This is a genomic window from Mycobacterium colombiense (genome assembly GCF_001953985.1).
GTDB lineage: Bacteria > Actinomycetota > Actinomycetes > Mycobacteriales > Mycobacteriaceae > Mycobacterium > Mycobacterium colombiense_B.
The window spans coordinates 230,687-286,302 of sequence record NZ_MBEI01000079.1; the positions used below are offsets into that span (position 1 = coordinate 230,687).

A 55,616-nucleotide genomic window follows, 5' to 3' on the forward strand; every position below is an offset into this window, starting at 1 on the left:
TAGCGGCGGCCTTCGGGAAGACGTCGGGCGAAAAGCTCGAAAGTTGTCCGGCGATCGGCGCTGCCGTCACGCAGCGCCGCCGCCAACATCGTCAACTCGTACTTGTCGGTCAGCAGCCCAGTAACGACCGGGTCGTTCATCCCATAACGGTATCGGCTGTGATCGGGGCTCGGAAACGACGTCCAACCCTCGGTATCGTGTAGGCCATGGTTGTTATGTCAGCGCCCACTAAGCCGGGCACTACAGGACAACGAGAGTCCGCTCCGGTAGAGGCCACGTCGAGTCCGTGGGTCACGATCGTCTGGGACGACCCGGTCAATCTGATGACCTACGTGACATATGTGTTCCAGAAGTTGTTCGGCTACAGCGAGCCGCACGCCACCAAGCTGATGCTGCAGGTGCACAACGAAGGAAAGGCCGTGGTGTCCGCCGGCAGCCGTGAGTCCATGGAAGTCGATGTGTCCAAGCTGCACGCCGCCGGTTTGTGGGCGACCATGCAGCAGGACCGCTGAAACTGAGGCGCTGGCGATTCCCTGTGCGCAAATGGAAGCGGGTCGAGACCGCGAGCGGTCCCCGCTTTCGGTCGTCCCTGGCTCCGCATGAGGCCACCCTGCTCAAGAACCTGGCCACCGCGATGATCGGCCTGCTCGACGAGCGTGAATCTTCCTCGCCCGCAGACGAACTCGAGGAGATCACCGGGATCAAGACCGGCAACGCCGACCCGCCGAAGGATCCCACGTTGCGTCGGCTGCTGCCCGACTTCTACCGGCACGACGACGAGGACACCGCACCGCCCGACGACGCGGACAGCCTCAACGCCGCGCTGCGCAGCCTGCACGAGCCGGACATCGTCAACGCCAAACGCGTTGCCGCACAGCGGTTACTGAGCACGATCCCCGAGGACGGCGGCCGCTTCGAGCTGACCGAGGACGACGCGAACTCCTGGGTCGCGGCGGTCAACGACATCCGGCTGACCCTGGGGGTCATGCTCGAGGTCGGGCCCGAAGGTCCGGAGCGCCTGCCGGCCGACCATCCGCTGGCCGTGCACTTCGACGTGTACCAGTGGCTGACGGTGTTGCAGGAGTACCTGGTCCTGGTGCTGATGGGGTCCCGATGATCGGCGACAGATGAACGCCATCACCGACGTCGCCGGCATCCGCGTCGGCCACTACCAACGACTGGACCCCGACGCGTCCCTGGGCGCCGGCTGGGCCTGCGGCGTCACCGTCGTGCTCACCCCGCCGGGCACCGTCGGCGCCGTCGATTGCCGCGGCGGCGCGCCCGGTACCCGGGAGACCGACCTGCTGGACCCGTCGAACACCGTGCGGTTCGTGGACGCGGTGTTGCTCGCCGGAGGCAGCGCCTATGGTCTGGCCGCCGCGGACGGCGTCATGCGCTGGCTGGAGGAACGCGAACGTGGCGTGGCGATGGACGGCGGCGTGGTGCCCATCGTGCCCGGAGCGGTGATCTTCGATCTGCCGGTCGGCGGTTGGGAGTGCCGCCCGACGGCCGAGTTCGGTTACGCCGCCTGCGCCGCCGCCGAGGACGGTGTCGCGATGGGCGTCGGGACCGTGGGCGCCGGGGTGGGGGCGCGCGCCGGCGCGCTCAAGGGCGGCGTCGGAACCGCGTCGCGGGTGCTGCCGTCCGGGGTGACCGTCGGGGCGGTGGCCGTGGTGAACTCCGCGGGCGAGGTCGTCGACCGGGGCACCGGCTTGCCGTGGATGGCGGACCTGACCCGGGGGTTCGGCCTCCGGCCGCCACCGGCCGAGCAAATCGACGTCTTCGCCCAGCTGCCGTCCCCGTCGAATCCGGTGGACAACCCGCTCAACACCGTCATCGCGGTGGTCGCCACCGACGCCGCCCTGAGCTCGGCGGCGTGCCGGCGGGTGGCGATCGCCGCCCACGACGGCCTGGCCCGCAGCATCCGGCCGGCGCACACGCCGGTCGACGGTGACACGGTGTTCGTGCTGGCCACCGGGGCGGTCGAGGTGACTGCGGCGGCAAGTTCGAAACCACCGCCCGCCTCCTTCTCCCCGGAGACCCCGCTGGCTACCGAGGTGGGCATCGCCGCCGCCGATTGCCTGGCGGACGCGGTGCTGGGCGGTGTGCTGGCCGCGGAATCGATCGCCGGCATACCGAGCTACCGCGACGTGCTGCCCGGGGCGTTCGGTCCATGAGATCGACCGGCCGCAGCGCCGGTAGCCTTGGCATGCTGGAAACACGCTGGAAGGGCAGCCATGGGTAAGACGACCACCGCGCCGCGACGAGGCAGAGCGGAGCGATGAGGAGGAGCGGCGCTCGTGGCTCGACGGGACGCCCTGGCGCGCACGGTGGCCAGCCGGCGAAGCGGTCCACCGCGACGGTGGGCGCCGCCACGATCCTCACGTTCGTGGCGTTGCTCTACCTCGTCGAGCTGATCGACCAGCTGTCCCGGCATTCGCTGGACGCCAACGGCATCAGGCCACTGGAAGCCGACGGCCTGTGGGGCATCGTTTTCTCCCCGGTGTTGCACGAGAGCTGGCAGCACCTGGCGGCCAACACCGTGCCGCTGCTGGTCCTGGGGTTCCTGATGACGCTGGCCGGCCTGTCCCGGTTCGTCTGGGCGACCGCGATCGTGTGGATCCTGGGCGGCTTCGGCACCTGGTTGATCGGCAACGTCGGCAGCAGCTGCGGCCCCACCGACCACATCGGCGCCTCCGGCCTGATCTTCGGCTGGCTGGCCTTCCTGATGGTGTTCGGGATCTTCGTGCGCCGGATGCGCGACATCATCATCGGGCTCATCGTGATGTTCGCCTACGGCGGCGTCCTGCTCGGAGCCATGCCCGTGCTCGGCAGATGCGGCGGCGTGTCATGGCAGGGCCACCTGTGTGGGGCGATCGCCGGCGTCGTGGCCGCCTACATGTTGTCCGCGCCGGAACGTAAGGGCCGGGCATCGAGGAGCGCCGGTACCACCGTTTCGCGGCCCAAGACATGAGCTCGCCACTGGCACCCATCGGGGTCTTCGACTCCGGTGTCGGGGGGCTCACCGTCGCGCGGGCGATCATCGACCAGCTGCCCGACGAGGACATCATCTATGTCGGCGATACCGGCCACGGTCCGTATGGCCCGTTGACCATCCCCGAGGTTCGCGCGCACGCGCTGGCCATCGGCGACGACCTCGTCGGCCGCGGCGTCAAGGCATTGGTCATCGCCTGCAACACGGCCTCCGCGGCGTGCCTGCGGGACGCTCGCGAACGCTATGACGTTCCCGTCGTCGAGGTGATCCTGCCGGCGGTGCGCCGCGCGGTCGCCACCACCCGCAACGGGCGCATCGGCGTCATCGGCACCCAGGCGACCATCACCTCGCACGCCTATCAGGACGCGTTCGCCGCGGCCCGCGACACCGAGATCACCGCGGTGGCCTGCCCGCGCTTCGTCGACTTCGTGGAGCGCGGCGTGACGAGTGGTCGTCAGGTGCTCGGGTTGGCCGAGGGCTATCTGGAGCCGTTGCAGCGCGCGCAGGTGGACACGCTGGTGCTCGGCTGCACCCACTATCCGTTGCTGTCCGGGCTCATCCAGTTGGCGATGGGTGACAACGTGACGCTGGTTTCCAGCGCCGAGGAAACCGCCAAGGAGGTGCTCCGGGTGCTGACCGAACGAGACTTGCTCCGGCCTCACGATGCGCCGCCCGCGACACGGGTTTTCGAAGCCACCGGCGACCCCGACGCATTCACCGCCTTGGCGGCGCGCTTCCTGGGTCCGGCGGTCACCGGCGTCCAGCCTGTTCATCAGGTGCGCATTGATTAACGGCGGGACGAGATTCTGGTCACACCAATGCGGCCATGTTTTCGTCATGGTGCCATTGGGCATGGCACAGTGGTGTCCGTGCGAATAACCGTGCTCGGCTGCTCGGGCAGCGTGGTGGGTCCGGATTCGCCCGCGTCGGGTTATCTGCTCCGGGCACCGGACACTCCGCCGTTGGTCATCGACTTCGGTGGGGGCGTTCTGGGTGCGCTACAGCGCTATGCCGATCCCGGTTCCGTGCACGTGCTGTTGTCCCATTTACACGCCGACCACTGTCTGGATTTGCCCGGACTTTTCGTGTGGCGCCGCTACCATCCGACGCGTCCGCTGGGTAAGGCGTTGCTGTATGGCCCGGGGGACACCTGGTCGCGGCTGGGTGCGGCGTCGTCACCGTATGGCGGCGAGATCGACGACTGCTCGGACATTTTCGATGTTCGGCATTGGGTCGAAGGCGAGCCGGTGACGATCGGCGCGCTGACGGTGACGCCGCGAGTGGTGGCTCATCCGACCGAGTCCTACGGCTTGAAGATCACCGACCCCTCCGGCGCCTCGTTCGTCTACAGCGGTGACACCGGCTTCTGCGATCAGCTCGTCGAGCTGGCTCGCGGCGCCGACGTCTTCCTCTGCGAGGCCTCGTGGACGCACTCGCCGGACCGTCCACCCGCGCTGCACCTGTCGGGCACCGAGGCGGGCCGGGCCGCGGCCGCAGCCGGCGTGCACGAACTCTTGCTCACCCACATCCCGCCGTGGACCTCGCGTGAGGATGTCATCAGCGAGGCCAAGGCCGAGTTCGATGGTCCCGTGCATGCGGTGGTGTGCGGTGAGACCTTCGATATCCGCCGCTCCGAGCGGGTCTGAGCCACCCGCGGCGCCGCCGAATTGCCCGCTAGTGTTGGCGGCGTGACGAGACGAGAAGACGGCCGCCTTGACGACGAGCTTCGGCCCGTTGTCATCACCCGCGGTTTCACTGACCACCCCGCCGGTTCGGTATTGATCGAATTCGGCCACACCAAGGTCATGTGCACCGCAAGCGTGACCGAGGGGGTGCCGCGCTGGCGCAAGGGGTCGGGCCTGGGGTGGCTGACCGCCGAGTACGCAATGCTGCCGTCGGCGACCCACACCCGCTCGGACCGCGAATCGGTGAAGGGCCGCCTGTCCGGGCGCACCCAGGAGATCAGCCGGCTGATCGGACGGTCGCTGCGGGCATGCATCGACCTGGCGGCGCTGGGGGAGAACACCATCGCCGTCGACTGCGACGTCTTGCAGGCCGACGGCGGAACCCGCACCGCGGCCATCACGGGCGCCTTCGTGGCGTTGTCCGACGCGGTGACCTATCTCGCGGCGGCGGGCAAGCTGTCGGATCCGCGGCCGTTGTCGTGTGCGATCGCGGCGGTCAGCGTCGGCGTGGTCGACGGGCGGATCCGGGTCGACCTGCCCTACGAGGAGGACTCCCGCGCCGAGGTCGACATGAACGTCGTCGCCACCGACACCGGGACCCTCGTCGAGGTTCAGGGGACCGGTGAGGGGGCGACGTTCCCGCGCTCGACGCTGGACAAGTTGCTCGACGTGGCGCTGGGTGCCTGCGACAAGCTGTTCGCCGCGCAGCGCGAGGCGCTCCAGCAGCCATACCCCGGTGTGCTTCCGGAGGGTGCCCCGACGCCGAAGGCGTTCGGCAGCTGACGCCGCGGTTTAGCGTCGCCGACATCGCGGCCTAGACGAGAACCCTTCCGGGTCGGTCATGACCCATCCCTACGCAGCTCGAATATTGGGATGATGCGGGTGGTTTTCGACTGGTAGTTCGCGAACGCGAACGCGGGTACGGTCGCGTTGATCTTGGGGATGATCGCCTGGCGTTCGGACGAGTCGAGCTCGTGCGCGATGACGTCGAACGAGTCGGTGGCGACTTCAACGCGCGCCCGCGGGTTCGCCCGCAGGTTGTGCACCCACCCCGGGTTGACGTCGGCGCCTCCGTAACCCGCGACGATCAGCAGCTTGCCGTCGATACGGAAGGCCACCAGCGGCGCGACGCGCGGCTCGCCGGACTTCGCGCCCGTCGTTGTGAGTAGCAACAGTTCGTTGCCCTCGAAACGCCCGCCGACCTTGCCGGCGTTGGCGCGAAACTCGTCGGTGATGTTGTTATTGAGCGCCTTGAGCGTCTCGGTATCGGGCTTTTGACTCACCCTGGGGGGAAGCTACTTCGTCGCTGTGTCTATTCCTTGCGAAGCGGGTCGGGTTGTAGGCCGTGCTAATGCGACTTATTGCCCGATTGCGAAGCGGACGAGCGTCGTCTTGGCTGCTGCGGCAAGCAACTCTTGAGAATCCGGCTGGCGATCGCCCGGAAGTCCCAGCATCAGACCCTTCGCCGCCTTGGGTCCGTTGCGGCTGGCGAACTCGGCGAGGATGGCGGCCTTCTGGTCGTCTTGTCTGATCGCGGTCGGCGTCGCAGTGAACCATTCGCGCTTGATCAAGACCCGCACATTCCGGGCACTGCTCAGTGCCTTGGGCCAGTTCGCGGTGCTGGATACGAGGACATCGCCGTCGTCCCAGGGGAAGTAGCCGATGGCGAAGGTGTACTTGTTGCCTGTCTTGCCGCCGACGTAGCTCAGCAACATCAGACGGCTGCTCACCAACCCGTGCAGCGGGGATTTGAGCAAGGGCCGCACCACGGCGTTCGCCCTGGCGAAGAAGGTGGCTAGCCGTGCCGGGTCATCCATCACGAAGTCGAGTCTCCAAGACCGGGCCGCGATACGTCGATCCATCCGATTTCCGTTTTAGAGCCGTGCGGAATGGAAGCCCGTAGGCCAGCTACGCTACTCGGCATGCTGACCTGCAGGAATAGGTTTAGGAATGGCTGGTGACCCGGCTGCTGGTCGCCAGCCGCAACCCGAAGAAGCTGGCCGAGTTGCGCCGGGTGCTCGACGCGGCCGGCCTGACGGGATTGGCGTTGGTGTCACTCGACGACGTGGCGCCGTTCGAGGAAGCGCCGGAGACCGGCGCGATTTTCGAGGACAACGCTTTGGCCAAGGCGCGGGATGCCTTCGCCGCGAGCGGGCTGGCGAGTGTGGCCGACGATTCCGGACTGGAGGTCGCCGCGCTCAACGGCATGCCCGGCGTGCTGTCGGCGCGCTGGTCGGGTCGGCACGGAGATGACGCGGGCAACACCGCGTTGCTGCTGGCGCAACTGAGCGACGTGCCTGATGGACGGCGCGGTGCGGCGTTCGTGTCCGCGTGTGCGCTCGTCTCGGCCGCCGGCGAGGTCGTCGTCCGCGACGAGTGGCCCGGCAGCATTGCCCGCGAACCTCGCGGGGACGGTGGTTTCGGCTACGACCCGGTGTTCGTGCCCCAGGGGCACGACCGCACGGCTGCGGAGCTGACCCCGGAGGAGAAGGACGCCGTCTCGCATCGCGGTCGCGCGCTGCGGCTGCTGTTGCCGGCGTTGGAAACGCTGGCCCGATCCGGGGGATAGGGCGCCCGGTCGCGGGCCTCGACGCTTGCGTCACACCAGCCCCGGCTCAGAGTGGTTGACCTTTTGCCCACCTCTGAGCGACAACCTGTTGCGCGCCCACGCTGTCGCTCCAAGGCGGGCACTTGCGGTGTCTCCTGGAGAGGCGCGTGGCTATAGCCCGAAACGCGCCTTGACGTCCCTGCTTTGGAAGTGTTCGACGATGATGCCGAGCAGCGGGATGGTCCCGGACAGCAGCACGCCGACCGTCTTGCCGAGCGGCCAGCGCACCTTGACCGCCAAATTGAAGGCGGTCAGCACGTAGATGAAATACACCCACCCGTGGACCACTTCGATCCACCGGATCTCGTGGCCGAAGGCGAGGTGCGAGACGATCTCGTAGCACAGCGCGATGAGCCACAGACCCGTCGTCCACGCCATGATCCGGTAGCCGAGCAGCGCCGTGCGGATCTTGTCGACGGGCACTGCGGGCACTGATGTTCCGGGCGTCTCCGGTGTGGTCATGCGGTTGTCCTCTTCTGCTTTTCGGCGTCTTGCGCGGCGAGCTCGGCAAGGTAGGCGTTGTACTCGCGCAGCGCGGGGTCGTCGAGTGCCTGCGACGCGGGCTTGGGCCGCTCGGGCAGCAGCCCGGCGGGTATCTCCGTCATCGCGTCTGTGCTCCGCGGCTGTGGTGGTTCCTCTTCATAGCGAACGAATTTGCGGTAGGCGTAGACACAGAATCCGGCGAACAGCGGCCACTGCAACGCATAGCCCAGGTTCTGAAAGGAGCCGGAGACGGAATTGAACCTGGTCCACTGCCACCAGCCCAGGGCCAGGCAGCCGCACGCCGCGACGATCACCAGCGCGATGAGCGCGGGCCTGCGACGATGCGTAGTGGACACCCCTTGACCGTACCGCTCACGATTTGGGCCCGACGAATTCGTCGAGCCGTGCCACCGCTGCCTTGCGATAGATGGCGATGACGTAGCGACTGGATCGGGTCCACGGGATGCCAAGGTGGTCGAGCGCGGCAGTGAACAGCCCGCGGATATCGTCGGAACGGTTTGAGAAGTGGTACCGCACGCTTCGGACCCCGCGGTCGTTCGCCACCACACGGCATCCGTCGCTTTCGATGAGGCCGCGAACGAATTCCTCGGTGGCCTGTTTGACAAGAGCCTGCTGCCAAGGTTCCAGCCGAATCGGCCTCAGGTGCTTGCGGCCGGGGCCATGTTGAGGGAACAAACATGGCCAGTGTTTTGAGTACAGCGAGACGACTACGCAGCCAGTCGGCTGTCGGTGGATCGATGCGAGCTGGCCGGGCATCAGGGTATCTATGGCCACGCGGCAGCGGTCGATGATTCCGGGATATGCCTTATCCAACGTCACGCGAAGACGCCAGATCCGTCGGTCGCGTGATATGCAGCCGTCGCCGAGGTACAGGCCGAGGAGATAGGAATATGGCGCTGCCGGAAGAGCGGCAAACTCATGAAGGGTGCCACAGTCTGATCCACCCGCGGACCGCGATCGAATTTGTGGACGGCATCGCCAGTCCCGCACCGTCTGCCGCGGTACGCCGAGTTGTCGCCCAATCGCGCAGTCGTTTATGCCGGCGGCGATGAGTCGCCGCGCAGCATCGAACTGCTCCGCGGACCGCATTTGGATGCCTTTCTCTTCGGTTATCGGTCAAGCTAGGCCTGATTACCGACAAGTTGTGGAGTCGTCGAAGCTGTACGATCTCTACGCGCGCGGGCGTGGCGAAATTGGTATACGCGCCGGCTTTAGGTGCCGGTGCTCGAGAGAGCGTGAGGGTTCGAGTCCCTCCGCCCGCACTCGACACCCGAGACGAAATCTCGAAGACATAAGCGTCAAACCCTTCCTGGCGGGTATCTGGAACTCACGGGACACAAGGGAGACGCCATGCCCACTGGAAACGAGCCCACAGCACGAGGCGAAAAGGCCTTCACCGCAGAAGATGTCGAACTCGCCGAACACAACGCCGCCGCGGCCCGCGAACGCGCCGCTCGCGCGGGACTGTCCGCGGCCCACAGCTTCGAGGAATCGGCGCTCCAGCACGAACGGGTCGCCGAGATTCAAGATCAAACCATCCGACAGGGCGTATCGCACACGGACGTGCACCGCACGTCTGCGCTCAAGCACCGCCAGGCGGCCGAAGAGGATCGCAAGCTCGCCGCCCTGAAGCGGAAGGAATCCGAAGCCGACCTCGCCTCGGCGCCGGGCACCGACTGACGCCGGTCAGTCCGCCACAAAGCGGGCGCGAACCTCCGGGGCCGGCAGCGGGCAACTGTCGTACTTGCCGCCGACGCGATAGCGGATCGCGGCGAACCTGTCGTAGAGCCAATCGCGCAGCGGAGCCGGAATGACGCGCGCGACCACGAACATTCGCCACGGTCCGCCGAGATAATCCGCCACGCGCAGGACGGCCTCGGATCGGACGCCCACCCGTTCCGAGGGGCCGCCCGGGTCATTCACAAACACCACCGAGTCGACGTTGCCGATCTCCGGGTGCCGCTCGATGATCGCCTTGGCGAAGACACTGTCCAGCGCTGCGAAGCGCAGCGGACCGCTGGGATCGAACCGAAGGATCGTGCGCACCGACCGGTTGCACACCCCGCAGACCCCGTCGTACAGCAGCACGGGCGCCACCAACTCACCGCTCACGCCTGCCAGGTTACCGAGCGGGGGCCAGGTTGACCTATGGTAAGGCAACCCTTAGTTTGTGGGGGTAACGTACCAAGTCGTGACCGGCTGGCCGGTGATCGCGGCGCCCACGTGTGGGGTCGTGGTAGGCGTCGAATTCAGGTTGTGCGCGCCCCATGGGCCGCATCGATCCCTGGCCTCGTGGCGGTGAACCCGCCGGGTCGTCAGATCGGCGAGGCCGTCGCGGCGCGGAGCGCCGCGAGAAAGGACCGCTAATGGCACGCGGATTCTCCGGTGTGATGCTGCGCAGCTTCGGCGCGCGCGACCACACCGCGACGGTGATCGAAACCGTCCGGATCGCCCCGCATTTCGTGCGGGTGCGCATGACATCGCCGACGCTGTTCGAAGACGTCGATGCCGAACCGGCTGCGTGGCTGCGGTTCTGGTTCCCGGACCCGGACGGATCGAAAACCGAATTCCAGCGCGCCTACACGATCTCGGAGGCGGACGTCCCCGCCGGACGTTTCGCCGTCGACATCGTGCTGCACGATCCCGCCGGCCCAGCGTCATCATGGGCGCGCACCGTGCAGCCCGGGGCGACCATCGCGGTCATGGCCCTGATGGGCTCGTCGCGATTCGACGTGCCCGACGAGCAGCCGGCCGGCTACCTGCTGATCGGCGACTCGGCGTCCATCCCAGGGATGAACGGGATCATCGGGGTCGTCCCCGACGATGTCCCCATCGAGATGTACCTCGAACAGCACGACGACAACGACACCTTGATACCGGTCGCGCAGCATCCCCGGCTGCGGCTGCACTGGGTTGCCCGCCACGATGAGAAATCGCTCGCCTCCGCGATCGAGAGCCGGGATTGGTCGAACTGGTACGCGTGGGCGACGCCGGAGGCCACGACGCTCAAGCAGGTGCGAGCGCGGCTGCGCGGCGAGTTCGGCTTTCCCAAATCCGAGGTGCACGCCCAGGCCTACTGGAGCGCCGGGCGCGCGATGGGCACCCGGCGCGGCGACGAGCCGGAGGCGCCCGTCGGCGCCACACCCAGCGCTTCCACGGAAGACATTGCGGCGCAACTGGAGTCGGCTCCGCAGGTGTCCGACGTGGCTCCCGTCCCGGCGGCCCGCGGGAATTGGCGTGCCCAGGGCGCCGGTCGGCTGCTCGCACCGCTGCGGTCGGCGCTGATCGTCTCGGGCGTGCTGCAGGCGGTGATCACGCTGGTGCAACTGGCGCCGTTCGTGTTGCTGGTCGAGCTGGCCCGGCTGTTGGTTTCCGGGGCGCCCGCCTCCCGGCTGTGGGATATCGGCATCGCCGCGGTGTCGCTGCTGGGCCTGGGTGCGTTGCTCGGCGCCGCGCTCACCCTCTGGCTCCACGTCGTCGACGCCCGATTCGCGCGCGATCTGCGATCGCGGCTGTTGCACAAGCTGTCTCGGTTACCCCTGGGCTGGTTCACCGCACGCGGCTCGGGGTCGATCAAGCAACTGCTGACCGACGACACGCTGTCCTTGCACTACCTGGTCACCCACGCCATACCGGACGCGGTGGCCGCGGCCGTCGCGCCGGTCGCGGTGCTGGTCTATTTGTTCGCCGTCGACTGGCGGGTGGCGCTGGTGTTGTTCGTGCCCGTCCTGGTGTACCTGGTACTGACGTCGTCGCTGACGATCCAGTCGGGCCCGCGCATCCCGCAGTCGCAGCGCTGGGCGGAGACGATGAGCGGCGAGGCCGGCGCATACCTGGAAGGCCAGCCGGTGATCCGCGTCTTCGGTGGTGCCGCCGCATCCAGCTTCCGGCGCCGCCTGGATGAGTACGTCGGCTTCCTGGTCGCCTGGCAGCGCCCGCTGGCCGGCAAGAAGACCTTCATGGACCTGGTCACCCGTCCCGCCACGTTCCTCTGGCTCATCGCGGTCACGGGGACCCTGCTGGTGGTCACCGGGCGGATGAACCCGGTGGACCTGCTGCCGTTCTTGTTGCTGGGCACCACCTTTGGCGCACGGCTGCTCGGCATCGCCTACGGCCTCGGCGGCATCCGCGCCGGCATGTTGGCCGCGCGGCGCCTGCAGAACACGCTCGACGAGGCCGACCTCGCGGTGCGAGACCACGACGAAGCCCACCGAGATGTGGCGGCGACGGTGGTGTTCGACAACGTCGGCTTCGGCTATCGCCCCGACGTTCCCGTCATTCACGACGTGTCGCTGACCTTGCGGCCCGGTACCGTCACCGCGTTGGTCGGCCCCTCCGGATCCGGCAAGTCGACGCTGGCCGCCTTGCTGGCCCGGTTCCACGATGTCGGGCAGGGCGCGATACGCGTTGGGGGACAGGATATTCGGTCGATGACCGCGGACCAGCTCTACGCTCAGGTCGGATTCGTGCTGCAGGAGACGCAATTGGTGCACGGCACGGTCGCGGAAAACATCGCGCTGGCCGTCCCCGATGCCACCGCGGCGCAAATCGAACAGGCGGCGCGTGAGGCACAAATCCACGACCGCATCATGCGACTGCCGGACGGCTACGACACCATGCTCGGCGCCGGCAGTGGGCTCTCCGGCGGTGAGCGCCAACGACTCACCATCGCCCGCGCGATCCTGGCCGACACCCCGGTGCTCATCCTCGACGAGGCCACCGCCTTCGCCGACCCCGAATCGGAATACCTTGTGCAGCAAGCGCTCAACCGCCTGACTCAGGACCGCACCGTGCTGGTGATCGCGCACCGATTGCACACGATCACCCGGGCCCACCAGATCGTTGTGCTCGACCACGGCCGCATCGTGGAACGCGGCACCCATGACGAGTTGCTGACCGCCGACGGCCGGTACCGGCGGCTGTGGGAGGGCGGCCGCCGTGACCGGGTGGCCGCAAGCACGACGGGCGAGGGCACACGATGATCCGCACGTGGTTGAGTTTGGTTCCGGCGGATCGCCGCAACCGGGTCATCACCTACACGGTGCTCGCACTGATCTCCGTGGTGGTGCGCGCGGTGGCCACCGTGCTGTTGGTCCCGCTGGTCGGGGCGTTGTTCAGCGACGAGCCGCAGCGCGCACTGGTCTGGCTGGGCTGGCTGACCGCGGCGACCGTGACCGGCTGGGTGATCGACACCGCAACCGCGCGTATCGGTTTCAACCTGGGCTTCGCGGTGCTGGATCACAGCCAGCACGACGTGGCGGACCGGCTGCCCGGTGTGCGACTGGATTGGTTCACCGCCGAGCACACCGCGACGGCGCGGCAGGCGATCGCGGCGACCGGTCCGGAACTCGTCGGCCTGGTCGTCAACCTGCTCACGCCGCTGATCTCCGCCATCCTGCTGCCCGCCGCCATCGCGGTCGTCCTGCTGCCGGTCTCCTGGCAGCTGGGGGCCGCCGCGCTCGGCGGCCTGCCGCTGTTGTTGGGCGCGCTGTGGGCATCGGCCCGCTTGGCGCGCCGCGCCGATGCCGCGGCGGCCGACGCCAATAGCGCGCTCACCGAGCGGATCATCGAGTTCGCCCGCACCCAGCAGGCGCTGCGGGCCGCGCGGCGCGTCGAGCCGGCGCGAAGCCTGGTCGGCGACGCGCTGGCCGCGCAACACGGGGCCACCATGCGCTTGCTTTCCATGCAGGTCCCCGGGCAGCTGCTGTTCAGCCTGGCCAGCCAGCTCGCGCTGATCCTGCTGGCCGGGGCGACCACCGCGCTGACCGTGAACGGAACGCTCACGGTGGCCGAGGCCATCGCGTTGATCGTCGTCATCGTGCGCTACCTGGAACCGTTCACCACCATCAGCGAGCTGGCGCCGGCGCTGGAGAGCACCCGCGCCACCCTCGACAACATCCGTTCGGTGCTCACCGCGCCGCTGATGAATGCCGGCGCCGGCACGCTGACTGGCGGGGCGGCGCCGCGTATCGAGTTCGATCATGTGGTGTTCCGCTACGACGGCGCAGGGGCGCCGGTGCTCGACGGGGTGAGCTTCGCGCTGGAGCCGGGCGGCACGACGGCGATCGTCGGACCGTCCGGTTCGGGCAAGAGCACCATCCTGGCGCTGATCGCCGGACTGCACGAGCCCACGGCCGGCCGGGTGCTGATCGACGGGGTCGACGCGGCGACGCTGGACGGCGACGCCCGGCGCGCGGCGAGCAGCGTGGTGTTCCAGCATCCCTACCTGTTTCACGGGTCGATCCGCGACAACGTGTTTGCCGGTGATCCCGGCGCCGGCGACGAGCGGTTCGAGCGGGCGGTGGCGCTTGCCCGTGTCGACGAGCTCGTCGCGAGGCTCCCCGACGGCGCCGACACCGTGGTGGGCGAGGCCGGCTCGGCACTGTCCGGTGGTGAGCGGCAACGGGTCAGCATCGCCCGTGCGTTGCTCAAGCCCGCACCGATTCTGCTGGTAGACGAGGCGACCAGCGCGCTGGACACCGAGAACGAGGCCGCGGTGGTCGACGCCCTCACCGCCGACCCGCAATCGCGCACCCAGGTGATCGTCGCGCATCGGCTGGCCAGCATCAGTCACGCCGACCGCGTCCTGTTCCTCGACCACGGCCGCGTCGTCGAGGATGGAACGGTGGACGAATTGCTCGCTGCGGGCGGCCGTTTCGACGAATTCTGGCGGCAGCAGCACGAAGCCGCCGAATGGCGGATTCTGGCCGATTAACGCACCGCGGTTGACTGGGGCTCTTATGGTATGCCTTACAGTTTGTCAGTCGGACCGAGCTGTCTGCGTACAGGAGGCGTGCTGCTTATGAGTGCTGTGCTGTCGATACCGCGTTACCCCGCCGACGTGACCCCGCAGTGGTTGTCGGCCGCGCTGTCTGGCAGCGGCACACCCGTCGAGGTCGCCGACGTGGACGTGGTCGCGATCGGCACCGGGCAGACGGGGGCGACCTATCGGGTGACCGCCCGCTACGCGACGGATCCCGGTGACCTGCCGCAGACCTTTGTGATCAAGCTGCCCGCGCAGGACGATACGGTCCGTGACCGGGTGGTCATCGGCTACCGCAGCGAATGCGCCTTCTACTCCTCGGTGGTGGATCGGGTCCAGGTTCCCACACCCCGGTGCTTCTACTCCGAGATCACCGAGGATGCAATGGATTTTGCCCTGCTGCTCGCCGATCAGGCGCCGGCGGTGCAGGGCGATCAGCTCGTCGGTTGCGGCGAAACCGAAGCGCGCCTCGCCGTTACCGCGCTGGCGGGCCTGCACGCGCCCAGTTGGTGTGATCCCGTCTGGCTCGATTTTCCGGGCATCGCGTTCGGCCGGCCGGACGAGGCCGGTGCCAACGGCATGGGCGAGGTGGCGAAGATGAGCGCCGACATCACGCTGGAGAAGCTGGGCGATCGGATGAGCGCGGGAGATCGCGACACCTTCAGCGCGGCAATGGGTTCCATCGCGCCGTGGCTGCTGTCCGAATACGACCGGTTCGCCTTGCTGCACGGCGACTACCGGCTGGACAACCTGCTGTTCGATCCCGAGCGAACCAGGGTCAGCGTGGTCGACTGGCAGACGCTCGGCGTGGGGTTGCCGGCCCGGGATCTCGCCTACTTCACGGCGACCAGCCTCAATTCGCAACTGCGCGCGGGCATCGAGGAAGAGCTCGTCGCCGACTATCATCGCGCGCTGACGGCCGGCGGGGTCAGCGACTACGACCGCGAAACATGTTGGCGCGACTACCGGCTCGGCGTGTTGCAGGCGCCGCTGATCTCGGCCCTGGGTTTCGCGTTCGCCGCGGCCACCGAGCGCGGCGACGACATGGTGCTGACCATGCTCAGCCGCGGCTGCCAGGCGATCCGCGAGCTGGGCACGCTGGAGCTGATCGGCTGAGCCCTCAGAGGTCGCCGGTGAAGTCGGCGCTCAGCCAGCGGTCGGGCCGGATGGTGAACAGCACCTCCTCGACGCCTTCCATGCTGCGCACGAACGCGCGTCCGCCCTCCTCGCCGAGGTAGCGGATGGCGATCGACTCCTGCAGGTCCGCCGGGGCCGGCTGGGTGGTCTCGACGACGGTGCCTTCCACCACCACGTACTGATACGGCGGCTCCTCGCGCTGGACCACCAGCGTCACGGCGCCCGCCTGCTTGATCAGCCGGGCCTTGCGGCTGGACGTCCCGGTCATGATCCGGACATTTCCCCCGGGGGTGTAGTCGTACCAGATCGGGACACTGGCCGGCGGCCGGCCTTCGGTGGCGGCGACGGACAACACCGCCACATGCTTGTCGGCGAGGAACTTCTGGCGCTCGGTTTCGCTGAAGGCTTTCATGACGAGTCCAAACGCCGCGACTGTGCGGCTATTCCCGCGCGACCGATGATCAGTACTGCGTCGAGCCCTGGTCGACCGGGATCTGTGCTGCGGTGACCTTGCGCGACTCGTCGCTGGCCAGCCAGCACACGGTATCGGCGATCTCCTCCGGCTCGGCGACCCAGTGGGGCAGGAACGGCGTGAGGACGTGCGACAGCTGGGGGTTGGTTTCCATGGTCTTGCCCACCGCGTTGACCATGTCGCCGGAGCCCATCGCGGTGTTCACCGGACCCGGGTGAACGCTGTTGACCCGGATCGAATGCTTACCCAGCTCGGCGGCGAAGGCCCGCGCCAGCCCGCTGACGGCGTGCTTGCTGGCGGTGTAGTGAATCATGAACGGCTGCATCTTCATTCCAGCCGCGGAGCTGATCAGGATGATGGAGCCGCCGCGGCCGCCCTCGATGATCTTGTCCGCGCCGGCCATCACGGTATTCCAGGTGCCGGTCACGTTGATGTCCATGACGTCGCGGAAGTTCTCCGGCGTGATGTCGTCCCAGGCCTGCGGAGCCGCGACCCCGGCATTGGCCACGATGATGTCCAGCCGGCCCAGCTCGGCGACGCCGTCCGCGACGACCTTTCGCAGACCGTCGAAGTCGCGGGTGTCCACGACCGACGAGATGATCCGGCGGTTCGCCGCTTCGACCAGGCGCACGGTCTCGCTCAGATCGTCGGGCGTCGCCGGGTCGTACGGCACGCAGGACGGCAGCTTGCCCGCGATGTCGACGGCGATGATGTCGGCGCCTTCGGCGGCCATGCGCACCGCGTGCGCCCGGCCCTGGCCGCGTGCCGCGCCGGTGATGAATGCCACTCTTCCGGCAAGCTTGCCGCTCATACTTGCTCCTCCATTGGTTCGGCCTCTTACCGCTGCGCGGCCTTGACGAGATTCGCCCCGATGATCAACCGCTGAATCTCGCTGGTGCCCTCGTAGAGCCGCAGCAGGCGCACATCACGGTAGATGCGTTCGACCGGAACGCCACGCATGTAGCCGCTGCCGCCGTGTATCTGCACCGCGAGATCCGCGACATTGCCGGCCATTTCGGTGCAGAACAACTTGGCGGCCGACGGGGCGATCCTGCGGTCTTGATCGGTGACCCATAGCCGCGCCGCGTCACGCACCAGCGCGCGGCCGGCCATCACCCCGGCCTGCTGGTCGGCGAGCATCGCCTGCACCAACTGAAAGCTTCCGATCGGCGCCCCGCCCTGCGTCGCGGTGGCGGCGTACGCGACGGATTCGTCGAGCGCGCGCTGGGCGGCGCCCACCGCCAGGGCGGCGATGTGCACCCGCCCGCGGGCCAACGAGGTCATGGCCGCGCGGTATCCGTGGTCTTCACTGCCGCCGACGAGGGCATCGGAGCCGACGCGGACGCCGGTGAAGTTCACGTCCGCCGTCCAGGCGCCCTCCTGGCCCATCTTGGCGTCCTTGGCGCCCACGTCGACGCCGGCGGCGTCCGCGGGGACCAGGAAGACGGCGATCCCCGGACCCTGGTCGTCCGCGGGCCGGGTACGGGCGAACACCACGAAGAGATTGGCGACGGGTGCGTTGGTGATGAAGCGTTTCTGCCCGGAGATGACCCAATCATCCCCGTCGCGAACGGCTTTGGTGCGCAAGCCGGCCGGGTTCGATCCGGCGCCAGGTTCGGTCAGCGCGAACGATGCGACGACGTCTCCGGTCGCGATCGACTCCAGCCAGCGGGATTTCTGTTCGTCGGTGCCGAACCCCACCAGCACCTGTCCGGCGATGCCGTTGTTGGTGCCGAACATCGACCGCAGCGCCAGTGACGTGTAGCCCAGCTCCATCGCCAGCTCGACGTCCTGCATCAGGTTGAGGCCAAGGCCGCCCCACTCCTGGGGAATCGCGTAGCCGAACAGGCCCATCTTCTTGGCCTCGTCGCGCAGGTCGTCGGGGACGCGGTCGGTGTCGAGGATCTCCTGCTCGCGGGGGACCACCGCGCTGCGGACGAATTGCCTTGTCTGAGCGAGGATCTCGCTGAAGTCCTCGTCGGAGACTTCCGCGACTTCGGCGGTGGCCATGGGCTCCACACTCCTCTCTCGATCCGGGGCACCCCGGTTCAGGGCAGGATCCTATATCAAATATGATATTTGCCTTACGGGTGCCCGGTGGAGGCGATAACAGTGAAGGGTGTGTGATCGACAGTGGCGTTGTTGACAGGTCAGACCGCGGTAATCACGGGCGGAGCGCAAGGGCTGGGCCTGGCCATCGCGGAGCGCTTCGTCGCGGAGGGTGCGCGAGTCGTGCTCGGCGACGTCAACCTCGAGGAAACCCAGGTCGTGGCCAAGCAGTTGGGCGGCGATGACGTCGCGGTCGCGGTTCGGTGCGATGTCACCCAGTCGTCCGACGTCGAAACCCTGATCCAGACCGCGGTCGAGCGTTTCGGCGGCCTGGACATCATGGTCAACAATGCCGGGATCACCCGGGACGCGACGATGCGCAAGATGACCGAGGAGCAGTTCGATCAGGTGATCAACGTGCACCTGAAGGGGACCTGGAACGGCACCCGGCTGGCCGCCGCCGTCATGCGCGAAAACAAGCGCGGCTCCATCATCAACATGTCCTCGGTGTCCGGCAAGGTCGGCATGATCGGCCAGACCAACTACTCGGCGGCCAAGGCGGGCATCGTCGGCATGACCAAGGCGGCCGCCAAAGAGCTGGCCTACCTGGGTGTCCGGGTGAACGCGATCGCTCCCGGCCTGATCCGCTCGGCCATGACGGAGGCCATGCCGCAACGCATTTGGGATTCCAAGGTCGCCGAGGTGCCGCTGGGCCGGGCCGGTGAGCCCAGTGAGGTCGCCAGCGTGGCGCTGTTCCTGGCTTCGGATCTGTCGTCGTACATGACCGGCACCGTTATGGAGATCACCGGCGGCCGCCACCTATGAGTGCCGAGGCCGTCATCTGTGAGCCCGTTCGGACCCCGATCGGCCGCTACGGCGGAATGTTCAAGGCCTGCAGCGCGGTCGACCTCGGCGTCACCGCACTGAAGGGACTGCTCGAGCGGACCGGGCTGGCACCCGACGCCGTGCAGGACGTGATCCTGGGCCACTGCTACCCCAACAGCGACGCCCCGGCGATCGGGCGCGTGGTGGCGTTGGATTCCGGTCTGCCGGTGACGGTTCCGGGCATGCAGGTCGACCGGCGTTGCGGCTCTGGCCTGCAGGCGGTCATCCAGGCGTGCCTGCAGGTGGCCGCCGGCGACAACGACCTCGTCGTCGCCGGCGGCTGCGAGAGCATGAGCAACGTCGCCTTCTACTCCACCGACATGCGTTGGGGCGGTGCCCGCAACGGCGTGCAGGTGCACGACGGGCTGGCCCGGGGACGCACCACCGCTGGCGGCCGGAACTACCCGGTGCCGGGCGGAATGCTGGAGACGGCCGAGAATCTGCGCCGCCAGTACGGCATTTCACGCCAGGAGCAGGACGAGCTCGCGGTGCGATCCCACCAGCGTGCCGTCGCCGCGCAGAAAGACGGCGTCCTGGCCGAGGAGATCATCCCGGTCGCGGTCCGCACCCGCAGCGGTGAGGAACTCATCGACACCGACGAGCACCCGCGCGCCGACACATCGGTCGAGTCGCTCGCCAAGCTCAAACCCGTTCTGTTGAAGGATGATCCGGAGGCGACGGTCACCGCGGGCAACTCCAGCGGGCAGAACGACGCGGCATCGATGTGCGTGGTCACCACGCCGGAGAAGGCCGACGAATACGGCCTGAAGCCGTTGGTACGCCTGGCGTCGTGGGGCGTGGCGGGGGTCGCACCCAACGTCATGGGCATCGGGCCGGTGCCGGCGACCGAGGTCGCGCTGGCCAAGGCGGGCCTGCAGCTGGCCGACATCGACCTCATCGAGCTCAACGAAGCCTTCGCCGCGCAAGCGCTTGCGGTGATGCGGGAATGGAACTTCGGTGCCGCCGATCACGAGCGGACCAACGTGCACGGTTCGGGGATCTCGCTGGGCCATCCGGTGGGAGCGACGGGCGGCCGGATGCTGGCCACCCTGGCGCGCGAACTCCATCGCCGCGAGGCGCGCTACGGCCTGGAGACCATGTGCATCGGCGGCGGCCAGGGCCTGGCGGCCGTCTTCGAACGGGTCGCATCGCGATGACCGGTTCGGCGTTGCCACTCGACGGCCTCACCGTCGTGGAGGTGTCGAGTTTCGTCGCCGCTCCGCTGTGCGGCATGACGCTGAGTCAGCTTGGCGCGGAAGTCATCCGGGTCGACCCGATCGGCGGTGCATCCGATGTGCAACGGTGGCCACTGGCGGCGGATGGCACCTCGATCTATTGGACCGGCCTGAACAAGGGAAAGCGGTCGGCCACCATCGATCTGCGCTCCCCGGAGGGCCACGAACTGGTCCAGCGGCTGATCGTCGAGGGCGACGGCATCGTGGTGACCAACGCCGCAGGATTGTCCTGGCTCGGCCACGAAGTGCTGGCGGCCAGACGCCCTGACGTGATTCACGTTCAATTACTCGGGCGCGGCGACGGTTCCACCGGAGTCGACTACACGGTGAACGCGGGTCTCGGCTATCCGCTCGTCACCGGTCCGGCCGATCATGGCGGAGCGATCAATCACGTGCTGCCGGCCTGGGACGTGTGCTGCGGGCTGTACGCCGCGCTGGCGGTCGTCACCGCCGTGCGCCACCGCGAGCAATCCGGGACGGGAGCGCGGATCAGCCTGGCGTTGGAGGACGTCGCCCTGGCCACCGCGGCCAACCTGGGGTTGCTGACCGAACCGCAGGTCAACGGGACGCAACGCGAACGGCTGGGTAACGCCATCTACGGCCAGTACGGGCAGGACTTCGTCAGCAGCGACGGCGCGAGGTTCATGGTGGTTACGTTGACCGGCAGGCATTTTCGCGACTTACTCGCGGTGACGGGCACCGGTGCCGCGGTGTCGGCGCTCGCCGAGGCGCTGGGGGCGGATTTCGGGTCCGAGGGCGACCGCTACCGCTACCGTGACGTGCTGTCGGGTCTGTTCGCCACGTGGTTCAGCGGTCACACCGCCGACGAGATCACCGCCGCACTGTCCGCCACCACCGTGCTGTTCGAGCGGTACCGCACCTTCGCCGAGGTCGCGGCGGGGCCGAAGGTCACCGGCAATCCGTTGTTTTCGCGGCTGCGGCAACCCGGTCTCGGCGAGTATTTCGCCCCGGGCCTGCCGGCCGCATTCGACGGCGCACATCCGGCCAGCGCGCCCGCGCCGGCCCTGGGGCAGGACACCGCCGACGTCCTTGCACGCCTGGGGTTGAGCGCCGCCGACATCGAGCGCCTGACCAACGCCAAGACCATCGCCTGCTGAGCCGCCGGAAGGGAAACACAGCACATGACCAAACTCGCCCAGACCCTCGGACTGACCGAGGTGCAGACCGAGATCATCGCCACCGTAAGGAAATTCGTCGAGAAGGAAGTCATTCCCCACGCGGCCGAACTGGAACGCAGTGACACCTACCCGCAGGCGATCGTCGACCAGATGCGCGAGATGGGCCTGTTCGGCCTGATGATTCCGCAGGAGTACGGCGGGCTGGGTGAGTCGCTGTTGACCTACGCGCTGTGCGTCGAGGAGCTGGCACGCGGCTGGATGAGCGTATCCGGCGTGCTCAACACGCATTTCATCGTTGCGTACATGCTGCGCCAGCACGGCACCGACGAGCAGAAGCAGCGGTTCCTGCCGCGAATGGCAGCCGGTGAGACCCGTGGCGCCTTCTCGATGTCGGAGCCGGAGCTGGGTTCCGACGTGGCCGCGATCCGCACCCGGGCGCGGCGCAACGACGACGGCACCTACACCATCGACGGCCAGAAGATGTGGCTGACCAACGGCGCCACCTCCACGCTGGTGGCGGTTCTCGTGCGCACCGACGAAGGGTCGGACAAACCCCACCGCAACCTCACCGCGTTCCTTGTCGAGAAGCCGGTCGGTTTCGGCGAAGTCATTCCCGGCCTGCACATTCCGGGCAAGATCGAGAAGCTGGGCTACAAGGGCATCGAAACGACGGAGATGATTTTCGACGGCTACCAGGCCGGCGCCGACGACGTGCTCGGCGGCACCACCGGCCAGGGCTTCTTCCAGATGATGGACGGCATCGAGGTCGGCCGCGTCAACGTGTCGGCGCGTGCCTGTGGTCTCGGGATTCGTGCCTTCGAGCTCGCGGTGCGCTACGCGCAACAACGCCAGACCTTCGGCAAGCCGATCGCCGAGCATCAGGCCATCGCCTTCCAGCTCGCCGAGATGGCGACCAAAGTCGAAGCGGCACACCTGATGATGGTCAATGCGGCGCGGCTGAAGGACTCCGGCGAGCGCAATGACGTCGCCGCCGGGATGGCCAAATACCTGTGCAGCGAGTACTGCACCGAGGTAACCCAGCAGAGCTTCCGCATCCACGGTGGCTACGGCTATTCCAAGGAATACGAAATCGAGCGGCTGATGCGCGACGCCCCATTCCTGCTGATCGGTGAGGGCACCAGCGAGATCCAGAAGAACATCATCAGCAAGCGACTGCTCGCCGAGTATCAGGTGTAAGCGGATGAGCGTTCCGGAATTCGCTGCGCGGCCTCAACTTTCCGAGGACGTCGCGCGGATCATCCGCGGGCGGATTTTCGATGGGGCGTACGCCGCCGGATCGTACGTCCGGTTGGACCAATTGGCCGCGGAGTTGGGTATCAGTGTCACGCCGGTGCGTGAGGCGCTGTTCGCGCTGTGCGCCGAGGGCCTGATCAACCAGCAGCCGCGACGGGGTTTCGTGGTGCTGCCGGTCACCGGACGCGACGTCACCGATGTGGCGAACGTGCAGGCGCACGTGGGTGGTGAGTTGGCCGCGCGGGCCGCGCTCAACATCACCGATGACCAACTGCACAAGCTCAAGGAGATCCAGGCGCAGCTGGAGGACGCCTACGCCGGCGATGAACACGAACGCACCGTGCGGCTGAATCACGAGTTTCATCGCGCCATCAATGTCGCGGCGGACTCGCCCAAGCTCGCCCAGCTGATGTCGCAGATCACCCGTTACGCCCCCGAATCGGTGTTTCCCGCCATCGAGGGCTGGCCCGAGCAATCGATGCACGACCATCGGCGGATCCTGTCCGCGCTGAAAAAGCACGACGATCAGCTCGCCCGCGCGGCGATGTCGGAACACCTTGCCGCCGGCGCGGTGCCGTTGATCGATCACCTCGTCGCGCGCGGGGTGGTGGCCGACGGGGGCGGCCAAACGTCCTCGTGAAGCCGCCCCGGCGGCGACTCTTGTCGCTTCCGCGCACCTAGGCATACGCTGCAACGCAAGGGGGCGACCGAGCAGAGCGAGGAAGAATGTCCCCACCGCTTCGCGCATCGGCAGTTTTGGTTGCCTGCGTTTCGGCAATCGCGTTTGCGCCACCGGCTCATGCCGACATGCTCGACCCCATCCCCGGCAATGGTGTCTTTGTCGTCGGGCCCGACATCGCGCCGGGTCTGTACCACACGGGCGGCTCGGGCTCGGCGTTCGGAGTGTGGATCAACAACGTGCCGACCCAGGACTCGATGTGCTCGTGGTTCACCTACAGCACGCCCGATGCGAACAAGGACCATGTACTGCAAACGAATACCTCGATCGGCCCGATGTTCGCGAACATCAACTCATCGGTGAAGGCCTTCGAGTCGCAGAACTGTCAGCCCTGGACGCGGGTCCCCTGAGCCTGGTCTGACAGCATCTCGCGCAGACGACGGATGTCGACCTTGCCGGTGCCGCCGCGCGGAACGTCGTCGTCGCAATCCAGGAACAGCCACACCGTCGGAACCTTGAAGGCGCTCAGCAGGGTTCGTGCCGAGCCGCGCAGCTGCTCGGCGCTCAACCCACGGCACACCACCGCCGCGCCCACCCGATTGCCCGCAGCGCCGGGAACATTGGTGACGAAGGCGTTGCCGACCCCGTCGATAGCACGCAGGGCAGTCTCGACCTCACTGGGGTAGACCGTCGCGCCGCTGACCTTGAACATGTCGTCGGATCGCCCGTGGTAGAACAGGAATCCATCGTCGTCGAGGTGGCCCAGGTCACCGGTAGGGTAGAAACCGTCGGCGGTGAACAGGTCCTCGCGGGTGCGCCCGCAGATGCCGCGCAGCGTGTGTGGTCCGCGGATCTGGATCATGCCGGTGGCACCCGCCGCCACGGGCGCGCCGCTGTCGGTGTCGACGATGCGGACCTCCATGCCGGGGAACGGTTTTCCGCAACTGCCCCACGCCGACGCGGGCATGTCGGTGTCGGCGGGGTAACCGCAGTACGGGCCGAAGGCCTCGGTCATGCCGAACAACGTGGCGCGCGCGCCGGGCTGGGCGCGCTGCTCGGGCGGTAGCAGGGCCTGCAGGCTCCCCGCCTGTAGAGCCGACAGATCGGCGCGGGCCTCGCCGGCGTGCCGTGCCAATGTCTCGGCCTGGTCCGGCCAGCCCCGAAACAGCGTGACACGTTCGCCTTGCAGCAGTTTCAGGGTCGTTTCGGGCCGGGGGATTTCTTCGGTCACCAGGGTGGCGCCGGCCAGCAGGGCCGAGAGTATTCCGCTGCCGAAGCCGCCGACCCAGAAGAAGGGCATCGGCAGATACAGGCGGGTCTCGGCGGTGATGCACCGCGCCGCGAGGCCCGACCGCACGGCGCCCAACGCATTGCCGTGTGAGTGGATGACTCCCTTGGGCGATCCGCTGCTGCCCGAGGTGAACATGATCACCAACGGGTCGGCTGGGGTGACCGTCGCCGTCATGGGGTCGACGATGTCGCGGGCCCGTTCGCTCGCGACGGCGTTATCGAGCCGGTCGACCGGCCAAACGTCCCGTAACGCAGGAAGTTCGGCTCTCCGCACCGTCGCGAGCTCGTCGAGGTAGCGGTGGCCGCGGAACTCCTCGACGCTGACCAAGAACTGCACCGTGGCCACCCGCAGTTGCGCGGCCAGCTCTGCGGCCGTCAACAGAGTGCTCAGTGGTACCAGCACCGCGCCGATACGGGTCAGGCCGATGGCGACCTGCACCCAGCGGGTGCTGTTTGGCATGATGAGTCCCACCCGGGTGCCCTTGCCCACGCCCGCCTCGATAAAGACGGCAGCCAGATCCCTTGTGGTGGAGTCCAGTTCGCCGTAACTGATCCGGGAGGTGGGGTCGATCACCATCGGCGTGCCACCGTCGTGGTCCGCCCGCAACCGCACCAGCTGGTCGATGGTGCTAGACATCGAAGTGCTCTCTGAGTCGCCGCACGTCGACCTTGCCACTCGACAGCAGCGGAACCTCGGCGCCGCGAAGGGCGATGAACCGCTTGGGAATCTTGTACGCGGACAGCTCCGTTTTGAGCCGCGCGACCAGCGCGGCTTCGTCGAAATCCGCGGCACCGTCTGGCTGGACGACCACCGCGGCGACGACCTGCCCGCGCCGGGCGTCGGGAATGCCGATCACATAAGCCGGCGCCCCGCCGGTGACCCTGCTGATGGCCTTTTCCACCTCGGCCGCCGAGACGTTGGCACCCGCCGTTTTGATCATCGCGCTGCGCCGGCCGACGAAATAGACGAATCCGTCGGCATCGATGCGCACCAAATCGCCGCTGTGGAACCAGCCGTCGGCATCGAAGCACTCTTCCCGGCTGCGTTTGTAGTAACGCTGCATCAGGTACGGCCCGCGAAGACACAGCTCGCCGACCTCGCCGACCGGCACGGCGGTCACGGTGTCGGGATCGACGACCTTGGCCTCGAATCCCGGCGCCGGCTTGCCGAACGAGCCGCGCCGGTGTTCGGGTTGGTCGGATTCGTCATCGCCGATCAGCACGACGCTGCCGGCCTCGGTCATGCCCAGCATGTTGTGCCGCAGTTCCGGGTCGGCCGGGCGGGCGTCGGGAGCCATGATCGGGTACAGGTTGCCGCGCCGCATCGACGACAGGTCGCGCCGGGGGAAGCTCGGGTGGTCGGCCAGGTGGGCGATCCCGGCGGCGAATCCGTTGGTGAGGGTCGGCTTTTCGGCCTCCAGCAGGTCGAGCATCGCCCCCGCATCGCTGGCGTTGGAACACACCAACGTCGATCCGGCCAGCACAGTCGCGAGCAGGCCGAACGCGAGCCCGCCGATCCAGAAGAACGGCGAATTGCAGAACAGCCTGTCGTCGGGAGCCAAGCCCCGGATTCGGTTGAGGTTGCGCTGATGCGCGAGCAGGCTGCCGTGCGTGTGCACCACGCCCTTCGGGGCACTGGTCGAGCCCGACGTATATACGATCGCCAGCGGATCACCTTCGGCGACATCCTCTTCCAGCGCCGTCGGCAGTGCCGGATCGACGGCGTCGGCCAGCCGGCGCACCGGCTCATGAGTGATCGCCACGTGGCGCAGCTGCGGTGCCGCGGCACACAACAACCGGGAACCGAGATCGGCACCGGAGAAGATCTCGGACAGTCGTTGCACGTAATCGTGAGAGCGAAACGATTTGGCAGTCAACAGGATTCTCACATCGCTGTCGACCAGTTGCTCGCGCAGCTCGCGGGCGGTGACGAAGGTGGAGAACGGGACCACCACGGCACCGATTCGCGCCGCGGCCAGCATCCCGACGACGAATTCGGGTCCGTTGGGATAGAGCAGCCCCACATGGGTTCCCTTGCCGGCACCGAGGCCAATCAGACCGCGTGCGAGTTGCGCCGACCGGATGTCGGCCTCCGCGTAGCTGATCCGGTCTGTGTCGCAGACCAGAAGCGGGTGATCGCCGCGCAAACTCGCTTGCTGCCGCAGAATCCCGGCGATCGTCAATCGATCAACGGGCATGGTCGCGCTGCACCGCGGACTCGTGAAAGAAGCTTCGGATCGCACCGAGATCGGCCTTGCCCGAGGGTGTTCGGGGGATGGTGTCGACGATCGCGATCTCGGTGGGTATCTCGTAGCGGGCCAGTCGCTCTCGCAGGTACTGCACCAGCGCGCCGGCGTCGGTGTCGGCTCGTTCGCGGAGCTCAACCATGGCGACCGGTGTCTCCCCGAGCCGGTCGTCGGGTCGGGCGATCACGGCCGCGCCGGCCACCGCGGGGTGGCTCTCCAGTGCGAGGCGAACGTCGTCGGGCATCACCTTGAATCCGCCGCGGATGATCGCCTGGTCGGCGCGGCCGACGATCCAGAGAAACCCGTCGGCGTCGATCCGCGCCATGTCCGTCGTCCGCATCCATGGCGTGGCGGGCCCCAGCTGGCCCGGCTTGACCTCCAGCAGGCCGACTTCGTCTGGGCCCAAGGGGGTTCCGTCCTCGGCGACCACTCTGAGCTGAGCGCCCGGATTGGGCCGCCCGACGCTGCCTCGTTTGGTCTGCCAGTACCGCTGGTAATCGGCAAGGGTCCAGCCCGCCACCCCACCGCCGAATTCGGTTGCCGCATACGAGGTCAACACCGGAACGCCGTACTTCTCGGTGAAGGCGTCGGCATCCTCGGCCGACAGCGGCGCCGTCCCGCAGGTGACGGCCCGCAGACTTTCCAGGTCGGCGCGCGGAACATCGGAGTGCAAGACGGTGCGCAGGGCGGCCGGTACCAGCGACGCCGCGCGGGGCCGGTGCTTGCGCACCGCCGCGGCCCAAGCGTTGAGCTCGAATCGTTCCAGCAGCACGAACGGTCGCGCCTCGGCGATGCATTGCAACACCCGGAACACCCCGCCGATATGCACCAGCGGCGAGTTCACGATCGCGACGCCGCGGCGCAGCTCTTGTGGCGGCGCGGCCTGTTCGGGATCCGATCCCATCACGCTGCGGGCCAGCATGTCGTAGCCCAGATCGATTCGCTTGGGTGGGCCCGTCGTGCCGCTGGTCAGCATGCGCACCGCGACACCGGACGGCGAAGCGGCGCCGCCGGCGGGCGGCGCGGACACGTCGGCGTCGTCCAGCAGGCCCGAAATCGCGACCGTCGGCGTGCCCGAGGGGACCAGCGTCGTCAGATCGCCGCGCTCGCCGACGATCACGGGAAGCTGCAGACCCGCGATGTCGGCCTTGGTGCGCTCGTCGCCGCGTGAGGGGTTGACGACCACGACCGTTCCGCCGCCCAGCAGCACGCCCAGGAACGCGGCCACGTGTCCCGGCCGGTTGCGCAACAGCATCCCCACCTCGGCTCCGGCGGTGACCGCCGCGATGCGTTGTGCCGATGCGGAGAGGTGAGCCCAGGAGATCCAATCGCCGCCATACTCGATGGCGTGCGCGTCCGGTTCTAGGGCGAGCACGTCGGCGATGCGTTGAACCAGCGGGTGACGCGACATCAGCGAATCTTCGGTGTGCGCGCGGAGTCCCAGGCCCGGGAATCGCTCTGAGCGGCCAGCTCGGCGGTGCCCAGCGGATTGCCCAGCCGGGTGTAGATCAGGTTCTGCTCCATCGCGGCGCGGTACGGCTTGTCCAGCGACTCCCAAATCGCTTTGACGGTGCCCGCCGTCGCCGTCGGCGGCTTGGCGGCGATGGTCGCCGCGATCTCGTGGGCGCGCTTCCACAGCTGGTCCGCGGCGACGACCTCGGAGACCAGTCCGATCCGCAGCGCCGTGTCGGCGCCGACCCGTTCGTCGTTGCCCATCAGGGCGATGCGCAACGTCTCACCCAGTCCGATCCGCCGCATCAGGCCGACCGGCTCCAATGCGCAGACCAGGCCCGCCGACACGTGAGAGTCGAAGAACGTGGCGTCTTCTGCACAGATGACCACATCGGACTCGTTGACGAAGTAGAACCCACCCGCGGTGCACATGCCCTGGACCGCGCAGACCACGGGTTTCCACATCTTCTGCCACTTGGGGCTCAGCAGCTCACCGGGATCCTCGTGGTTCCAGATGTTTTCGGGCTGGCCGTACGGCGTCTTGATGTCAAGCCCGGCGCTGAAGGCCCGGTCGCCGGCCGCGCGCAGCACCACCGCATGCACCGACTCGTCGAGTTTGACCGTGCGCCAGGCGCGGGCCATCTCCTCGCACATGGTGCGGTTGAACGCGTTCAGCTGATCGGGGCGATTCAGCGTGATGGTGGCGACATGGCTGTCCGCGTCGACGCCGAGCAGGATGGTTTCGAAGGTCATCGGCATTGCCAATTCGGTTTGCGTTTCTCGACGAACGCCCTGGGGCCTTCGGCCGCGTCCTCGGTGCGCAGCACGCGTTCGCGAAAGGTTTCGGCGAGTATCTCCGCCTCGTGCAGTGGCACGTTGAGCCCTTGAGGATTGCCAGCCGGGTGCCCCGAACAGCCAGTGGCGCATTGGAATTGACGATGTCGGCGATCTCGTGAGCCCGCTCCAGCAGGTTGTCGTGCTCGACGATCTCGCTGATCAGCCCGAGCTCGTAGGCGCGTTGTGCGCTCATCCGCTCGTGCTTGCCCATCAAGGCCATCCGCAGCGCGATCGAGCGGGGCAACACCCGAGACACCCGCACCAGTTCCCGGCCGGCCACCAGCCCGATGCTGACGTGTGGATCGAAGAAGGTCGCCTGCTCGGAAGCGATGACGATGTCGGTCGTCGTCACCCAATCCATCCCGGCGCCACAGCAGATTCCGTTGACGGCGGTCAGCACGGGCTTGGCCATGGTGCGAAACGGCGGCGTGCCCTCCTGTGGCGCCTCCCACTGGTCGTAGGTCGACAGGTATGGCCGTTCGTAGATCACCTTGCCGTCTTCGGGAATCTCTTTGACATCCGCGCCGGTGCAGAACGCGCGGCCGGTGCCGGTCACGATGGTCAGCCATACGTTGTCGTCGTTCTCGGCCTCGTCGTAGGCGGCCCGCAGCTCGGTGATCATGTGCGGGCTGAGCGCATTGAGGGCATCAGGGCGGTTCAGGGTGACGGTCGCGGTGTGCCCGTCGACTTCGTACTTGATCGTGTCGAACGAATCAGTGGGCATTGATCATCCCTTCGATCATCGGCCATCGAACTTCGGTGGGCGTCGCTGCCGGAAGGCCTCCAAGCCCTCCTTGAAATCGCTTGTTCGGCAGGACAATTCCAGGTTGAACAGCTCCTGGGTCAGCGATTGGCTCAGCGTTGCGTGCTGGCCGAAGTTCAGGGCCTGTTTGGCCAGGCCGATCGCGGCCGTCGGTCCGGAGGCCAGTCGGCGCACCAACTCCTCGGCGGCGTGGTCGAGGTCGGGGCCGCCCACCGCCTGGTGGATCAATCCCCAGTCGGCCGCATCCGGCGCGCCCACCTTCTCGCCGAGCAGCAGCATGCGCCTGGCCCGCGCCAGGCCGGCGAGCCGGGACAGCAGCCAGGTGGATCCGGAGTCGGGGCTGAATCCGCGGTCGATGAAGGGCTCCCAGAACACCGCATCGTCGGCGGCCACCGTGAAGTCGGCGGCCAGCGCGAGGTTACAGCCGAATCCCACTGCCCAGCCGCGCACGCTGCACACCACCGGCAACTGGACGGTCGCGACGAGTTCGATCACCCGGTGAGCGGCATGGGGGATCCGTCGCACCAGATCACCGGCGCGGGGGCGCCGCCCGCCCGGATTGTTGGCGGCCACCCAGTCGGCGCCGGCGCAGAAGTCGTCGCCCGCGCCGCGGATGTGGACGGCCCGCAGCGAATCGTCGGCGGCGGCATCGGTCAGCGTTTCGACCAGGGTCCCGATCATCAACTGCGTCAACGAATTACGCCGGGATGGGCGGTCGATGGTCACCAGTAACACCGCACCGTCGCGGTGCACTGTTACCGAACCCTCGGCACCGGCCGTGTCGGCCCCCTGACTCACCGTCGAATCCGGCCTTTCTTCGCCGATACGGTTACCCATACAGTAGGCAATACGATTGATACGCTGTATAAGTTAGCAAGGATACTCTGCCTGCGAAACAACCCGGGGTGAAAGAGAGAACCATGGCCTTGTCGGAGGGGCATGCCGCGCGGGCGTCGACGAGCAACGGCGACGCCAGATTCGGCGAGGCGCCGCTGGCCCAGACCGTCGCCGCGGCTGCCGCCATGCGGCGGCTTAGCTCGCTGCTGGTCTCCCTCGAGCACCCCCACCGCGCGGTCGACGCCATGTTGCAGAAGTTCGCCGAGTGGGAGGGCGAGCTGTCGGCCGCGGCGCCCGCGGACAACGCGCCGCGCATCGGCGAACTGCCCGACGATCCTCGCCGCGTCTACCTCAACCACGCAACCGACATCGGTGCGTACAACCCGTGCTTTCCCGAATACCGGTTCGACCGAGTTGATGCCGAGAACGCAACGGGCAGTGTCGAGTTCCCGCTGGTGTACGAGGGGCCGCCGGGACTGGTGCACGGCGGATTCCTGGGCGTCTTCTTCGACTGCGTCATTCAGCACCACAACTGTGTCACCGGCCTGTCCGGCAAGACTCGATCCCTGGTGGTGACCTTCCGCCGGCCGACACCGGTGCTGACCGAGCTGCGCTTCGACATCGCCCGCTCCGAGGGTGAACGCGGCATCACGTCGACCGGGCGGCTGTTGCTCGACGACGACGTCCTGTGTACCGGCGAGGTCAACACGTTGGCGTCACGGCCGGAGAAGCTTGCCGGATCGCGATTCGGCAGGCGCCGAAAGGAGTCCGATACATGACCGCCTCGAGCACCTCAGACGATCGCGTGCTCTTCGACGTCGATCCCGATCGGCGGATCGCGACCATCACGCTGAACAATCCCAAGCAACGGAACTCGTATGACGCGTCGATGCGTGAGGCCGTCGCCCGCTGTCTGGACCAGGTGGCCGAGGACGACGACCTGACGGTGGTGTTGCTGCGCGGCGCCGAGGGGGTCTTCTCCACCGGAGCCGACATGAACAACGCCTACGGCTGGTATGGCTCATCCGCGCCACAGAACCAGGTAGCCGGCGACGACCGGGCGGCCAAACGACGCCCCAGCCAGCGTCGGCGACTTACCGTGGACCGCAAGTCTTTTGGCTTCTATCACAATTTCATGGGCTTCCCCAAGGTGACGGTGGGGGAGATCGCCGGCTACGCCCTGGGCGGCGGCTTCGAGATGGCGTTGATGACCGACATCTCGGTCATCGCGCGCGACACCAAGATCGGCATGCCGGCCACCCGTTTCCTCGGGCCGGCGCTTGGCAGTCTGCACATGTTCTTTCACCGGCTCGGGCCGGTGCTGGCCCGGCGCCTGCTGCTGACCGGCGACATCATCGAGGCGGCCGAGATCGAACACCTCGGAATCTTCACCGATACCTGCGCGCCCGGCGCGGTGACGGCCCGGGCCCGATATTGGGCCGAAAAGGCGGCGAAGATGCCCGCCGACGGGGTCGTGATCGCCAAGGAGGCATTCCGGCTGGTCGAACAGAGCCAGGCGTACCAGGGCGAAGAGGTCGCCAGCTATCTGTTCCACGCCTTCGGCACCAATCTGCAATTCGGGCCGGACGAATTCAACTTCGTCAAAACCCGTGCGCAGCACGGCGCCAGGGAGGCGTTTCGGTTACGCGACGAGCACTTCCACGTACCGGAACCCGAAGGCTGACAAGCCATTTCGGGAAGGCTAGCGGGCCGCTGCCGCCTTGGCCCGGCTCCGGGTGGTAGCCGACTTGGCCGGCTTGCGCTGGCGTGACGGCGCCGCCTTGCCGCCCTTCGCCGCTTTCCCTTCCTCGATCAGCCGGCTGGCGTGGTCGAGAATGCAGGTCAGGCCGTACTCGAAATTGGGTTCATCGGGCGCGGCGATCCGGTGGCCGATCCGGGTTATCTGAGAAAGGAGGGGTGTCTTCTCCGGGTCGATGGCAACGGCGTCCTCGATGGCCCGGGGACCGACGTCCGACGACTGGTTCTTTTCGTAGAGCCGTTGCAGCACCACCGACCCGCGCACGTGAACCGAGATCGCCGAGTACGTGTCGAACGCGTCCTCCGGTGACAGGCCGGCCTGCACCAGATTCGAGACCGCTTTTTCCATCTCCTGGGCTCCCATCCGCGCCGCCTTCGGGGAGAGGGCCGCCCGAATCAGAATCAGGTCGCACAGAATTGGGTTGCCCATGAACGTCTTACGCATCAACCGCGCGTGGTTGGCCAATGTCTCGCGCCAGTCACTGGCCTCGACGTAGGGAGTGGCGAACACGTACTTGCTCAGGGCGCGGTCGGTCATCGCGTTGAGCAGGTCGTCCTTCTTGCGGAAGTACCAGTAGATGCTCGTCACACCGACGCCGAGATGTTTGCCGAGCAGCGGCATGCTCAGATTGTCGATCGACACCTGCTCCGCGAGTTCGAATGCGCCGCTGATGATGTCATCGGGATTGATGGATCCGCGTTCGCGCCGCCGGCGCTTATCGGCGGTTGCCTGTTTTGCCACTACGGGCACCTCCATCAAAATCTGTTTCGTGCGTGCGGTCTGGCAGCCGTGCTGCCGGTAATATCGAATTTACCGGCACTTCTCATCTGACCTGCGTATACGCCTTCGTGTCGCATTCTTCCTCTGCTACTGTAATACCTATCGTAGGCTTTTTGGTAAACCGGCTGGACAGGCGAAAATGACCGGACTGGAGCTACGGATTAAGCGATGGATCTAGGGCTGGCGAATGCCACTGCGGTGGTAGTCGGCGGTAGCCGCGGTATGGGATTGGCGACGGCACGTTGCTTCGCCGACGAAGGCGCCCGGGTGGCGGTGGTCGGGCGTAGCCGAGACGCCCTCGATGCGGCGGTGACCGATCTCACCCAACGCGGCAGCCCGGACGCGGTCGGACTGACCGCCGACATCGGCGACGACGATGCGGTCGGCGCGGTGTTCGGCGAGCTCGCGCAGCGATGGGACGGCGAACTCAATGCTCTGGTCATCACGGTGGGGCCGGGCGCCGCGGGCACGTTCGAAGATCTGACCGATGACCAGTGGCGCGAGTCCGTCGAAGACGGCGTGCTGGGAATGGTGCGCTGCGTGCGTGCGGCGCTTCCGCTGTTACGCAGGGCGCAATGGGCCCGGATCGTCACCTTCTCGGCGCACTCGACCCAGCGGCAAAGCGTCATGCTGCCGGCCTACACGGCGGCCAAGTCGATGCTGACCAGCGTTTCGAAGAACCTGTCCCTGCTGCTGGCCAAGGACGAGATCCTGGTCAACGTGGTATCGCCCGGCAGCATCGCGTCGGAATCCCTGGTCGGTTGGGCGAAGTCGGTGGGGGTCGACGGCAACGACCCCTACGCCCTGATGGAGGCCATCGCCAAGCATTTCGGCCATCCCGCGCACATGCCGCGAGCGGGCCTGCCGGACGAAATCGGCCCGGTCGCCGCGTTCCTGGCCTCGCGACGCAACTCCTACATGACCGGAGCCAACATCAACGTCGACGGCGGCTCGGACTTCACCTGATCGCGGGTTCAAGAAATCGATTGGCAGACAAAAGGAGTCGACCATGGCTACGGCAGCAGAGGCGCGAGCGTGGGCGCCCGGCGCATTGCGGGGGATCGGTGACTCCCTCTACACCCCGTTCTGCGGCACCGACGGCGATGACATCGACTGGGACGCCTACCGGACGCTGGTGCGCTACTGCGTGGGTGATCTCGGTCATCCGATGTTGTGGTGCACCAGCGGAATCGCCGAGTTCTGGTCGCTGACCCTCGACGAGCGCAAACGCCTGCTGGAGGTGGCGGTCGAGGAGGCGCGCAGCATCAATCCCGACGTAGTGGTGCAGGCCTGCACGGCGGCCATGTCGGCGAAGGACTGCGTTGACTTGACGCTGCACGCCCAGCAGGCGGGCGCCGACATCGCCTACATCCAAACGCCGATGATGGAGGCGCACGGCGGCGACGGCGTGCTGCGCTTCTTTCAATACGTGGCGGCGCGCACGGATATCGCGTTGGGCATGTTCAATTCGCCTTCGTCGGGTTATGTGCTGACACCGGCCGAAAGTGCCCGAATCTATCACGAGGTTCCCGCGGTGTGCGCCACCAAGGAGGGTGCCTTCCGGCCGGCGAGCAGCCGGATGCTGCATGAACTAGCCCCCGGCCTGGCGGTGTGGGAATGCGACAAAACGGTGTACCGGGCCGGCTGGCTGCGCGACGGGATCGTCTGCCCGGCGCAATTGGGCACCTCGGGTTATCTTTTCGAAACGCCCACGCGGCGTTTGTTTTCCGAATATTGGGATCTGGTGCGCAGCGACAAGCTCGTGGAGGCCATGGACTACGGCCGCGAGTCCGGGCTGGACCAATTCGATCTCGACATCGGATCCTGGTGGACGTGCTATCCGGGGCGAGCGGATTACTTCACGCACTGGGGCGGCGCGTTCAAGTACGCCGCGTCGCTGCTCGGCCTGCCCATCGGGGCGTATCCGCATTCCCGCCCCCCGCAGGCCGAGCTGCCCGCCGAGGCGAAGGCCCAGATCGAGAACGCCTACCAGCGCCTGGGCCTACTCGAAACCGTGTTGCAGTAGAAGGGATTACGCAGCGAAGCGGGCCCGGTCATTGACCGGGCCCGCTCACTAGCTGGCCGCTTAGTTCTGCTCGGCCCGCTCACGCTGTTCGTACGCCTTGGCCTTACCGCGGGCCTTCTCAGCAGCGGCTTCCTTCTTTCCAGCATTGCGCTGGGCTTCCGCCTTGTCCTGCTGAGCCTTGCCCTCGTCGATCAGGCCGTCATTGCCGATGATGATCCCGATAACCTGCTTGGTCTTTCCGAGGGCATCTTCGACGATGCCTCGAACGAGTTCGATCGGGCCGCTCTTGACGTCAACCATTTGCAACTACCTCCCATTGTCGGCTGGCTTCTGTTGGGTTTCCCGATCGCGCGGCCGGTGCAAACGTGCCTCCAGCGTGTCCCACACCACAAGAATTAAGTCTTGCCACGTCGACGGGGGTTTGCGTGCCGAAAAAGAGTTGCCGGCGTTCGGTTACGGCGCCGTCAAAATCGTTGTCCGCCGGGCCGCCGATCCGGGGGTGGCTGGAGCGACGGTTCGGCGCCCGAAATCGCAGATTAGTCGGGGTTTCACAGCCGACTGACGCCGATTGTGGAATGCGGTACCGATAGGTATACAGTATGGGTACAAACTCGCCTGTTGGTCAGCTATGAGGGGACGGTCCGATGAGCGCCGCCGACCGTGTGGTCACCGATGAGGCGGTGCTTTATGAGAACACTGAAACCGGTGTGGCAATCCTGACGTTCAATCGCCCGGATCGCCTCAACGCCTGGGGCCCCGACATCGCCGCCGGGTTCTACGCGGCGATCGACCGCGCCGAGCAGGACCCCGCCGTCCGGGCCATCGTGTTGACCGGCCGGGGCCGGGGGTTTTGTGCCGGCGCATATTTGGGCGCGCCGAGTTCGGCACCCAGCTACGGCGAGACGATGGAGAAGGCGGGTCAGACAAACCTGGCCGAGCTGGTCGGGGAGCGCCCGCCCCACTTCGTCACGACGCTGCGCAAGCCCGTCATCGCGGCCATCAACGGTGCGTGTGTCGGCATCGGCTTGACCCAGGCGCTGATGTGCGATGTCCGGTTCGCCGCCGCCGGCGCGAAGTTCGGCGCCGTGTTCGCGCGCCGCGGCCTGATCGCGGAGTTCGGCATTTCCTGGATACTGCCGCGGCTGACCAACTGGGGCGTGGCTCTCGATCTGTTGCTGAGCGGGCGGACCTTCCTCGCCGAGGAGGCGGCCGAGCTGGGCCTCGTGAAAGAGGTTGTCGCTCCGGACAGTCTGATGAAGCGTGCCCTGGACTATGCCGAGGACATCGCAACGAATTGCTCCCCGGCGTCGATGGCGGTGATCAAGAGGCAGGTCTACGGCGACGCGACCCGCGACGTCGAACAGGCCAATTCCCTCGCCGAGGTTTTGTTGCACGAGGCCATGCCGCGCCCGGATGTGCTCGAGGGCATCACGAGTTTTCTCGAGAAGCGGCCGCCGCAATTTCCATCGCTCGATTCGACCGACGCTTAGTGTTCGCCGGTAATGGCGGAAAGGATGATCATGGCTGACTTGGGTTACCAGGCGATCGACGTCGACAATCACTACTACGAGCCGCTGGACTCGTTCACCCGCCACCTGGACAAGAAGTTCAAACGGCGCGGCGTCCAGATGGTCAATGAGGGCAAGCGGACGTGGGCCGTGATCGGGGATCGCGTCAACCACTTCATCCCCAACCCCACCTTCGACCCGATCATCGTGCCGGGCTGCCTCGACCTGTTGTTCCGCGGCGAGATTCCCGAAGGCGTCGACCCGGCCTCGCTGATGAAGGTCGAACGGCTGGCGGACCATCCCGAGTACCAGAACCGCGATGCCCGGATCACGGTGATGGACACCCAGGACATCGAGACGGTGTTCATGCTGCCGACCTTCGGATGCGGGGTCGAGGAGGCGCTCAAACACGACATCGACGCGACAATGGCGTCGGTGCATGCGTTCAATCTGTGGCTAGACGAGGACTGGGGCTTCGACCGGCCCGATCGCCGAATCATTGCCGCGCCGATCATTTCGCTTGCCGACCCGGCCAAGGCCGTCGAAGAGGTCGAGTTCGTGTTGGCACGCGGCGCCAAGCTGGTGCTGGTGCGCCCCGCGCCGGTGCCCGGCCTGGTCAAGCCGCGGTCGCTGGGCGATCCGAGCCACGACCCGGTGTGGGCCCGGTTGGCCGAGGCGGGAGTGCCGGTGGGATTCCACCTGTCCGACAGCGGTTATCTGCACATCGCGGCGGCGTGGGGCGGCAAGGCGACGTTCGAGGGCTTCGGGGCCAAGGATCCGCTGGATCAGGTACTCCTCGACGACCGGGCCATCCACGACACGATGGCCTCGATGATCGTGCACGGGGTGTTCACCCGTCATCCGAAACTCAAGGCGGTCAGCATCGAGAACGGTTCCTACTTCGTGCACCGGCTGATCAAGCGCCTGAAGAAGGCGGCGAACACGCAGCCCCAGTGGTTCCCCGAAGACCCGGTGGAGCAGTTGCGCAACAACGTGTGGATCGCGCCCTACTACGAGGACGACTTGCCGGAGCTGGCCGAGGCCATCGGCGTCGACAAGATTCTGTTCGGTTCCGACTGGCCGCACGGAGAGGGCCTCGAATCGCCGGTGTCGTTTGCCGAGGAGCTGAAGGGCTTCAGCGAGGCCGACGTTCGAAAGATCATGCGGGACAACGCGCTGGATCTTCTCGGTGTCCAAGTCGGCTCGGCTGCCTGATCGACTTGATTACCCAAGGCCGGCTACGCCCGTGAGCGAATGGACCATCGGGGCGGTTCTCGACGAAATCGCCGACGTCATCGGAGACCGCACGATGACGGTGTGCGGCAGCCGCCGCAGCACCTTTCGCGAGTCGGCCGAGCGCACCCGCCGGCTGGCGAACTTCCTGGCAGGCAAAGGGTTAGGGGCGCATCGGGAACGCGCCTCCCTGCAGAACTGGGAATGCGGGCAGGACCGGGTCGCGCTGGTCATGCACAACGATCTGTACCCGGACATGGTCATCGGCTGCCTCAAGGCCCGCGCCGTCCCGGTGAACATCAACTACTATTACACGCCCCGCGAGGTCGGCGAGCTGTTCGACTACGTGAAACCCCGTGCGGTCATCTACCACCGCGCCTTGGGCGCAAAATTCGCCGACGTGCTGACCGGCGCAGGCGTTGACGTGCTGGTGTCGGTCGACGACGGCAGCGGTGCCCCGGAGCTGCCCGGCTCGGTGTCGTTGGATGATGCGCTGGCACAGGGGGATACCGACCACGGCGAGACACCGTCCCCGGACGATCTGCTGATGATCTGCACCGGCGGCACGACCGGCCGGCCCAAGGGCGTGCTGTGGCGACAGTCCGACATCTACGTGTCGTCCATGGTGGGGGCGGACCACGCCTGCGCCCAGGAGATCCACGACAAGGTGCGGGGTGACGCCGGTGCCCCGTGGTTCGCCGTCTCGCCGCTGATGCACGCGGCCGGCATGTGGACAGCGTTCGCGGCGATCATGGCGGGCACGCCCGTGGTGATGTATGACACCTCGAAAAGACTTGACCCGCATACCGTCTGGGAGACGGCCGAGCGTGAGAAGGTCGGCATGATGACGATGGTCGGGGACGCCTATGCCGCACCGCTGGTGGCGCAGTTGCAGGGCGGTTCCTACGAGCTGTCGTCGCTGTACGCCATCGGCACCGGCGGTGCCGCGACGAATCCGAAATATCAGCAGGCCCTGCTCGAACTGCTGCCCCACATCACCCTCATCAACGGTTACGGCTCATCGGAGACCGGAAACATGGGCTTCGGCCACAGCCGGCGCGGCACCCAGGCCGACACCTTCACGCTGCGCGAGGGCGGATTGGTGCTGTCCGAGGATTACAGCCACTTCCTTTCCCCCGGCGAGTCCGAGGTGGGCTGGGTCGCCAGGGAAGGACGAATACCGTTGGGCTACTTCAACGATCCCGACGCCACCCGCAAGACCTTCCCCGAGATCGGCGGCAAGCGGGTGGTGATATCCGGTGACCGGGCCGGGCTGGAGCCCGACGGGGCCTTGCGGTTGTACGGCCGCGACTCGCTGGTGGTCAACACCGGCGGGGAAAAGGTTTTCGTCGAGGAAGTCGAAGAGGTGCTGCGCGCCCACCCGGCAATCGCCGACGCGCTGGTGGTCGGCCGGCCCAGCGAGCGCTGGGGCGAAGAACTCGTCGCCCTCGTCGAACTCCGCGATGGAGCCGCCGCGGCGGCCGAGGAGCTGCACACGCTCTGCACGTCGCGACTGGCGCGGTTCAAGGCGCCCAAGGAGTTCCTCGTCGTCGAGCAGGTCCAGCGGTTGGGCAACGGCAAGGCCGATTACCGTTGGGCGAAACGTCACGCAACAGCAAAGGCGCCGATGTCGACATGAAAGCTATCGATTGCCTGGTCAACGTGCACTTCGGCGAGACCGAGCAGCAGCCGACTTGGATGCTCAAGGTGCGTGACGACTACTTCAAGGGCCCGGAGTCCATGTTCGCACCGGTCGAGTTGTCGAAGTTGCTCGAGGAGATGGACGCCCAGGGTGTGCGCAAGGCGATCCTGATGGACAACCTGGCCAAGCCGTCGGTGACCGCGCGCAAATTCGTCGAGGAGAAGCCGGACCGCTTCGCCCTGGCGATGGGTGGGGTCAACCTGCTGCGCCCGATGCCGTCCCTGCGCGAACTTTCCGCCATCGTCAAAGACCTGCCCGTCGCCTACGCCGCTGTGGGACCGAGCTTTTGGGGCGACGGTCAGTACCCGCCCAGCGACGCCGTCTATTACCCGCTGTACACCAAGTGCGCCGAGCTCGAGCTGCCGCTGTGTATCAACACCGGGATCCCGGGGCCCCCCATCCCCGGCGAGGTGCAGAATCCGATCCACCTGGACCGGGTCTGCGTTCGGTTCCCGGAATTGAAGCTGTGCATGATTCACGGCGCAGACCCGTGGTGGGACGTCGCGATCCGGCTGTTGATCAAATACGCCAACCTGCGGTTGATGACGTCGGCGTGGTCGCCAAAGCGATTGCCGGACAGCCTGTTGCACTACATGCGGACCCGCGGGCCGAACAAGGTCATCTTCGCTTCCGACTGGCCGGTGCTGAAAATGCACCGCGTCGTTCCCGAAGCTGCCGCGCTCGACCTGCCCGCAGACGTGCTCGACAACTATCTCTACAACAATGCCCAAGAATTCTTCTTCGGTGGCCAGGAGGAAGGCTGAGGATGGACCGCTATGAACTACGTAGGCTCGACTACAGCCTGACGTCGGATCACGAGGCGCTGCAGGCCGCCTACCGCGATTTCTTCAAGACGCATTGTTCGATCGAAACCGTTCGCGCCGCCGAGGAAACCGGCTTCGACAAGAACCTGTGGGAACGGTTGTGCGCCATGGGCGCAACGACCATGGCCGTCCCGGAGTCCGCGGGCGGAGACGGTGCGACGTTGGTCGACCTGACCTTGGTGGCCGAGGAGATCGGCCGGTCACTGGCGCCGGTTCCGTGGATCGACCAGGTCTGCACCGCGCGGCTGCTCGCGCGGCTCGGCGCGGCCGAACCCGACGTCGTCCACGGCAAGCGACTCGCCGCATTCGATCCGCAGCACGACAGCGCGTCCGGTGCCCGCCTCCTGCCCACCGGGTCGATTGCCGACCAGGTCATCGTTCGCGACGGTGACGACGTCGTCGCGCTGACCTTCGGGACGCGCCCGACCAAGGTGGACAACATCGGCCGGTTGCCGATGGCCTGGGTGGATCCGGCGACCGCCGACACCCGCACCGTGCTGGCCAGCGGATCCGGGGCGCTGGCGGAATATCAACGGGCACTGGATGAGTGGCGCGTGCTGAGCGCTTCGGCACTGGTGGGCCTGGTGGAGGAGACCATGACCATCGCGGCCGAGTTCGCCAAGACCCGCTACACGCTGGGTGTGCCGATCTCGACGCTGCAGGGCATCTCTCACCCGTTGGCCAACATCGCGATCACCGTGCAGGGCGGTCGCAACCTGGCGCGGCGCGCGGCCTGGTTCCTGGACAACGAGCCGCAGGAGCGACCGGAGCTGGCGCCCTCGGCGTTCGTGTTCATGGCGGAGGAGGCGGCAAAGGCCGCGACCATGGCGGTGCATATTCAAGGTGGACTTGGTGTTTCGGCGGAGGCCGCCGCGACCGCGTATCTGGTGCGCGCCCGCGGCTGGGCGCTGGCCGGCGGCGATCCCGGCGCCAGCGCCAAGTACATCGGCGAGCTGGTGGCCGCACGCGAAAGTGGAAAGGGCGCCTAAGTGGATTTCTCACGGGTCACGCTGTCCGACGACGATCAGCGCTTCCTCGAAGAAGCGCGTGATTTCCTGCGCACGCATGTGACGGAAGAGGTCAAGCGCCGGGACCGGGAAACGGGTGACAACTTCGACGAAGGGGTGCACCTGGCGTTGGGCGCAGCCGGTTACCTTGAGCGCGAATGGAAGCCGGAGGCCGATGGCGGCTTCAGCCGGTTGCGTCGCCGCATTTGGGAGCTGGAGAAGCGGCGCGCGCACGTTCCGTGGGTGACCTGGGGTACCACCGCCATGGTGGCCCGTTCCGTCGCTAAATTCGGCTCTGCCGAGTTGCGGGATGAGGTGCTGCCGGGCGTCTTCAGCGGCCACGTCCGGCTGTGCCTGGGCTACACCGAACCCGAGGGCGGTTCCGACATCGCCACCTGCAAGACCCGCGCGGTGCGGGAAGCGGATGGATCGAGCTGGGTGATCAACGGCTCCAAGATGTTCACCACGGGAGCGCACAACTGCCAGTACGTCTTCCTGATCACCAACACCGATCCGGACGCCCAGAAGCACAAGAGCCTGACCATGTTCCTGGTCCCGCTGAATTCCCCGGGCATCGAGATCCAGGGCATCCGCACCGTCGACGGTGACCGCACCAACATCGTCTACTACAGCGACGTGCGCGTCGATGACAAGTACCGCCTGGGCGACGCGAACGCGGGCTGGACGGTGCTGCGTGAACCCCTCAACACCGAGCACGGCGCGGTGGCGGCCGCCCCGGACGGGCTGCAGGACGTGTCGATCATGATGCACCAGGCCGGTTTCATGGCCGATGCCCTGGACAAGGCCGCGGCCAGAGTCGCGGAGCGGGATCCGAACGGCCGCAGGCTGATTGACGACGCGGCGGTGGCATATCGCCTGGGGCGCAGCGCCGCGCGGATGGAAGCGTCGCTGAGCGCGTCCAGCATCTTCGGGCGCGTCGCGCTGGCGCAGACGATGCGTGACATCTCCCCGGACCTGATGGACATCCTCGGCACCGCGGCCACGTTGCCCCTGGGCACCGACGGCGCCGCCGACAACGGGGCCGCGGAGTACGTGTACCGGTTCGCCCCGCTGGTCGGGATTTACGGCGGGACGCTCGAGGTGTTCCGCAACATGATCGCGCAATACGTGCTGGGCCTGGGCAAGCCGGCGTACGCGCCGGTGGCGAAGAAAGCCTCCTAGCGTGCGCCGAACGTGAACTGACGGCGGCGACACGCCGAAGGCGGCCGCCGTCAGTTCACGCTCGGCGCCAGCGCCGGCCGTCAGGTCGTGAGGATGGTTGCCGCGGCGGTGCCCGGTGCGCCGTACAACTGGGTGAATCCCACCTTCGGGTTGCCGGGCACCTGTCGCTCGCCCGCCTCGCCGCGCAGTTGGCGCACGATCTCGTGGATCTGTCGCAGGCCGGAGGCGCCGATGGGCTCGCCGTTTGCGATCAGCCCGCCGTCGGTGTTGACCGGCATCGCCCCGTTGATCTCGGTGGCGCCGTCGGCCAGCAGCTTCTCCTGATCGCCGTGCTCGCAGAACCCGCATTCGGCCATGTGGATGATCTCGGCCCCGGCGTCGGTGTCCTGCAACTGGATCACATCGACGTCGTCGGGCGCGACGCCGGCCTTCTCGAACGCGGTCCGGGCGGCGTAAACCGTTGGCGCCATGTCTTCTTCGACCGGCGCGCAGGTGGTGTTGACCTCGTAGGCTCCGTAGCGGCGGGTGCGCACCTCCACCGCCCGCAGATAAACGGGCTTGGAGGTATAACGGTGCGCGATGTCCGCTCGGCACATGACCACCGCGGCGGCGCCTTCGTCCGGCGCGCAGAACATGTATTGGGTCAGCGGATAATTCAGCATCGCCGAGTTCAGGATGTCTTCCTCCGAGATCGGCTTGCGGCGAAATGCGTTGGGATTGATGGCCCCGTTGCGGAAGTTCTTGGCGGCGACCTTGGCCAGGGTCTGCTGGGAGATGCCGTGCTCGTGCAGGTAGCGGTTGGCCTTCATACCGAAGAACTGGGTCGTCAGATACTGCCCGTTCTCGGCGTACCAGCGCGGCATTCCGACCAGCGCGGGGTCCTCGGTGAACGCGCCGCGCGGATGCTTGTCCAGGCCGACGGCGATCCCGATGTCGTAGTCGCCCAGCCGGATGCCGTCGGCGCACGCCTTGGCGGCGCTGGCGGCGGTCGCGCACGCGTTGAACACGTTGGTGAACGGGATGCCGGTCAGGCCGACCATGCCGACGATTGCGTCCGGGTTGGCCACCGTCCAGCTCCCGCCGGTGGCGAATTGGACGTCCCGCCAAGCGATACCGGCGTCGGCGACCGCGGCGAGAATCGCGTCGACGCCCATCTGCATCGCCGACTTGCCCTCGAAGCGCCCGAATGGGTGCAGACCCACGCCGATGATGGCGACATCGTTATTGGAGGTCACGCAATGGCTCCCGCATTCTTGAGTTCCTCGATCCGGTCCCAGTCCATGCCGAGCTCCATCAGGACCAGCTCGGTGTGCTCGCTGGCCTGCGGTGCCCGCGTCGTCGTCAACGGCTCGTGGTTGAACTGAACGGGGCCGCGGACCACGCGGAACGGCTTGCCACCGCCGGCGAGCTCGACCTCGGCGATCATGTCGTTGGCGAGCGCCTGCTCGTCGTCGACCAGGTCGATCAGGCTCTGGAACGGCGCCCATTGACCCTTCATGGTCTTGAGGTGCTGTCGCCAATAGTCAAAGGGCTTGCCGGCAAAGGCCTTTGAAATCAGTTCGGCGGCGGCGTCGGCGTTTTGGATCAGCGGGAGCACATCGGAGAAGCGGGGATCGTCGGCCGCGTCGGGAATGCCCAGGTGTTCGAACGTGTCGCGGATCAGCCCGGTCGGGCTGATGATGCAAAGGTTGATGGTGCCGCCGTCGGAGGTTTCGTAGTTGCCCATGAAGGGATTCACCGAGGCCGCGCCCGAACCCGGCATGGGCGTGCGCATGACCTCGCCGGTCTCCATGCCCTGCGTCACGCTGGCACCCGCGGCCCACCAGGCCGTGCTCAGCAGCGACACGTCCAGCTCGACGGCCTCACCGGTGCGCTCGCGATGCAGCAGCGCGGCCGAGATGCCACCGGCGATGAACATGCCGCCGATCGAATCGCCGAATGCGGGAATGCCTTGTCCCAGTGCGCCGCCCAGCTCCTCGGGGGTCAGGGCGTACCCGATGCCGCTGCGCGTCCAGAACGCCGTGCCGTCATAGCCGCCGGTGTCACGCTCGGCGCCTTTGTCGCCGTAGGCCGAGCCGCGGGCGTACACGATGTTGGGGTTCACCGCGCGAATGTGCTCCACGTCGAACTTGTGCTTCTGGCGCTGCGCGGGCATGTAGTTGGTGAGAAATACGTCCGCGGTTTTGGCCAGCTCGTAGATCACTTCCTGACCGCCCGGCGTGGAGACGTCGATCCCGACGCTGCGCTTGCCGCGGTTGGGATGTTCCATCAGCGGGTGCCGTTCCGGATCGACTTGAATGCCACCCATATTCAAAAAGCCGCGCTGGGTATCGCCGCGCGCCGGGTGTTCGACTTTGATGACGTCCGCTCCCCAGTCGGCCAGGATGGCTCCCGCCGCCGGAACGAAGGTGAACTGCGCAAGCTCGAGGACCCGAAAGCCCGTCATGACTTTGACCATTTCGCCGACCCTACTTCGCGTCGAACGTCACCGGAAGCGCATTCGGTGACCGGAACGGCTGACCGTGGATGTGCGGGTCATCGTCGGTCAGCAAGGTGACGTTGGTCAGCCGGTCCAGCAGGCACTCCATCGCGACGCGCGTTTCCAGCCGCGCCAGATGCAAACCCAGGCAGGTGTGCTCACCGGCGGCGAACGAGATGTGTGGCACGTGCTTGCGGAAGATGTCGAACTCTTCGGAGCGTTCCCAGCGCCGTTCGTCGCGGTTGGCCGAACCGATGCACACTCCGATCACCGAACGAGCCGGAATCTTCACGCCTTCCACCTCGGTGTCTTCGGTGGTGAAGCGTTGCACGACGGTCAGCGGCGTCTCGTAGCGCAACCCTTCCTCAATGGCCGGCGCAAGCAACTCGCGGTCGGCTTGCAGCGCGGCGAACTGCTCGGGATGGGTGAGCAACAGATACAGCAGGTTCCCCGAGGAGCGATAGGTGGTCTCCAGGCCGGCGGGCAGCAGCAGCCGCAGGAACGAGTAAATGGCTTCGTCGGTGAGCTTTTCGCCGTCGATCTCCGCGGCGACCAAGTCGCCGATGATGTCCTCGGTGGGCTCGGATTTGCGCTGTTCGATCTGTTCGAGGAAATAGTCCTTGAGCGCGGCCGACGCCTCGAAGGCGCCTTCGTAGTTGACGTGGTAGCTGATCAGTTGGACCGCACGCTTGCGGAACATCGGCAGGTCGTCGGCCGGCAGTCCCAGCAGCTTGGCGATGACTCGGGTGGGGAATTCGAAGGTGAAGTTCCGGATCAGGTCGGCGCGACCGGTCTCGATGAACTCGTCGATCAGGCCGTTGCAGATCGGCCGCACGATGGTCGGTTCCCAGCGGGCCAGCGCCTTGGACTTGAACGCCGCGGAGACCAGGTTGCGGTGCTCGCGGTGCTTCTTGCCCTCCATCGCCAGAATCGTCGGCCCCATGAACAGGCCGATGGTCTTGTCGTACGGCTTGGAACTGAACACCCGGCCGTCCCGGAACACGGTGTTGACCGCGTCGAACGACATCGCCGAGTATTCCTGCTTGGGCATCAGGGACTCCGGCGTCTTGGAGTAGTCCATCACCGTGCCGGCGAACACGCCGGCCTCCCGCCGCTTGCGGGCAAAGAACGGGTAGGGGTCACGCAGGCTGACGGTCTCGTCGCCGGCACCGGCGGCGGTGTGAACGTTGGTCGTCACCTGATCTCCAGCATCTTGATCTCAGCACGATCGAACACTTACTTCGTAAGATCGTACTGTAATTATTACAGTAGGCAATATGGGCATGACCACGCGAGGTCGCTCGCCGGTCCGGACACCGAAGGTGATTCATGAGCACACTCGACGAACGCACTGCCGAACAGCGCGCGGCTGGGCTGGACGCGGTTCTGCAGCGGCAACGGCGTGCATTCATGAATGAGGGGCCGCCCAGCCTGGCGGCGCGGCGCAATCGCATCGACCGGTTGATGGCGCTGGTTCTCGACAACACCGACGCGTTCGTGGACGCCATGGCGGCCGACTTCGGCACGCGCTCCAAGGCCGCCACCCTGTTCACCGAGGTCATCGGGATGCTCTCGGTCATCGAACACACCAGATCCCATGCCGCTCAATGGATGCGTCCAACCAAGCTGATGCGCACCGCGCGGCTGTGCGGCCTGCGGGCCGAGGTCCAGCCCTCACCGCTCGGGGTGATCGGGATCATCGGGCCGTGGAACTTCCCGCTCAATCTCGTCGTCCTGCCCGCTGCCACCGCGTTCGCCGCCGGCAACCGGGCGATGATCAAAATGTCGGAGGTCACCTCGCACACCGCTGACCTGATGGCGTCGCTGACACCGGAGTACTTCGAACCGGACGAACTGCACATCGTCACCGGCGGTCCCGACGTGGCGGCCGCGTTCGCCGCCTTGCCGTTCGACCACCTCTTCTTCACCGGCTCACCGTCGGTCGGGGCCCTCGTGCAACGGTCGGCGGCCCAGCATCTCGTCCCGGTCACGCTGGAGCTCGGCGGCAAGAACCCCGTCGTCGTCGCACCGGGCGCCGACATCCGCCGCGCGGCCCGACGGATCGCGCAGGCCCGCATGGTCAATGGCGGGCAGGTCTGCGTATGTCCCGACTATGTGTTCGTGCCCGAGGGGCGGCTGGACGCCTTCGTCGACATCGCCCGGAACACCCTGCGCGACATGTTCGGCAGCATCGTGTCGAACAAGGACTACTGCTCGAGTGTCAACCAGGCGAATTTCGACCGGGTCGTCGGGCTGATCGAGGACGCCCGAGACAAGGGGGCCAGCGTGGAAACCGTTGCACCGGTGGGGGAGTCGCTACCGGACCGGGCCTCGCGAAAGATCGCGCCCACCATCGTCCGAAATGTCGACGAGAGCATGAAGATCGCTAGCGAGGAGATCTTCGGCCCGGTACTTGTGGTGAAGGGGTATTCGGGACTGACGGAGGCCATCGGCTACATCAACGACCGGCCGGCGCCGTTGGTGGCGTATTGGTATGGGTCCGACGATGCCGACTTCCGCACCTTCGTTCGCAGCACCCGCAGCGGCGGTGTCGCCCGTAACGACTTTGCGGCACAGATGATTCCGTCGGCGGCGCCGTTCGGGGGAGTGGGCCGCAGCGGGATGGGTGCCTACCATGGCAAGGCGGGTTTCGACACGTTCAGCCATCACCGCACCGTGGTGGGCAACGATCTGCCGTTCAGCATCACCGGAAACGCGGCGCCGCCGTTCGGCCGGTCGCTGCGGCTGGGCGCCGACGTGATGATGCGAATCACGAAGGCCCGCAACCGTCGCCGGCTCAGCGCGAGTCGGTCAGTTTCCCGGCCCTAGCCAACAGGCCCGCGTACCCCGCGCCGAGTAGGCGCGGCATCGCCGCCATCACGCGGCCGTCGGCTCCGATGAGGATGCGGGCGCGGTTCTTGTCGGCCCCGCGCAGAATCAACCGGGCGGCCTTGGTGGCGGAGGTCAGGGCCGCGCGATCGAACATCTTGGTCGCCATCTCCGGATCCTCGGTGTCCGCTGTGCGCATGTTGGCGCCGAAGTTGGTACGCACGACGCCGGGATGCACGCAGTGCACGGTCACCGGACGGCGTTCCATGATCATCTCCTGCCGCAGCGCCTCGGTGAGGCCGCGCACCGCGAACTTGGACATGCTGTAGGCGCCCTGGTAGGGAACCGCGATCAGCCCGAAGGCGCTGGACAGGTTGATCAGCCGGGCGGGCCGTCGCGTCGTACCCGCTTCGATGAGTTGTGGCAGAAAGGCTTTGGTCCCGTTGACGACGCCGCCGACGTTGATGCCCATCAGCCAGTCGAAGTCCTTCCAGGACATGTCCGCCACGCCGGCGAACAGGTCCACCCCGGCGTTGTTGAACAGCAGCGAGGCGGGCCCGTGCTGCTCGCGCACCTCGTCGGCGAAGTTCGACACCGCATCGCGGTCGGCGACGTCCACCCGGTACGGGGTGACCCGCCCGGGCGGACATGCGGCCTGGGTTTCGGCCAGGCCGTCCGGGTCGATGTCGGATGCCGCGACGTGCGCCCCATCCCGGGTAAGTGCCTGGGTCAGCGCGCGGCCGATGCCCGAGCCCGCACCCGTGACCACAGCGACACGACCTTGATACGTCATGAGTTCCTCACGCATCCACTCCTGCCTCGACAATCCTGCGGATCCGGTCCACCGAGACGTCGAGGTTCTTCTGCAGATCCCCGCGACGATCCCGGACGAACAAGAACAGACGCTCGAAGGCCACCGCGCCGAACGGCAGCGGCACGCACATCCGGACCATCTCGGTGAGACGCGCCGTTCCGGCGGTGGAACCGGGCTCGATGAGGTACGTCCATTGCGTCCAGTCCCCGCCCATCGCCTGAACGACGAAGGAGAACCTGTGTCCAGGTTCGGCCTCGACCACGTTGGCAACGGTGCGCCACCGGCCCAGGCGGCGGCGGTTCCAGGCCCGAAAACGATTCGGCGCCAGCCACTCTGCGCGCCGTGTCTCGGGACTCCACCCCGGAATGCGGGTGACGTCGGAGATGACGGCATAGACCTGATCCGCGGCGGCTCGCACGTCGGTGGATGCCGTCAGCGTCTCGTCCTTTTGCAGCAACGACATGGTCTACGCCCTTCCGCAGCGGGCCGCCCGGATCACCGGTCAGCCGCTCACCGCCTGCTCGCGCGCCCACCGGTAGTCGGCCTTACCCGACGGGCTGCGCTCGATGACCGAACGGAACACGATCGCTTTGGGCAGTTTGTAGCGCGCCAGCGTCCGCGCGGCGTGCGCCACTAGTTCTTCGGACTCGGCGCTGGCTCCCGATGCGAGCGCCACCACGGCGACGACCTCCTGGCCCCACCGCTCGCTCGGCCGCCCGGCGACCACCACGTCGGCCACCGCGGGATGCGACGCGATGGCCGTCTCGACCTCCTCGACGAAGATCTTCTCGCCCCCGGAGTTGATGGTCACCGAATCCCGGCCCAGCAATTCGATGGAACCGTCCGTGCCGTGGCGCGCGCGGTCACCGGGGACGGCGTACCGGACGCCGTCGATCACCGGAAATGTCTTGGCGGTCTTGGCCGCATCGCCCTTGTAACCGAGCGGGACGTAGCCCCGCTGCGCCAGCCAGCCCATTCCGTCGTGGCCCGGTTTCAGGATTGCCGTCAGGTCCTCGGCCGCCACGAAGGTGTCCGGTCCGGCGTTGAACGTGCCGGTGGCCACCGCTCCCGACGTCGACATGTGGTGCATCTGCGCCCCGGTCTCCGACGAGCCGACGCCGTCGACGACAACGGCGTTCGGCAGCGTTTCGATCAAGCGCTGCTTGACGTACGGGGTCAGCAGCGCACCGCCGTTGGCGACGACCGCCAGCGAGGATACGTCGGCGATCCCTTTCTCGATCGCGGCGACCAAGGGGCGCGCCATCGCATCGCCCACCACGGTGACCACCATGACTTTTTCCCGCTCGATGGTGCGCACCACGTCCTCGGCGTCCAGATGATCGACCACCGTCGGAAAGACGACGGACTGTCCCGTCGTGATCGCGGTCATCACACTCCACTGGGCGGCGCCGTGGATCAGCGGGGGCAGAATCATCAGCTTGGTGCCCGGGCCGGACGCGGCGCGTTCGACGATCTCCTCGACGGAGCTCGATGGCTCGCCCGTCATCAGATTCCGGCCGCCGAAGGACGTCATGAAAATGTCGTGCTGGCGCCACAACACGCCCTTCGGCATGCCCGTCGTGCCACCGGTGTACAGAACGTACAGGTCGTCGGCGGAGTGCTGAACCGGCGGCGGCTCCGGGGACACCGACGCCAGGGCGGCCTCGTAATCGACTGCGCCCTCGAGCAATTCGTTGCCCGAGTCGTCGGCGATCTGGATGAGCACGCGCAGCTGTGGCAGATCCGGCAGGATCTCGGCCACCCGCGGCGCAAACGCGGCGTGGTAGAGCAGCGCGGTCGCCCCGGAATCCGCCAGCAGGTATTGCAGCTCGCTCTTCACGTAGCGGAAGTTGACGTTGAACGGGGCGACCCGTGCCTCGAAGCTACCCAGCAACGCCTCGACGAATTCGTTCCCGTTGTAGGCATAAAGTCCCAGCAGGTCTTGCCCCACCTCGTGGCCGCCCAGCGCCGAGCGCTCGGTGTGGCAACCCAATCCCTGCGCGTGCAGGTACGCGGCCAGCCGGCTGGAGCGCTCGATCACCTGCCGGTAGGTGTAGCGCCGGTCCCCTTGGATGATCAGCTCTCGATCGGGGATCGCGGCGGCGACGGCCTTCGCGACGGCCGGGACCGTGAATGTTGTTGTGCTGTCGGACATCGTGCCTCTCACGGCTGGTGGGGTAACAAACGAACCATCAGGCCGTTGGCTTCGCTGAGCAAGGTTCCATCGGCGGCTATCATAGTAGCGTCAATGAAAACCTTCCTGCCGTCGATGTTGGTGATGCGGCCGTGGGCGGTCAGTGGCTGGTCAATGGGCGTGATGCTGCGGAAGTCGACGTGCAGGTAGGCGGTGCGCGTCGGCCGGATGTCCGCGGTCGTCACGACCATGCCGAACAGCCAGTCGTAGAACAGCGGGATCATGCCGCCGTGCACGGCCCTATTCCCACCGATGTGGGCGGTGCTGAAGTGACCGGCCATCCGCACGCCGTCGGGGCCGGACTCCGTCACCATCCAGGGCGGTATCAGCGGATGGGCCAACCCCGGCAGGCTCAGCACCCGGCCGGCCACCGCCTCGGTCTCGGGGACCTGGTGGCCGTCCAGCAGCGCGCACGCGTTCTCCAGGTGGGCGGTCGCGGCGGCCCACAGCGCCGGGTCGGGCTTGGTGGACACGGTCAGGTCCTGCAGTCGGCGCAGCGCGGCGACGAAAGGGCCCAGTTCCGCGGGCGCGTCCTCGACGGGCCTGACGTCGGGGAATCCGCCTCGAACTTCCGGCGCGGTTTCGGTCATCGCGTTCCTTCGTCCCAGGCCCGGAGCAGATCGTCGGTGCTGGTGATCGTGGCCAGCAGCGACAGGGTGTTGGCGATCATCGCTGCACCATAGTCGGCGGGTACGCCGGCCACCGCGTCGCGGGGGACGACCACCCGGTAGGCGGCGTTGACGGCATCCATGACGAGGTTGGGAATCGCGATGTTCAGCGAAACACCCACCACGACAATGGTCGACACCCCGAGATTGCGCAGCACCGCGTCCAGGTCCGTGCCGCCCATCGGGCCCACGCCGTGCCACCGGCGCAACACCAAATCGGAAGGCTCCGGCCCTAATTCGGGCAAGAGCTCCGCACCCGGCGTGCCGGGGGCGATGTCCACCTTGATGCCGCCGCCCATCGCGAAGATCTTCGCGTTGTGGTTGGAGCCGAGCCCGTCGGGCCGCCGCTGCACCAGGCAGTGCACCACCCGCACCCCGGCCGCCCGGGCCGCGGGCAGCAGCCGCGCGATGTTCGGCAGCGCCTCGCGGCGGGCCTCCTCGGCGAGCATCGCCAGTCCCGCGTCGGGGCCCATCACCGCGCCCTGGCACTCCTGGGTGACGATCGCGGTGCGCCCGGGTGCGGCCAGCCCGGCCAGTCGGTCCCTCATGCCGGGGCGCCCACCGGGGCGACATCATAGAACTGCTTCGCCCACTTCCGCAGCGCCATATAGCCTTTCGCGTCGACTTTCGACAGCGCGGGGTGTTCCACGTACTTCTGGTAGCGCCAGATCTGCAGATCGTCGAACACCGTGGACAGGAATTGCTTCTCGATGACGTCCCGCAGTTTGCCTTCTGGAACGTCCGCGGTATCGCCGGGAAGCCGCGGCCACCAGATCGAGTAGAACAGGTCCGAGCATTCGTCGTCGACCGGTGTGCAGGTGAAGATCAGCCGATGATTCTGCGCGCCCTCGAAGACGCTGATCGCTCCGCCGAGGCCGAATAGGTGGCTGTGGAACCGCAGCGCGAGGTCTTGCGCGTTGTCGCTGCGCGCGTCCGGCCAGCCCGCGATGAACTGCCATTCCTGGTCGACGATCTTCCAGTCCAGCACCCTGGGCGTCACGGTGGCGTGGTGCACGTACTCGAAATGCGCGCTGTCGGGGGCATTCTCGGCGACGATCTGCGGATGTACCGGTTCGCGTTCCGCGCGCCGGGAGAACTCCGGGTACGCCCGGTAGTAGGCCGCCGGGTCCGTCTCGAACTGCGGGAACTTGTGGAAGATGTCCGGCATCTCCCACTGGGGCTCTTTGCCGTCCGGGTGGTGCCAGACGAAGACGCAGTCGTACTGCTCCCGCACGGGAAACACCTTGAGGCGTAGCCCGCGGTTGGGCCGGTCCGGCTGGTAGGGGATGTATCGATTGGTGCCGTCCGGTCCCCAGCGCCAGCCGTGGAAGGGGCACTCGACGCAGTCGCCGACCACCTTGCCGCCGTGACCGATGTGCGCGCCCAGGTGTTTGCAATGTGCCTCCAAGACGTGCAGCTCACCCTGCTCATCCCGGTAGGCCACCAGATCCTCACCGAAATAGTGCAGCGGCCGGACCTCGCCGACGGGAAACTCTGGGGACCAACCGACCATGAACCAGCCGGTGACTTTCCAGGTGAATGGGACTTTCACGCCAAGCCTCTCGATTCCTGATAGATACTAAGTCCGTTACAGTATAGATTTCAGCAGTCAGGTCCGTAAGCGGCAAGGGAGTGCGATGACTGAGGCGGCTGACGAGCTGGAAGACCTCCGGCAACTGAAGGCGCGCTACTGCCGTTTCCTGGACACCAAAGACGTCGGGGCGTGGCGTGACGTATTCGCCCCCGATGTCGTGGTCATCCTGGACATGGCCGTGTCCACCGCCGGCGCCGATCCCCAGACCGCTGCACCGATCGAGGGTGTCGACAACTTCGTCCCGATGGTGATGGGCGGCCTCGAGAACGTGGCGACCAAGCATCACTGTCACACGCCCGAGCTCACGCTCACCTCGGCCACCACCGCGACCGGTATCTGGGCGATGGAGGACCTGCTGATCTTCGGTGACGGCCGCGAGTTGTACGGCGCCGGCCACTATCACGAGACCTACGAGAAGCGGGACGGCTCATGGCGGATCAAGAGCCTGCACCTCACCCGAACCATCCTGAAAATGACCGGTGGTGAAGATGGCTGACGCTGATACCTCCTTCGATGTGCTCGTCATCGGTGCGGGATTCTCCGGGTTGTACATGCTGCACCGGCTGCGGCAGCTCGGGATGCGCACCCGAGTGCTGGAGATGGCTGAAAACGTCGGTGGCACCTGGCTTTTCAACCGGTACCCGGGTGCGCGGTGCGACATCGAGAGCATCGAATACTCCTATAGCTTCTCCGAGGAGATTCAGCAGGAGTGGGTGTGGACCGAGTCGATGCCGGCCCAGCCCGAGATCGAGGCCTACCTCAACTTCGTGGCCGACCGGCTCGATCTCCGTCGCGACATCCAATTCGGCACCAAGGTCGTCGCGATGACGTTCGACGAAGAAGCCGGCGTGTGGCTGGTGCGCACCGAAGCCGGCGATGCGTTCCAGGTGCCGTTCGTCGTCGCCGCCTCCGGCATCCTGTCGGTGCCGCTGGAACCCGATATCCCCGGAATGGACACCTTCGCCGGGACGTCGCTGTACACCAGCCGCTGGCCCGAGGGTGGCGTCGACCTCACCGGCAAGCGCGTCGGCGTCATCGGCACCGGCTCGACCGGCGTCCAGCTCATCCCGGTGGTTGCCCGAGAAGCCTTGCACCTGTCGGTGTTTCAGCGCTCGCCCGCATACACGCTGCCCTGGCGGGTGCACCGCTTCGAACCGGGCGAACTCGACGACATGAAGGCACGCTACGGCGACATCCGGGCCGCCCAGCGAGCCCACCCGATCGGGGCCGCCCGGTTGAGCGCGTTCTCCGTCCTGCTCGAGATGCTCGGCAGGCCGCCGTTGAAGTCCGCGACCCGCGAAGAACAGCTGCATGCCATCGAAGAGAACGGCGTGATGGGCGCGTTGAATTGGGGCGACATCTTCTTCGACATCGAGGCCAACCGGATGGCCGCCACACTGTACGGCGAGGCGGTGGCCCGGATCGTCAAGGACCCGGACACCGCGGCGTCGTTGGTGCCGGTGCATCCCTTTGCGTGCAAGCGACCGATCATCGACCAGGGCTACTACGAGACGTTCAACCGGGACAATGTCACCCTGGTCGATCTGCGCAAGTCGCCCATCCGCGAGGTCACGCCGGTCGGCATCCGCACCGAGAACCGGGTGCACGAACTCGATGTCATCGTTTACGCGACCGGGTTCGACGCGATGACCGGTGCGCTGAGCCGGATCGACGTGCGCGGTCGCGGCGGAATGTCGCTGGGCGAATTCTGGGCCACCGACGGGCCGCTGTCATATCTGGGCCTTGCGGTCGCCGGCTTCCCCAACCTCTTCACGGTGCAGGGGCCGGGTAGCCCTAGCGCCGCCACGAACTTCGTGGCCGCCCTCGAACAGCACGTCGAGTGGATCGGTGACTGCATTGCATATCTGCGCGCCAACGACATTCGCACCATCGAGGCACTGAGCACCGCCCAGCAGGAGTGGATCGAGCACGCCACCGCGCTGGTTGCGCCGACGGTGTTGGTTCACCCGTCGTGCAACTCCTGGTACAACGGCGGAAACGTACCCGGTAAGAAACGGATGTACATGGGTTATACCGGCGGAATACCCGAATACCGGCGCCGCTGCGACGAAATCGCGGCCGGCGGATACACCGGCTTCAAATTGGCATAGCTGGCGAGGGTGAGCGACATGGCGGCGATGAGCGGGCTGGGCCTGGCCAAAGACGTGGTCCGTGAATTGGGAATGC

Annotated in this window: 58 protein-coding genes, 1 tRNA gene and 1 pseudogene (2 of these 60 running past the window's edge); 33 read left to right on the forward strand and 27 right to left on the reverse strand. The window is 66.9% G+C overall.

Translation table 11 applies throughout. The features are described from left to right. Positions 1 to 140, reverse strand: the 5' portion of a protein-coding gene (locus tag A5732_RS25065; protein WP_075236742.1) for a nicotinate phosphoribosyltransferase. It extends 1,177 nt beyond the left edge of the window; 140 of the gene's 1,317 nt are visible here — the first part of the coding sequence; it begins with the start codon at positions 138 to 140; its stop codon lies off the left edge, out of view. A gap of 66 nt (positions 141 to 206) precedes the next feature. Between A5732_RS25065 and clpS the strand changes: the two genes are divergently transcribed. The 7 genes from clpS to rph all read left to right on the forward strand — a co-directional run bounded on the left by clpS (position 207) and on the right by rph (position 5,463). Next, positions 207 to 512, forward strand: a complete 306-nt coding sequence (gene clpS, locus A5732_RS25070; protein ID WP_064950340.1) for an ATP-dependent Clp protease adapter ClpS — start codon at positions 207 to 209, stop codon at positions 510 to 512. A gap of 23 nt (positions 513 to 535) precedes the next feature. Continuing rightward, a complete protein-coding gene (gene aosR, locus A5732_RS25075; RefSeq protein ID WP_065056254.1) occupies positions 536 to 1,117 on the forward strand; it encodes an oxidative stress transcriptional regulator AosR in 582 nt (193 codons plus the stop codon). A 10-nt stretch (positions 1,118 to 1,127) separates the two neighbouring features. Further along, positions 1,128 to 2,177 (forward strand): P1 family peptidase, encoded by a 1,050-nt coding sequence (locus A5732_RS25080; RefSeq protein ID WP_076103579.1) that lies wholly within the window; start codon positions 1,128 to 1,130, stop codon positions 2,175 to 2,177. A 104-nt stretch (positions 2,178 to 2,281) separates the two neighbouring features. Further along, positions 2,282 to 2,974 (forward strand): rhomboid family intramembrane serine protease, encoded by a 693-nt coding sequence (locus tag A5732_RS25085; protein ID WP_253189115.1) that lies wholly within the window; start codon positions 2,282 to 2,284, stop codon positions 2,972 to 2,974. Then, positions 2,971 to 3,786, forward strand: a complete 816-nt coding sequence (gene murI / locus A5732_RS25090) for a glutamate racemase (protein WP_076052356.1) — start codon at positions 2,971 to 2,973, stop codon at positions 3,784 to 3,786. Before A5732_RS25085 ends, murI begins: the two co-directional genes overlap by 4 nt. Positions 3,787 to 3,858: 72 nt before the next feature. Then, positions 3,859 to 4,641 carry a cyclic nucleotide-degrading phosphodiesterase gene (locus A5732_RS25095; RefSeq protein ID WP_076052426.1) on the forward strand — a complete coding sequence of 261 codons (783 nt, stop codon included), beginning with the start codon at positions 3,859 to 3,861 and terminating at the stop codon, positions 4,639 to 4,641. Between the two features lie 42 nt (positions 4,642 to 4,683). Then, positions 4,684 to 5,463, forward strand: a complete 780-nt coding sequence (gene rph / locus A5732_RS25100) for a ribonuclease PH (RefSeq protein WP_064952298.1) — start codon at positions 4,684 to 4,686, stop codon at positions 5,461 to 5,463. A 56-nt stretch (positions 5,464 to 5,519) separates the two neighbouring features. On the opposite strand, the gene A5732_RS25105 is transcribed toward rph, so the two are convergent. Then, positions 5,520 to 5,963 (reverse strand): nitroreductase family deazaflavin-dependent oxidoreductase, encoded by a 444-nt coding sequence (locus tag A5732_RS25105; protein ID WP_076103581.1) that lies wholly within the window; start codon positions 5,961 to 5,963, stop codon positions 5,520 to 5,522. Between the two features lie 75 nt (positions 5,964 to 6,038). Further along, positions 6,039 to 6,500, reverse strand: a complete 462-nt coding sequence (locus tag A5732_RS25110; protein ID WP_216351592.1) for a hypothetical protein — start codon at positions 6,498 to 6,500, stop codon at positions 6,039 to 6,041. Positions 6,501 to 6,634: 134 nt separating this feature from the next. On the opposite strand from A5732_RS25110, the gene rdgB reads away from it, so the two are divergent. Continuing rightward, positions 6,635 to 7,249, forward strand: a complete 615-nt coding sequence (gene rdgB, locus A5732_RS25115) for an RdgB/HAM1 family non-canonical purine NTP pyrophosphatase (RefSeq protein WP_171975102.1) — start codon at positions 6,635 to 6,637, stop codon at positions 7,247 to 7,249. A 150-nt stretch (positions 7,250 to 7,399) separates the two neighbouring features. Here rdgB and A5732_RS25120 read toward each other — a convergent pair whose 3' ends face one another. The 3 genes from A5732_RS25120 to A5732_RS25130 are packed head-to-tail and all read right to left on the reverse strand — an operon-like array spanning position 7,400 to position 8,881. Further along, positions 7,400 to 7,750 carry a DUF3817 domain-containing protein gene (locus A5732_RS25120; RefSeq protein WP_007773933.1) on the reverse strand — a complete coding sequence of 117 codons (351 nt, stop codon included), beginning with the start codon at positions 7,748 to 7,750 and terminating at the stop codon, positions 7,400 to 7,402. Further along, positions 7,747 to 8,127: a hypothetical protein gene (locus A5732_RS25125; protein ID WP_076103583.1), complete on the reverse strand. Its 381-nt coding sequence runs from the start codon at positions 8,125 to 8,127 to the stop codon at positions 7,747 to 7,749. The genes A5732_RS25120 and A5732_RS25125 overlap by 4 nt, the downstream gene beginning before the upstream one ends. A 16-nt stretch (positions 8,128 to 8,143) precedes the next feature. Continuing rightward, the gene (locus A5732_RS25130) at positions 8,144 to 8,881 is read right to left on the reverse strand and encodes a hypothetical protein (RefSeq protein WP_076103584.1); all 738 of its coding nucleotides are present in this window, start codon (positions 8,879 to 8,881) and stop codon (positions 8,144 to 8,146) included. 89 nt (positions 8,882 to 8,970) lie between these two features. Here A5732_RS25130 and A5732_RS25135 point away from each other — a divergent pair. Then, positions 8,971 to 9,054: transfer RNA gene (locus tag A5732_RS25135), tRNA-Leu, on the forward strand. 88 nt (positions 9,055 to 9,142) lie between these two features. Next, positions 9,143 to 9,472, forward strand: coding sequence for a hypothetical protein (locus A5732_RS25140; RefSeq protein ID WP_076103585.1), 330 nt, complete (start codon positions 9,143 to 9,145; stop codon positions 9,470 to 9,472). A gap of 6 nt (positions 9,473 to 9,478) precedes the next feature. On the opposite strand, the gene A5732_RS25145 is transcribed toward A5732_RS25140, so the two are convergent. Beyond that, positions 9,479 to 9,904 carry a thiol-disulfide oxidoreductase DCC family protein gene (locus A5732_RS25145; RefSeq protein WP_076103586.1) on the reverse strand — a complete coding sequence of 142 codons (426 nt, stop codon included), beginning with the start codon at positions 9,902 to 9,904 and terminating at the stop codon, positions 9,479 to 9,481. Between the two features lie 254 nt (positions 9,905 to 10,158). Here A5732_RS25145 and A5732_RS25150 point away from each other — a divergent pair, with 254 nt between their 5' ends. The 3 genes from A5732_RS25150 (at position 10,159) to A5732_RS25160 (ending at position 15,671) form a co-directional block, all read left to right on the forward strand. Next, positions 10,159 to 12,774, forward strand: a complete 2,616-nt coding sequence (locus A5732_RS25150; protein WP_076103587.1) for an ABC transporter ATP-binding protein/permease — start codon at positions 10,159 to 10,161, stop codon at positions 12,772 to 12,774. After that, entirely contained in the window at positions 12,771 to 14,507 is a 1,737-nt protein-coding gene (locus A5732_RS25155; protein WP_076103588.1) for an ABC transporter ATP-binding protein, read from the forward strand. The genes A5732_RS25150 and A5732_RS25155 overlap by 4 nt, the downstream gene beginning before the upstream one ends. A gap of 87 nt (positions 14,508 to 14,594) precedes the next feature. Further along, positions 14,595 to 15,671, forward strand: coding sequence for a phosphotransferase family protein (locus tag A5732_RS25160; RefSeq protein WP_076103589.1), 1,077 nt, complete (start codon positions 14,595 to 14,597; stop codon positions 15,669 to 15,671). A 4-nt stretch (positions 15,672 to 15,675) separates the two neighbouring features. On the opposite strand, the gene A5732_RS25165 is transcribed toward A5732_RS25160, so the two are convergent. The 3 genes from A5732_RS25165 to A5732_RS25175 are packed head-to-tail and all read right to left on the reverse strand — an operon-like array spanning position 15,676 to position 18,174. Continuing rightward, entirely contained in the window at positions 15,676 to 16,104 is a 429-nt protein-coding gene (locus A5732_RS25165; protein WP_076103590.1) for a pyridoxamine 5'-phosphate oxidase family protein, read from the reverse strand. A gap of 49 nt (positions 16,105 to 16,153) precedes the next feature. Next, on the reverse strand, positions 16,154 to 16,975 hold the full coding sequence (locus A5732_RS25170; RefSeq protein ID WP_076103591.1) for a mycofactocin-coupled SDR family oxidoreductase: 822 nt from the start codon (positions 16,973 to 16,975) through the stop codon (positions 16,154 to 16,156). Positions 16,976 to 17,001: 26 nt separating this feature from the next. After that, positions 17,002 to 18,174 (reverse strand): acyl-CoA dehydrogenase family protein, encoded by a 1,173-nt coding sequence (locus tag A5732_RS25175; RefSeq protein WP_076103592.1) that lies wholly within the window; start codon positions 18,172 to 18,174, stop codon positions 17,002 to 17,004. 123 nt (positions 18,175 to 18,297) lie between these two features. Between A5732_RS25175 and fabG the strand changes: the two genes are divergently transcribed. The 6 genes from fabG (at position 18,298) to A5732_RS25205 (ending at position 23,815) form a co-directional block, all read left to right on the forward strand. Continuing rightward, positions 18,298 to 19,038, forward strand: coding sequence for a 3-oxoacyl-ACP reductase FabG (gene fabG, locus A5732_RS25180; protein ID WP_064952311.1), 741 nt, complete (start codon positions 18,298 to 18,300; stop codon positions 19,036 to 19,038). Next, entirely contained in the window at positions 19,035 to 20,255 is a 1,221-nt protein-coding gene (locus A5732_RS25185) for an acetyl-CoA C-acetyltransferase (RefSeq protein ID WP_076103593.1), read from the forward strand. Before fabG ends, A5732_RS25185 begins: the two co-directional genes overlap by 4 nt. Further along, on the forward strand, positions 20,252 to 21,451 hold the full coding sequence (locus tag A5732_RS25190) for a CoA transferase (RefSeq protein WP_076103594.1): 1,200 nt from the start codon (positions 20,252 to 20,254) through the stop codon (positions 21,449 to 21,451). Before A5732_RS25185 ends, A5732_RS25190 begins: the two co-directional genes overlap by 4 nt. Positions 21,452 to 21,475: 24 nt before the next feature. Next, positions 21,476 to 22,669 carry an acyl-CoA dehydrogenase family protein gene (locus A5732_RS25195; RefSeq protein WP_076103595.1) on the forward strand — a complete coding sequence of 398 codons (1,194 nt, stop codon included), beginning with the start codon at positions 21,476 to 21,478 and terminating at the stop codon, positions 22,667 to 22,669. A 4-nt stretch (positions 22,670 to 22,673) separates the two neighbouring features. Then, on the forward strand, positions 22,674 to 23,366 hold the full coding sequence (locus tag A5732_RS25200) for a GntR family transcriptional regulator (RefSeq protein WP_076103596.1): 693 nt from the start codon (positions 22,674 to 22,676) through the stop codon (positions 23,364 to 23,366). Between the two features lie 86 nt (positions 23,367 to 23,452). Then, positions 23,453 to 23,815, forward strand: a complete 363-nt coding sequence (locus A5732_RS25205) for a hypothetical protein (protein WP_076103597.1) — start codon at positions 23,453 to 23,455, stop codon at positions 23,813 to 23,815. Here A5732_RS25205 and A5732_RS25210 read toward each other — a convergent pair. The 6 genes and pseudogenes from A5732_RS25210 to A5732_RS25235 all read right to left on the reverse strand — a co-directional run bounded on the left by A5732_RS25210 (position 23,791) and on the right by A5732_RS25235 (position 30,791). Further along, on the reverse strand, positions 23,791 to 25,332 hold the full coding sequence (locus tag A5732_RS25210; RefSeq protein ID WP_076103598.1) for a class I adenylate-forming enzyme family protein: 1,542 nt from the start codon (positions 25,330 to 25,332) through the stop codon (positions 23,791 to 23,793). The genes A5732_RS25205 and A5732_RS25210 overlap by 25 nt on opposite strands. After that, positions 25,325 to 26,893, reverse strand: a complete 1,569-nt coding sequence (locus A5732_RS25215) for a class I adenylate-forming enzyme family protein (protein ID WP_076103599.1) — start codon at positions 26,891 to 26,893, stop codon at positions 25,325 to 25,327. Before A5732_RS25215 ends, A5732_RS25210 begins: the two co-directional genes overlap by 8 nt. Next, positions 26,883 to 28,352, reverse strand: a complete 1,470-nt coding sequence (locus A5732_RS25220; protein ID WP_076103600.1) for a class I adenylate-forming enzyme family protein — start codon at positions 28,350 to 28,352, stop codon at positions 26,883 to 26,885. Before A5732_RS25220 ends, A5732_RS25215 begins: the two co-directional genes overlap by 11 nt. Next, entirely contained in the window at positions 28,352 to 29,152 is an 801-nt protein-coding gene (locus A5732_RS25225) for an enoyl-CoA hydratase/isomerase family protein (RefSeq protein ID WP_171975095.1), read from the reverse strand. Before A5732_RS25225 ends, A5732_RS25220 begins: the two co-directional genes overlap by 1 nt. Further along, positions 29,143 to 29,954, reverse strand: a pseudogene (locus A5732_RS25230) (enoyl-CoA hydratase/isomerase family protein). The gene A5732_RS25225 and the pseudogene A5732_RS25230 overlap by 10 nt, the downstream one beginning before the upstream one ends. A gap of 15 nt (positions 29,955 to 29,969) precedes the next feature. Beyond that, positions 29,970 to 30,791 carry an enoyl-CoA hydratase/isomerase family protein gene (locus tag A5732_RS25235; RefSeq protein ID WP_076103649.1) on the reverse strand — a complete coding sequence of 274 codons (822 nt, stop codon included), beginning with the start codon at positions 30,789 to 30,791 and terminating at the stop codon, positions 29,970 to 29,972. A 122-nt stretch (positions 30,792 to 30,913) separates the two neighbouring features. Between A5732_RS25235 and A5732_RS25240 the strand changes: the two genes are divergently transcribed. Together A5732_RS25240 and A5732_RS25245 are read left to right on the forward strand one after the other, a co-directional pair. Beyond that, complete coding sequence (locus A5732_RS25240) at positions 30,914 to 31,609, forward strand: hypothetical protein (RefSeq protein ID WP_076103601.1); 696 nt, start codon at positions 30,914 to 30,916, stop codon at positions 31,607 to 31,609. After that, a complete protein-coding gene (locus A5732_RS25245) occupies positions 31,606 to 32,514 on the forward strand; it encodes an enoyl-CoA hydratase/isomerase family protein (RefSeq protein WP_076103602.1) in 909 nt (302 codons plus the stop codon). The genes A5732_RS25240 and A5732_RS25245 overlap by 4 nt, the downstream gene beginning before the upstream one ends. An 18-nt stretch (positions 32,515 to 32,532) precedes the next feature. Here A5732_RS25245 and A5732_RS25250 read toward each other — a convergent pair whose 3' ends face one another. Further along, complete coding sequence (locus A5732_RS25250) at positions 32,533 to 33,345, reverse strand: TetR/AcrR family transcriptional regulator (RefSeq protein WP_076103603.1); 813 nt, start codon at positions 33,343 to 33,345, stop codon at positions 32,533 to 32,535. A gap of 192 nt (positions 33,346 to 33,537) precedes the next feature. On the opposite strand from A5732_RS25250, the gene A5732_RS25255 reads away from it, so the two are divergent. After that, positions 33,538 to 34,335 carry an SDR family NAD(P)-dependent oxidoreductase gene (locus A5732_RS25255; RefSeq protein ID WP_076103604.1) on the forward strand — a complete coding sequence of 266 codons (798 nt, stop codon included), beginning with the start codon at positions 33,538 to 33,540 and terminating at the stop codon, positions 34,333 to 34,335. A 43-nt stretch (positions 34,336 to 34,378) separates the two neighbouring features. Continuing rightward, complete coding sequence (locus tag A5732_RS25260) at positions 34,379 to 35,395, forward strand: dihydrodipicolinate synthase family protein (RefSeq protein ID WP_064952325.1); 1,017 nt, start codon at positions 34,379 to 34,381, stop codon at positions 35,393 to 35,395. Positions 35,396 to 35,455: 60 nt separating this feature from the next. Here the strand turns inward: A5732_RS25260 and mbp1 are convergent, their stop codons facing one another. Further along, the gene (mbp1, locus tag A5732_RS25265; protein WP_064952326.1) at positions 35,456 to 35,695 is read right to left on the reverse strand and encodes a microaggregate-binding protein 1; all 240 of its coding nucleotides are present in this window, start codon (positions 35,693 to 35,695) and stop codon (positions 35,456 to 35,458) included. A 344-nt stretch (positions 35,696 to 36,039) separates the two neighbouring features. Between mbp1 and A5732_RS25270 the strand changes: the two genes are divergently transcribed. From A5732_RS25270 to A5732_RS25295, 6 genes are read left to right on the forward strand one after another with little or no spacing between them, the layout of a single operon-like run. Beyond that, positions 36,040 to 36,885 (forward strand): enoyl-CoA hydratase, encoded by an 846-nt coding sequence (locus A5732_RS25270; protein WP_076103605.1) that lies wholly within the window; start codon positions 36,040 to 36,042, stop codon positions 36,883 to 36,885. A 30-nt stretch (positions 36,886 to 36,915) separates the two neighbouring features. After that, complete coding sequence (locus A5732_RS25275; RefSeq protein WP_076103650.1) at positions 36,916 to 38,118, forward strand: amidohydrolase family protein; 1,203 nt, start codon at positions 36,916 to 36,918, stop codon at positions 38,116 to 38,118. Positions 38,119 to 38,149: 31 nt separating this feature from the next. Beyond that, positions 38,150 to 39,775, forward strand: coding sequence for an acyl-CoA synthetase (locus A5732_RS25280; protein ID WP_076103606.1), 1,626 nt, complete (start codon positions 38,150 to 38,152; stop codon positions 39,773 to 39,775). Then, entirely contained in the window at positions 39,772 to 40,602 is an 831-nt protein-coding gene (locus tag A5732_RS25285; protein WP_076103607.1) for an amidohydrolase family protein, read from the forward strand. Before A5732_RS25280 ends, A5732_RS25285 begins: the two co-directional genes overlap by 4 nt. 2 nt (positions 40,603 to 40,604) lie before the next feature. Then, a complete protein-coding gene (locus A5732_RS25290; protein ID WP_065052564.1) occupies positions 40,605 to 41,651 on the forward strand; it encodes an acyl-CoA dehydrogenase family protein in 1,047 nt (348 codons plus the stop codon). Next, positions 41,652 to 42,851: an acyl-CoA dehydrogenase family protein gene (locus A5732_RS25295; RefSeq protein WP_076103608.1), complete on the forward strand. Its 1,200-nt coding sequence runs from the start codon at positions 41,652 to 41,654 to the stop codon at positions 42,849 to 42,851. An 80-nt stretch (positions 42,852 to 42,931) separates the two neighbouring features. Here A5732_RS25295 and A5732_RS25300 read toward each other — a convergent pair whose 3' ends face one another. Genes A5732_RS25300 through A5732_RS25310 form a run of 3 tightly spaced genes read right to left on the reverse strand, consistent with a single transcriptional unit; the run spans position 42,932 to position 46,528 of the window. Next, positions 42,932 to 44,086 (reverse strand): thiolase family protein, encoded by a 1,155-nt coding sequence (locus A5732_RS25300; RefSeq protein WP_076103609.1) that lies wholly within the window; start codon positions 44,084 to 44,086, stop codon positions 42,932 to 42,934. Beyond that, positions 44,083 to 45,297, reverse strand: coding sequence for a CaiB/BaiF CoA transferase family protein (locus A5732_RS25305; protein ID WP_076103651.1), 1,215 nt, complete (start codon positions 45,295 to 45,297; stop codon positions 44,083 to 44,085). The genes A5732_RS25300 and A5732_RS25305 overlap by 4 nt, the downstream gene beginning before the upstream one ends. Positions 45,298 to 45,319: 22 nt before the next feature. Next, positions 45,320 to 46,528: a cytochrome P450 gene (locus tag A5732_RS25310; RefSeq protein ID WP_076052307.1), complete on the reverse strand. Its 1,209-nt coding sequence runs from the start codon at positions 46,526 to 46,528 to the stop codon at positions 45,320 to 45,322. A gap of 131 nt (positions 46,529 to 46,659) precedes the next feature. Between A5732_RS25310 and A5732_RS25315 the strand changes: the two genes are divergently transcribed. Continuing rightward, positions 46,660 to 48,159, forward strand: a complete 1,500-nt coding sequence (locus A5732_RS25315) for an aldehyde dehydrogenase family protein (RefSeq protein ID WP_076103610.1) — start codon at positions 46,660 to 46,662, stop codon at positions 48,157 to 48,159. On the opposite strand, the gene A5732_RS25320 is transcribed toward A5732_RS25315, so the two are convergent. From A5732_RS25320 to A5732_RS25345, 6 genes are read right to left on the reverse strand one after another with little or no spacing between them, the layout of a single operon-like run. Beyond that, the gene (locus tag A5732_RS25320; protein WP_076103652.1) at positions 48,128 to 48,952 is read right to left on the reverse strand and encodes an SDR family NAD(P)-dependent oxidoreductase; all 825 of its coding nucleotides are present in this window, start codon (positions 48,950 to 48,952) and stop codon (positions 48,128 to 48,130) included. The two genes, A5732_RS25315 and A5732_RS25320, sit on opposite strands and share 32 nt — an antisense overlap. A gap of 7 nt (positions 48,953 to 48,959) precedes the next feature. Continuing rightward, positions 48,960 to 49,436, reverse strand: a complete 477-nt coding sequence (locus A5732_RS25325; RefSeq protein WP_076103611.1) for an SRPBCC family protein — start codon at positions 49,434 to 49,436, stop codon at positions 48,960 to 48,962. 39 nt (positions 49,437 to 49,475) lie between these two features. After that, positions 49,476 to 51,128 (reverse strand): acyl-CoA synthetase, encoded by a 1,653-nt coding sequence (locus A5732_RS25330; RefSeq protein WP_076103612.1) that lies wholly within the window; start codon positions 51,126 to 51,128, stop codon positions 49,476 to 49,478. An 8-nt stretch (positions 51,129 to 51,136) separates the two neighbouring features. Then, entirely contained in the window at positions 51,137 to 51,757 is a 621-nt protein-coding gene (locus tag A5732_RS25335) for a PaaI family thioesterase (RefSeq protein WP_076052303.1), read from the reverse strand. Beyond that, entirely contained in the window at positions 51,754 to 52,383 is a 630-nt protein-coding gene (locus tag A5732_RS25340; RefSeq protein WP_076103613.1) for a cysteine hydrolase, read from the reverse strand. Before A5732_RS25340 ends, A5732_RS25335 begins: the two co-directional genes overlap by 4 nt. Beyond that, positions 52,380 to 53,387, reverse strand: coding sequence for a Rieske 2Fe-2S domain-containing protein (locus A5732_RS25345; protein ID WP_076052301.1), 1,008 nt, complete (start codon positions 53,385 to 53,387; stop codon positions 52,380 to 52,382). The genes A5732_RS25340 and A5732_RS25345 overlap by 4 nt, the downstream gene beginning before the upstream one ends. Before the next feature lie 85 nt (positions 53,388 to 53,472). Here A5732_RS25345 and A5732_RS25350 point away from each other — a divergent pair, with 85 nt between their 5' ends. The 3 genes in view from A5732_RS25350 to A5732_RS25360 are tightly spaced (at most 18 nt apart) and all read left to right on the forward strand, a layout consistent with a single transcriptional unit that may run on beyond the window. Next, positions 53,473 to 53,925 (forward strand): nuclear transport factor 2 family protein, encoded by a 453-nt coding sequence (locus A5732_RS25350; RefSeq protein WP_075238196.1) that lies wholly within the window; start codon positions 53,473 to 53,475, stop codon positions 53,923 to 53,925. Then, positions 53,918 to 55,540 (forward strand): flavin-containing monooxygenase, encoded by a 1,623-nt coding sequence (locus A5732_RS25355; protein ID WP_076052299.1) that lies wholly within the window; start codon positions 53,918 to 53,920, stop codon positions 55,538 to 55,540. The genes A5732_RS25350 and A5732_RS25355 overlap by 8 nt, the downstream gene beginning before the upstream one ends. Before the next feature lie 18 nt (positions 55,541 to 55,558). Next, positions 55,559 to 55,616, forward strand: the 5' end (the start) of a protein-coding gene (locus A5732_RS25360; RefSeq protein ID WP_076103614.1) for a PHB depolymerase family esterase. It continues 1,079 nt past the right edge of the window; 58 of the gene's 1,137 nt are visible here — the first part of the coding sequence; it begins with the start codon at positions 55,559 to 55,561; its stop codon lies beyond the right edge, outside the window.

Coding starts and splice junctions, on each gene's coding strand:
- clpS (WP_064950340.1), top strand. CDS start 207: ATGGTTGTTATGTCAGCGCCCACTAAGCCGGGCACTACAGGACAACGA.
- A5732_RS25080 (WP_076103579.1), top strand. CDS start 1,128: ATGAACGCCATCACCGACGTCGCCGGCATCCGCGTCGGCCACTACCAA.
- A5732_RS25085 (WP_253189115.1), top strand. CDS start 2,282: ATGAGGAGGAGCGGCGCTCGTGGCTCGACGGGACGCCCTGGCGCGCAC.
- murI (WP_076052356.1), top strand. CDS start 2,971: ATGAGCTCGCCACTGGCACCCATCGGGGTCTTCGACTCCGGTGTCGGG.
- A5732_RS25120 (WP_007773933.1), bottom strand. CDS start 7,750: ATGACCACACCGGAGACGCCCGGAACATCAGTGCCCGCAGTGCCCGTC.
- A5732_RS25130 (WP_076103584.1), bottom strand. CDS start 8,881: ATGCGGTCCGCGGAGCAGTTCGATGCTGCGCGGCGACTCATCGCCGCC.
- A5732_RS25140 (WP_076103585.1), top strand. CDS start 9,143: ATGCCCACTGGAAACGAGCCCACAGCACGAGGCGAAAAGGCCTTCACC.
- A5732_RS25150 (WP_076103587.1), top strand. CDS start 10,159: ATGGCACGCGGATTCTCCGGTGTGATGCTGCGCAGCTTCGGCGCGCGC.
- A5732_RS25155 (WP_076103588.1), top strand. CDS start 12,771: ATGATCCGCACGTGGTTGAGTTTGGTTCCGGCGGATCGCCGCAACCGG.
- A5732_RS25160 (WP_076103589.1), top strand. CDS start 14,595: ATGAGTGCTGTGCTGTCGATACCGCGTTACCCCGCCGACGTGACCCCG.
- A5732_RS25165 (WP_076103590.1), bottom strand. CDS start 16,104: ATGAAAGCCTTCAGCGAAACCGAGCGCCAGAAGTTCCTCGCCGACAAG.
- A5732_RS25170 (WP_076103591.1), bottom strand. CDS start 16,975: ATGAGCGGCAAGCTTGCCGGAAGAGTGGCATTCATCACCGGCGCGGCA.
- A5732_RS25175 (WP_076103592.1), bottom strand. CDS start 18,174: ATGGCCACCGCCGAAGTCGCGGAAGTCTCCGACGAGGACTTCAGCGAG.
- A5732_RS25185 (WP_076103593.1), top strand. CDS start 19,035: ATGAGTGCCGAGGCCGTCATCTGTGAGCCCGTTCGGACCCCGATCGGC.
- A5732_RS25190 (WP_076103594.1), top strand. CDS start 20,252: ATGACCGGTTCGGCGTTGCCACTCGACGGCCTCACCGTCGTGGAGGTG.
- A5732_RS25195 (WP_076103595.1), top strand. CDS start 21,476: ATGACCAAACTCGCCCAGACCCTCGGACTGACCGAGGTGCAGACCGAG.
- A5732_RS25200 (WP_076103596.1), top strand. CDS start 22,674: ATGAGCGTTCCGGAATTCGCTGCGCGGCCTCAACTTTCCGAGGACGTC.
- A5732_RS25205 (WP_076103597.1), top strand. CDS start 23,453: ATGTCCCCACCGCTTCGCGCATCGGCAGTTTTGGTTGCCTGCGTTTCG.
- A5732_RS25210 (WP_076103598.1), bottom strand. CDS start 25,332: ATGTCTAGCACCATCGACCAGCTGGTGCGGTTGCGGGCGGACCACGAC.
- A5732_RS25215 (WP_076103599.1), bottom strand. CDS start 26,893: ATGCCCGTTGATCGATTGACGATCGCCGGGATTCTGCGGCAGCAAGCG.
- A5732_RS25220 (WP_076103600.1), bottom strand. CDS start 28,352: ATGTCGCGTCACCCGCTGGTTCAACGCATCGCCGACGTGCTCGCCCTA.
- A5732_RS25225 (WP_171975095.1), bottom strand. CDS start 29,152: ATGCCGATGACCTTCGAAACCATCCTGCTCGGCGTCGACGCGGACAGC.
- A5732_RS25240 (WP_076103601.1), top strand. CDS start 30,914: ATGGCCTTGTCGGAGGGGCATGCCGCGCGGGCGTCGACGAGCAACGGC.
- A5732_RS25245 (WP_076103602.1), top strand. CDS start 31,606: ATGACCGCCTCGAGCACCTCAGACGATCGCGTGCTCTTCGACGTCGAT.
- A5732_RS25250 (WP_076103603.1), bottom strand. CDS start 33,345: ATGGAGGTGCCCGTAGTGGCAAAACAGGCAACCGCCGATAAGCGCCGG.
- A5732_RS25255 (WP_076103604.1), top strand. CDS start 33,538: ATGGATCTAGGGCTGGCGAATGCCACTGCGGTGGTAGTCGGCGGTAGC.
- A5732_RS25260 (WP_064952325.1), top strand. CDS start 34,379: ATGGCTACGGCAGCAGAGGCGCGAGCGTGGGCGCCCGGCGCATTGCGG.
- mbp1 (WP_064952326.1), bottom strand. CDS start 35,695: ATGGTTGACGTCAAGAGCGGCCCGATCGAACTCGTTCGAGGCATCGTC.
- A5732_RS25270 (WP_076103605.1), top strand. CDS start 36,040: ATGAGCGCCGCCGACCGTGTGGTCACCGATGAGGCGGTGCTTTATGAG.
- A5732_RS25275 (WP_076103650.1), top strand. CDS start 36,916: ATGGCTGACTTGGGTTACCAGGCGATCGACGTCGACAATCACTACTAC.
- A5732_RS25285 (WP_076103607.1), top strand. CDS start 39,772: ATGAAAGCTATCGATTGCCTGGTCAACGTGCACTTCGGCGAGACCGAG.
- A5732_RS25290 (WP_065052564.1), top strand. CDS start 40,605: ATGGACCGCTATGAACTACGTAGGCTCGACTACAGCCTGACGTCGGAT.
- A5732_RS25305 (WP_076103651.1), bottom strand. CDS start 45,297: ATGACGGGCTTTCGGGTCCTCGAGCTTGCGCAGTTCACCTTCGTTCCG.
- A5732_RS25315 (WP_076103610.1), top strand. CDS start 46,660: ATGAGCACACTCGACGAACGCACTGCCGAACAGCGCGCGGCTGGGCTG.
- A5732_RS25320 (WP_076103652.1), bottom strand. CDS start 48,952: ATGACGTATCAAGGTCGTGTCGCTGTGGTCACGGGTGCGGGCTCGGGC.
- A5732_RS25325 (WP_076103611.1), bottom strand. CDS start 49,436: ATGTCGTTGCTGCAAAAGGACGAGACGCTGACGGCATCCACCGACGTG.
- A5732_RS25330 (WP_076103612.1), bottom strand. CDS start 51,128: ATGTCCGACAGCACAACAACATTCACGGTCCCGGCCGTCGCGAAGGCC.
- A5732_RS25335 (WP_076052303.1), bottom strand. CDS start 51,757: ATGACCGAAACCGCGCCGGAAGTTCGAGGCGGATTCCCCGACGTCAGG.
- A5732_RS25340 (WP_076103613.1), bottom strand. CDS start 52,383: ATGAGGGACCGACTGGCCGGGCTGGCCGCACCCGGGCGCACCGCGATC.
- A5732_RS25350 (WP_075238196.1), top strand. CDS start 53,473: ATGACTGAGGCGGCTGACGAGCTGGAAGACCTCCGGCAACTGAAGGCG.
- A5732_RS25355 (WP_076052299.1), top strand. CDS start 53,918: ATGGCTGACGCTGATACCTCCTTCGATGTGCTCGTCATCGGTGCGGGA.